The 57671-nt window shown below is 35.4% G+C and carries 43 protein-coding genes and 9 tRNA genes (1 of these 52 running past the window's edge); 8 read left to right on the top strand and 44 right to left on the bottom strand.

What is annotated here, in order from left to right:
- The 13 genes from ABDJ34_RS09725 to ABDJ34_RS09665 all read right to left on the bottom strand — a co-directional run.
- Positions 1-266: the 5' portion of a hypothetical protein gene (locus ABDJ34_RS09725; protein ID WP_017771943.1), read on the bottom strand. Its footprint begins 25 nt before the window's first position; the window shows 266 of its 291 coding nt (coding positions 1-266); its start codon is at positions 264-266; its stop codon lies off the left edge, out of view.
- Positions 267-275: 9 nt separating this feature from the next.
- Complete coding sequence (locus ABDJ34_RS09720; RefSeq protein WP_127245015.1) at positions 276-1139, bottom strand: VirB6/TrbL-like conjugal transfer protein, CD1112 family; 864 nt, start codon at positions 1137-1139, stop codon at positions 276-278.
- 10 nt (positions 1140-1149) lie between these two features.
- Positions 1150-1365: a Maff2 family mobile element protein gene (locus ABDJ34_RS09715; protein ID WP_000394204.1), complete on the bottom strand. Its 216-nt coding sequence runs from the start codon at positions 1363-1365 to the stop codon at positions 1150-1152.
- A gap of 1 nt (position 1366) precedes the next feature.
- On the bottom strand, positions 1367-1678 hold the full coding sequence (locus ABDJ34_RS09710; protein ID WP_002842311.1) for a single-stranded DNA-binding protein: 312 nt from the start codon (positions 1676-1678) through the stop codon (positions 1367-1369).
- A gap of 186 nt (positions 1679-1864) precedes the next feature.
- Positions 1865-2809 carry a hypothetical protein gene (locus ABDJ34_RS09705; RefSeq protein WP_004817469.1) on the bottom strand — a complete coding sequence of 315 codons (945 nt, stop codon included), beginning with the start codon at positions 2807-2809 and terminating at the stop codon, positions 1865-1867.
- A 111-nt stretch (positions 2810-2920) separates the two neighbouring features.
- On the bottom strand, positions 2921-3196 hold the full coding sequence (locus tag ABDJ34_RS09700) for a hypothetical protein (RefSeq protein ID WP_004817462.1): 276 nt from the start codon (positions 3194-3196) through the stop codon (positions 2921-2923).
- Between the two features lie 18 nt (positions 3197-3214).
- Complete coding sequence (locus tag ABDJ34_RS09695; RefSeq protein WP_412702211.1) at positions 3215-5011, bottom strand: VirD4-like conjugal transfer protein, CD1115 family; 1797 nt, start codon at positions 5009-5011, stop codon at positions 3215-3217.
- Positions 5004-5738: a BRO family protein gene (locus ABDJ34_RS09690; RefSeq protein WP_412702210.1), complete on the bottom strand. Its 735-nt coding sequence runs from the start codon at positions 5736-5738 to the stop codon at positions 5004-5006. Before ABDJ34_RS09690 ends, ABDJ34_RS09695 begins: the two co-directional genes overlap by 8 nt.
- Positions 5735-6220: a PcfB family protein gene (locus ABDJ34_RS09685; protein WP_000606600.1), complete on the bottom strand. Its 486-nt coding sequence runs from the start codon at positions 6218-6220 to the stop codon at positions 5735-5737. The genes ABDJ34_RS09690 and ABDJ34_RS09685 overlap by 4 nt, the downstream gene beginning before the upstream one ends.
- Complete coding sequence (locus ABDJ34_RS09680; protein ID WP_412702209.1) at positions 6213-7040, bottom strand: ATP-binding protein; 828 nt, start codon at positions 7038-7040, stop codon at positions 6213-6215. Before ABDJ34_RS09680 ends, ABDJ34_RS09685 begins: the two co-directional genes overlap by 8 nt.
- The gene (locus tag ABDJ34_RS09675) at positions 7037-7810 is read right to left on the bottom strand and encodes a replication initiator protein A (RefSeq protein WP_412702208.1); all 774 of its coding nucleotides are present in this window, start codon (positions 7808-7810) and stop codon (positions 7037-7039) included. The genes ABDJ34_RS09680 and ABDJ34_RS09675 overlap by 4 nt, the downstream gene beginning before the upstream one ends.
- A 160-nt stretch (positions 7811-7970) precedes the next feature.
- Positions 7971-8684 (bottom strand): HsdM family class I SAM-dependent methyltransferase, encoded by a 714-nt coding sequence (locus ABDJ34_RS09670; protein WP_242430113.1) that lies wholly within the window; start codon positions 8682-8684, stop codon positions 7971-7973.
- A 206-nt stretch (positions 8685-8890) separates the two neighbouring features.
- Positions 8891-9016 (bottom strand): LDCC motif putative metal-binding protein, encoded by a 126-nt coding sequence (locus ABDJ34_RS09665; protein WP_002834945.1) that lies wholly within the window; start codon positions 9014-9016, stop codon positions 8891-8893.
- Positions 9017-9196: 180 nt separating this feature from the next.
- Between ABDJ34_RS09665 and ABDJ34_RS09660 the strand changes: the two genes are divergently transcribed.
- The 5 genes from ABDJ34_RS09660 to ABDJ34_RS09635 are packed head-to-tail and all read left to right on the top strand — an operon-like array spanning position 9197 to position 12204.
- Positions 9197-9601, top strand: a complete 405-nt coding sequence (locus tag ABDJ34_RS09660) for a helix-turn-helix domain-containing protein (RefSeq protein WP_094223846.1) — start codon at positions 9197-9199, stop codon at positions 9599-9601.
- 4 nt (positions 9602-9605) lie between these two features.
- Entirely contained in the window at positions 9606-10148 is a 543-nt protein-coding gene (locus ABDJ34_RS09655) for an ImmA/IrrE family metallo-endopeptidase (protein ID WP_278726541.1), read from the top strand.
- Between the two features lie 10 nt (positions 10149-10158).
- The gene (locus tag ABDJ34_RS10015) at positions 10159-11577 is read left to right on the top strand and encodes a Y-family DNA polymerase (protein WP_457922057.1); all 1419 of its coding nucleotides are present in this window, start codon (positions 10159-10161) and stop codon (positions 11575-11577) included.
- Complete coding sequence (locus ABDJ34_RS09640; RefSeq protein ID WP_110058382.1) at positions 11567-11902, top strand: hypothetical protein; 336 nt, start codon at positions 11567-11569, stop codon at positions 11900-11902. Before ABDJ34_RS10015 ends, ABDJ34_RS09640 begins: the two co-directional genes overlap by 11 nt.
- A 2-nt stretch (positions 11903-11904) precedes the next feature.
- Positions 11905-12204 carry a DUF5960 family protein gene (locus ABDJ34_RS09635; protein ID WP_412702207.1) on the top strand — a complete coding sequence of 100 codons (300 nt, stop codon included), beginning with the start codon at positions 11905-11907 and terminating at the stop codon, positions 12202-12204.
- A 412-nt stretch (positions 12205-12616) separates the two neighbouring features.
- Here the strand turns inward: ABDJ34_RS09635 and pepD are convergent, their stop codons facing one another.
- The 14 genes from pepD to ABDJ34_RS09565 all read right to left on the bottom strand — a co-directional run bounded on the left by pepD (position 12617) and on the right by ABDJ34_RS09565 (position 29715).
- Positions 12617-14032, bottom strand: coding sequence for a beta-Ala-His dipeptidase (gene pepD, locus ABDJ34_RS09630; protein ID WP_412702206.1), 1416 nt, complete (start codon positions 14030-14032; stop codon positions 12617-12619).
- Positions 14033-14115: 83 nt separating this feature from the next.
- Complete coding sequence (locus ABDJ34_RS09625) at positions 14116-15327, bottom strand: DUF819 family protein (RefSeq protein WP_412702205.1); 1212 nt, start codon at positions 15325-15327, stop codon at positions 14116-14118.
- Between the two features lie 232 nt (positions 15328-15559).
- Positions 15560-16813 (bottom strand): L-cysteine desulfidase family protein, encoded by a 1254-nt coding sequence (locus ABDJ34_RS09620; protein WP_412702204.1) that lies wholly within the window; start codon positions 16811-16813, stop codon positions 15560-15562.
- A gap of 209 nt (positions 16814-17022) precedes the next feature.
- A complete protein-coding gene (locus ABDJ34_RS09615) occupies positions 17023-18393 on the bottom strand; it encodes an APC family permease (RefSeq protein WP_412702203.1) in 1371 nt (456 codons plus the stop codon).
- Positions 18394-18405: 12 nt separating this feature from the next.
- Positions 18406-19131 (bottom strand): gamma-glutamyl-gamma-aminobutyrate hydrolase family protein, encoded by a 726-nt coding sequence (locus ABDJ34_RS09610; RefSeq protein WP_412702202.1) that lies wholly within the window; start codon positions 19129-19131, stop codon positions 18406-18408.
- Between the two features lie 10 nt (positions 19132-19141).
- The gene (locus ABDJ34_RS09605; protein WP_412702201.1) at positions 19142-20395 is read right to left on the bottom strand and encodes an L-cysteine desulfidase family protein; all 1254 of its coding nucleotides are present in this window, start codon (positions 20393-20395) and stop codon (positions 19142-19144) included.
- Between the two features lie 288 nt (positions 20396-20683).
- Entirely contained in the window at positions 20684-21184 is a 501-nt protein-coding gene (locus ABDJ34_RS09600) for a DNA-deoxyinosine glycosylase (protein WP_412702200.1), read from the bottom strand.
- 661 nt (positions 21185-21845) lie between these two features.
- Positions 21846-22484 (bottom strand): thiamine phosphate synthase, encoded by a 639-nt coding sequence (gene thiE, locus ABDJ34_RS09595; RefSeq protein ID WP_412702199.1) that lies wholly within the window; start codon positions 22482-22484, stop codon positions 21846-21848.
- The gene (gene thiD / locus ABDJ34_RS09590) at positions 22477-23280 is read right to left on the bottom strand and encodes a bifunctional hydroxymethylpyrimidine kinase/phosphomethylpyrimidine kinase (protein ID WP_316515010.1); all 804 of its coding nucleotides are present in this window, start codon (positions 23278-23280) and stop codon (positions 22477-22479) included. The genes thiE and thiD overlap by 8 nt, the downstream gene beginning before the upstream one ends.
- Positions 23281-23339: 59 nt before the next feature.
- Positions 23340-24803: a 4-alpha-glucanotransferase gene (malQ, locus tag ABDJ34_RS09585; protein ID WP_412702198.1), complete on the bottom strand. Its 1464-nt coding sequence runs from the start codon at positions 24801-24803 to the stop codon at positions 23340-23342.
- A gap of 1 nt (position 24804) precedes the next feature.
- On the bottom strand, positions 24805-26541 hold the full coding sequence (locus ABDJ34_RS09580; protein ID WP_412702197.1) for an ABC transporter ATP-binding protein: 1737 nt from the start codon (positions 26539-26541) through the stop codon (positions 24805-24807).
- The gene (locus tag ABDJ34_RS09575; RefSeq protein WP_412702196.1) at positions 26519-28267 is read right to left on the bottom strand and encodes an ABC transporter ATP-binding protein; all 1749 of its coding nucleotides are present in this window, start codon (positions 28265-28267) and stop codon (positions 26519-26521) included. The genes ABDJ34_RS09580 and ABDJ34_RS09575 overlap by 23 nt, the downstream gene beginning before the upstream one ends.
- A 60-nt stretch (positions 28268-28327) precedes the next feature.
- Entirely contained in the window at positions 28328-28822 is a 495-nt protein-coding gene (locus ABDJ34_RS09570) for a TDE2712 family protein (RefSeq protein ID WP_094204231.1), read from the bottom strand.
- 107 nt (positions 28823-28929) lie between these two features.
- On the bottom strand, positions 28930-29715 hold the full coding sequence (locus ABDJ34_RS09565) for a patatin-like phospholipase family protein (protein WP_412702195.1): 786 nt from the start codon (positions 29713-29715) through the stop codon (positions 28930-28932).
- 79 nt (positions 29716-29794) lie between these two features.
- On the opposite strand from ABDJ34_RS09565, the gene ABDJ34_RS09560 reads away from it, so the two are divergent.
- Together ABDJ34_RS09560 and ABDJ34_RS09555 are read left to right on the top strand one after the other, a co-directional pair.
- Entirely contained in the window at positions 29795-30721 is a 927-nt protein-coding gene (locus ABDJ34_RS09560; RefSeq protein WP_412702194.1) for a YdcF family protein, read from the top strand.
- 83 nt (positions 30722-30804) lie between these two features.
- Positions 30805-31416, top strand: a complete 612-nt coding sequence (locus tag ABDJ34_RS09555; RefSeq protein WP_412702193.1) for a hypothetical protein — start codon at positions 30805-30807, stop codon at positions 31414-31416.
- Between the two features lie 1451 nt (positions 31417-32867).
- Here the strand turns inward: ABDJ34_RS09555 and ABDJ34_RS09550 are convergent.
- Both ABDJ34_RS09550 and ABDJ34_RS09545 read right to left on the bottom strand, forming a co-directional pair.
- Positions 32868-33602 carry a carbon-nitrogen hydrolase family protein gene (locus ABDJ34_RS09550; protein ID WP_412702192.1) on the bottom strand — a complete coding sequence of 245 codons (735 nt, stop codon included), beginning with the start codon at positions 33600-33602 and terminating at the stop codon, positions 32868-32870.
- Complete coding sequence (locus tag ABDJ34_RS09545) at positions 33602-34105, bottom strand: GNAT family N-acetyltransferase (RefSeq protein WP_412702191.1); 504 nt, start codon at positions 34103-34105, stop codon at positions 33602-33604. Before ABDJ34_RS09545 ends, ABDJ34_RS09550 begins: the two co-directional genes overlap by 1 nt.
- A gap of 153 nt (positions 34106-34258) precedes the next feature.
- Between ABDJ34_RS09545 and trhA the strand changes: the two genes are divergently transcribed.
- On the top strand, positions 34259-34900 hold the full coding sequence (gene trhA, locus ABDJ34_RS09540; protein ID WP_412702190.1) for a PAQR family membrane homeostasis protein TrhA: 642 nt from the start codon (positions 34259-34261) through the stop codon (positions 34898-34900).
- Positions 34901-34960: 60 nt separating this feature from the next.
- On the opposite strand, the gene ABDJ34_RS09535 is transcribed toward trhA, so the two are convergent.
- From ABDJ34_RS09535 to ABDJ34_RS09465, 15 genes are all read right to left on the bottom strand, one after another.
- On the bottom strand, positions 34961-35812 hold the full coding sequence (locus ABDJ34_RS09535) for a class C sortase (protein WP_412702189.1): 852 nt from the start codon (positions 35810-35812) through the stop codon (positions 34961-34963).
- On the bottom strand, positions 35799-36638 hold the full coding sequence (locus ABDJ34_RS09530; protein WP_412702188.1) for a class C sortase: 840 nt from the start codon (positions 36636-36638) through the stop codon (positions 35799-35801). The genes ABDJ34_RS09535 and ABDJ34_RS09530 overlap by 14 nt, the downstream gene beginning before the upstream one ends.
- Entirely contained in the window at positions 36625-37491 is an 867-nt protein-coding gene (locus ABDJ34_RS09525) for a class C sortase (protein ID WP_412702187.1), read from the bottom strand. Before ABDJ34_RS09525 ends, ABDJ34_RS09530 begins: the two co-directional genes overlap by 14 nt.
- A 177-nt stretch (positions 37492-37668) precedes the next feature.
- On the bottom strand, positions 37669-39051 hold the full coding sequence (locus ABDJ34_RS09520; RefSeq protein ID WP_412702186.1) for an MSCRAMM family protein: 1383 nt from the start codon (positions 39049-39051) through the stop codon (positions 37669-37671).
- 121 nt (positions 39052-39172) lie between these two features.
- Positions 39173-41494, bottom strand: a complete 2322-nt coding sequence (locus tag ABDJ34_RS09515; protein WP_412702185.1) for a SpaA isopeptide-forming pilin-related protein — start codon at positions 41492-41494, stop codon at positions 39173-39175.
- Positions 41495-41823: 329 nt separating this feature from the next.
- Positions 41824-55467 (bottom strand): SpaA isopeptide-forming pilin-related protein, encoded by a 13644-nt coding sequence (locus tag ABDJ34_RS09510; protein ID WP_412702184.1) that lies wholly within the window; start codon positions 55465-55467, stop codon positions 41824-41826.
- An 831-nt stretch (positions 55468-56298) separates the two neighbouring features.
- A tRNA-Arg gene (locus tag ABDJ34_RS09505) sits at positions 56299-56375 on the bottom strand.
- Positions 56376-56414: 39 nt separating this feature from the next.
- Positions 56415-56489 (bottom strand) — tRNA-Gly (locus ABDJ34_RS09500).
- 11 nt (positions 56490-56500) lie between these two features.
- Positions 56501-56585: transfer RNA gene (locus ABDJ34_RS09495), tRNA-Tyr, on the bottom strand.
- 24 nt (positions 56586-56609) lie between these two features.
- A tRNA-Thr gene (locus ABDJ34_RS09490) sits at positions 56610-56685 on the bottom strand.
- Positions 56686-56690: 5 nt separating this feature from the next.
- Positions 56691-56767, bottom strand: a tRNA-Asp gene (locus ABDJ34_RS09485).
- Between the two features lie 42 nt (positions 56768-56809).
- Positions 56810-56885: transfer RNA gene (locus ABDJ34_RS09480), tRNA-Val, on the bottom strand.
- Between the two features lie 7 nt (positions 56886-56892).
- Positions 56893-56967 (bottom strand) — tRNA-Glu (locus ABDJ34_RS09475).
- Positions 56968-57449: 482 nt separating this feature from the next.
- Positions 57450-57526, bottom strand: a tRNA-Met gene (locus tag ABDJ34_RS09470).
- A gap of 24 nt (positions 57527-57550) precedes the next feature.
- Positions 57551-57627, bottom strand: a tRNA-Met gene (locus ABDJ34_RS09465).
- Between the last annotated feature and the right edge of the window lie 44 nt (positions 57628-57671).

Raw genomic sequence — 57671 nt, 5'->3', positions numbered from 1 at the left:
GAAAGTTCAAGTATATGGTCATAATTAGATGTTGTTTCTTCTTCTAGGTAGCTAATTCTTTCTTCTAATTCTTCTTGTTTTTCTTCATTTCTGTCATTGTATTCTCCTTGATACATAACAAATTCATTGTGACATCTTCCGAGTCTGTTTATTCTTCTCTTTAAGCTTCTAATCTCTTCATTTCTTTTTTTCTCTTTTAAGATTTCATAAGTTCCTCCCAATAAAATTCCAAGTCCCAATAAAGTACAATTTTTCTTTTTTAACATTTATTCCTCCTAGTGCGTATTCATAATACTTTTTGCAACTGTTCCACTCTTAAACATCATAAGTCCAAGTAGTAGAGCATATCCTAATATACTAAACAAGCTTGTGTGAATATCTGTAACCTGTACCGTTCTTATTAAAACGGTGTAGATACCTAAACATACCATCAAAAACAAACCTTGTAGTCCCAAGGCAAAAAGTCCCTTGATATAATTTGTTCCAATCTGACCCCATTCTTTATTTCCCATAGTCGCAAATGGTATGGATGATACTGATGAGTAGACATATATTTCAAACATACGCCCATATACTATTAAGGTAATAGTTAAAGATATACATTGAATTGCAATCCTCACTAGACTTGTTTCAACTAATATCATTAAAAGCTCACCTATTTCTTTTTCTTTTAATGTATCAACCATTGCAACTATCTGATCTCCTGAAACAGTGGCAGAAGTAGTGATTACCCCTGCCGCTTTGTTTACAAGATTTTGTGCCACATCAAAGACTGCCATTGAAAATTCAAAGGCATGGCTTGCAAGGTAGACTGCTATAAACATCTTTATAATGTATTTGAAAAACTCAAAAGTATCTGTATCATGCATATTATTCTTTTGCATAACCATATTTATGAGTTCAATACATAATACTGCTGTTATGATAAGACCTGCTATTGGAACGATCACATTATCATTAATGTTTTTTATGAAGTTATACACTTCTCCATTCCAACCCATTGGTGTTTTCCCAACATCAGTTGCAATAACTCCTACCTTGTCATTTATATCTAAGAACATGGACTCAAGATTTGCTTTGATACCTCCGAGTAGCATATCCTTAAAAAATTCAGTTAGCTTGTCAAAGATACCAAACATAGACTTTCTCCTAATTTAAAGCATTTGCAAGTAGTGGAATTAATTTAATACCGATTAGTACAATTCCTCCACCAGCCATAAGCTGCTTAATACCTTGAGATTTAGCACCAGGGTTATCATTACCATAACCTTCCATCAAGTTAATAACTCCCCATGCTCCTAAACCTGCACCAATTGCAGTTACAAGTGTTTTTAAAACTCCAACTCCAGCTGTAAAAAATTCCATATTATTCCTCCTCGTTTTCTTTCTTATTTTCTATTTTGTTTAGTGATTTAACTATAAAATTCTTGTAGACCTTATCTCCTTTTTTATTTTCTTTGAAATATCCAAAGACATGGATTAGATCTCCTTTTTCAAATTCTTTTACAATTTCTACCTTTTCTCCATATACTGAGCAATTTGTATATTCTTTGCCCTTTCCATATTTTTTAACAAGAGCAAAATTTGCTACTTGAACATTTTCTCCATCTTTTTCAAATTCTGAAAATTCAGCTTCCTTAACTAAATTTGCATTAATATTTATCATTTCTCTATCCATTAATTTCTTCTCCTTAATCTAAAAATTTCAATTAAAAAAGCGACTGAACTTTGAATTCAATCGCTAAATGTCTAATATATTAAATTGTTTTAAGTAGGACTTCTTATCCTTACCATTTTAACCTCCTGATTTTGAGTATAAAAAAAGACGATAGAGTTTTTAATTTCTATCGCCCAAATAATATTTTTATCTTAATGTATTCCCATATTTCATTAGTCCATACTTCTCTATTATATCTACTCCCTTATACAGTTCTGCTAATATTCCAGGATAAATATATATTTTATTATTTATTTCTTCAATTTTCATTTTACTTTTAGCCATGTTTGGAAACACATCTTCTCCTTTTAATTCTATTAATTTAATTACTTTATATTTGTCTGTACTAGAAGGTCTAGCTTCCTCTAATCGAATCATTCTTTTTATGTTTGCTATCTTTGAAACGTATTTCAAATCAATAAAATAGTAAAAACTATCTTTGCTCAAAATAAAGTCATATCGATAATTTGAATCTCCAGCAATAACTTCATAACCTAATTTTTCAAAGCCAGCCTGCAAAACTTTTTCTAAAGTAATACCAAAGTGATTAGATGGATCTATATAATTTAATGATTTATATAATTCTGTAGGATATAATTTTATTATTGTATTAATTTTATTATCCCTTGGATTTTTGTCATAGCCAATGATCAAACCATTTACAATATTAAAATTTCCATGAGCTAAAATATTCCTCATATGACTTAAAAACTTTACTGGTTTAGAAAGGTTTTTAGTATCTGCTATATAAATTTTTTGACAATTTACACATATATCTTTAAATTTAGGGTTACCTCCCTCATAACTGTCAATATATTCAGAAATAATATCTATTGGTAATTTAGATTGATCATAAAAAAATATATCATCTGAATCCATTTTTAAACCATTCTGTATAAATTCCATAACAATATCTTCATAAGTTTTATTAAATATTATTGGATTCGATAAACTCTGCCTAGAAGTTTTTACTTCTGGAGAATACCATAACAAGAATGATAACGATAAAAATAGTTCTTGAATATCTTTCATTGGTACAGGTTCGTGTTTAATGCTAATTGAAACCTTTTTAGGACTTTTACAACATCTCATATATTACCTCCTTAGTTATACACATAAAAAATATATCAAAAATTCTTTTGTCTATTATTAATTTATAATCTTGTAATCAAACTGTTGTTATTTAATTTTAGCTTATTATTTTTAGTCTTCTAAAATCGATACTTCAAGGTCTATCGCTTTAAATGTAACAGTTATTCCTATTTCTTCTTTTACTGTTTTTTCAAATAATTCAGCTATATCATATGGGGACATATCGTATATATCATCATACCATTCATTACTTTCATCGTACATTGTCTCACATATTGCTTCAATATAATTTTTCTTATCCCTTGTGAGTTCTGTATCACTTTCCAAAATAAACTGCTCACCATTTATATTTAATATAATTAAAGATGATTTTTTATTTTCACACATTTTGCTTTCTCCGTAAAATCAAATGTTTAACCTATTTATTTTATAACTAGATTTTAGCTTTACCTTATCTCTATTTGTTAAATACTCTTCCACATCAAACAAGTTTCTCTTATCATAATCTTCCAATAACTTATAATTCTTATGCTTTGTAATATCGAATTTATCAGATAGAAAAGGTCTTACTCCTCTTAACTGATAAATACACTTACCGCCATCCATTACAGTTATTTCATCTTGACTCATAAGTTCCTTGCCAGTTTTTTGGTAATTTAGACCAAAAGATTTTTGATTGGATCTTGTTTCTGATGTGTTATATAGGTCTATGGTTTCTTTTCCTAAGGTTTCAGATAATTCTTTTACTGTTGTTTTTTCTTTTCCTCCTAAAAAGAGTGTAGAGTCGCAGTTACCAACTATTGTATCTGCATGGTCTTTATAGATTGCTTTTAATTGAGATTGTGCTTGCAGTATTATGCTTGCCGATATTTCTCTTGAACGAATTGTTGCAATCAATTTTTCAAATTTAGGAATTAATCCTATATTTGCAAACTCATCAAGTAGACACCTAACATGAACTGGAAGTCTTCCACCATACACATCATCTGCCTTATCACATAGAAGATTAAATAGTTGAGAATACATTATTGAAACTACAAAGTTAAAGGTATCATCTGTATCTGATATTATTACGAATAAAGCAGTTTTTCTATCTCCAATTTTATCAAGCTCTAATTCATCTTCGCTCATTAGTTCTCTAAGCTCTCTTATATCAAAAGGTGCAAGTCTTGCTCCACAAGATATTAGAATTGACTTGGCAGTTTTTCCTGCTGCCAGCTTATATTTCTTGTATTGCTTAACTGCAAAATGACTTGGATCTTTCTTTTCAAGAGCTTCAAAAAGCCTATCAATTGGGTTCATATAGGTTTCGTCATCTTCTCTTACTTCACTTGCGTCAATCATATCCAAAAGTGTCTTAAAGTTCTTTTCTTCTTCTGGTGCTTCATAATATATATAACCGATAAGGGCAGTGTAATATAACTTTTCAGCCTTTACCCAGAAATCTTCTCCCGCCTTTTCTCCATCTCCCTTGGTGTTGGCGATAATTGTTTGAACAAGCTTTAAAATATCTTTTTCACTTCTCAAGTATGCAAAGGGATTGTATTTCATGGACTTTTTAAAGTTTATTGTATTTAAAATCTTTATGTCATATCCATTTTCATAAAGCATTTTTCCACACTCTAACACAAGTGTGCCTTTAGGGTCTGTTACTACATAGGAAGAGTGCATTTGCATTAGATTTGGCTTTACATAAAATCTTGTCTTACCTGATCCAGAACCACCTATTACTAATACATTTTTATTTCTAGCATATTTAGGGTTTTTAGGTCTTGAGTTCATTGTTAGTCTTTCGGTATTAGTTATGAGAACATTGTTTTCAAACTTAGGGTCTATATATGGAGCAATATCCTTACTTTCTCCCCATCTTGCAGATCCATACTCTTTACCTTGCCTATATTTCTTTTTGTTTTTACCTTTACTATAAACAATTAGCTTAACAAGAGCAGCAACTGAAATACCTACTAACAAGTCCCTTGGATTAATACTTGGTATATAGGATAAAGTTCCTATATCAGAAATTCCTACCATTATTCTATCAATAATATCTCCTCCAACATATGAATTGATGTGCTTAGAAAAGATATTTCCAATGTAGAAAAAGGATAGGTAAGGAATGTTTGCTAATATAAATTTCTTTGGGTTGTCTATTTTAATTAAGTTTTTAATATCAGAAAGAATAGCTTCTAATATCTTATTCATCGTAGAAACCTTCGCTATCTAATAAAATTAGTAGGTAGTGCCTTCCCTTTGGTGTTATAAATGTTTGTATTCCTACAAGTGTACCTAGTGGATCAACCCATTCCTTGACTTCAAAATATCCCTTGTTCTTTTCTGTATAAGGTAAGAGTTTCTTTTTCTTATCTCTATAAATTAATCCCTTATCCATTAGAAAACTTATAAACTGGTTCTGTGGTATTCCTAACTCTTTGGCAGTATTTCTAAAGTTTGTAAGTAGGTTGTAATCTACTAATTTGTCATAATAGTCTGCCTTTGGTCTTAATTCTTCAATCTCTTCTTCTCTTTCGGCAATAATTCTATTGGCTACCAGAATTGCATCTGCAAGTAACTCTTCATTAGTTTTCTTTTCTTGCCCTACTATATATCCTCCATTTTTTCTAATACTTGGTAAGACTTCTCTAGTTACCCAAGCTTTGAATATTTTTGCTTGTGGTAGTTTTGATGAGAGGATAAGTGAATACAATCCTGATTCGTTAATTATTGAAATATTCTGTATTCCTCCAGGGGTGTTCCATTTCGTTACACCCTTATCTTCCTCATCTACATGGTCATAAACAGCTTTCCTCGGATTGACATAACCTAACATAGTTGCTACTTCATTTGCTATAAAGAAAAACTCACCGTCTTTTTCTATAACAGTGAGTTTCCCAAAATTCTTATTTTCAAATGTTTTTAAATTACTTATCATAAGCTTTGCTCCTTATGTTTATTTTTAACTTTATCTTTGCTGATGGTGTCCTTAGCCATATCTTTAAACTTATTTATAGTCTTCGTTATTGAATCTTTTCTATCGGCCTTTCTTTCAGAAGCCTTAACTGCTTTTTTAAAAGCATGTTCCATTACTTTTATATCCTTAGATTGAAAAAACACAGAGTGGTTACCAGTTTCCTTATCTTTCATAACAGAAAACTTCACTCCGTGTTTATTTAAAATTTTCTTTAGTTCTTTTAACTCAGGATCTTTTAGATTAATTTCTTCTAACTGTCCCTTTTTAACCATATCTTTTAGTTTTACTTCTTCTCCGTTATTTTTTATTACATTTTTCAAGCCGCCTTGTTCCTCTATTTGCTTGTGTACTTTCTTTAAGGCATCAAGAATTGCTTTACTTGTTGCTTTTGCAAGCCTTACTTCAAGATTAAGGCTCGACCTAGATACTTCTTCATTAATCATCTATTCCACCTCCATATAAAAGTAACTCTTTGTATTTTCTTAACTTCTCTTGATGGATTTTTCTTCTAAAATCTTCTCCAGTAACTTTAACTGGTATTGTCATTTCAAGTATTCTTGAATATATCCTCTGATACTCAAGGTCAATATTAGGATTTTGAATTATTTCCAATGATAAGTTTGTAGTAAAAATTGTCGGCCTACCCTTTAGGTATCTTGAGTTTATAATGTTATATACTTGTTCTCTTGCATAAGATGTATCCCTTTCAATTCCAAGGTCATCTAATATTAACAATGGAATATTTGATAGGTTATCTATAATTTCGTTTGAATCAACCTTAAATGCAGATTTTTGTATTTGATTTATAACCTGAGATAAATTCATAATCTTAACTTTAACTTGTTCTCTTGCAATTAATTCATTTGCAATAGAACAAGCAAGATAAGTTTTCCCACTGCCAACATCTCCATAAAATAAAAGTCCAACATTGTCTTTCTTCATTTGTTCAAAACTTTTAGCATAATTGTAAGCAACCTTGTAGGCTTGACCTTTTTCATTTAAGAATTTCTCAAAAGTATATTGGTGCTGGAGCGGCGATGAGAAGCAATCTCTTTTCAATGATGATATTTTCATCAGTCTTTCTCTTTCTTCATTTTCCTTATCTCTTTTTATTTCACATTCGCATTTAATTCTGGGAATAAACTTTGTAAATCCAAGGTCAAGTAATTCTCCATCGACTCTTTTACCGCATACCTTGCAATAGATATGCCCATTTCTTTCAATATCATTTTCTCTTAATACAAAATCTTTTAAACTTGTCATAAACTCTCTCCTATATCGTAATTCATTTTCCTTGTTGTATTATCATTAATGTTTTTCGCCTGATCATTAAGATACCAATTGATTATCGTTGCCTTGTGGTCTTGATACTCTCTGTTATTTGCTTTCATATATGACGAGAGCCTATCAATGTATTCATTAATTCTACTTCCTAACTCATTTGTTAAGTCCTTGTATTCTTCATCAGTCAAAAATATATTTTTATATATTCCATAAGGCTTTTGACCTTTACTAAAATCATTCTTTCTTAACTCATTATTATTAATATTGTTATAGTTACCTTCCGATTTTCGAAAATCTTGACTTTCGATATTCGAATCTCTTGAATTTCGATTATCGAACTTCTGGAATTTTGTTTTTCGAACTTCTTGATTTTTTAATTCCATATTATTGAATATGCTCATAAAGTCTTTAACATAAATTCTGTTAGGCTTTCCCAGTCCTTGTCTTTTCTTTTCAATCAGTCCTATTCCTGATTTAATATCAAGTTCAGCTATTAATTTATTTGCTTTTTCACTGGCACAATTAAATTGATCTTTTATACTTTCAATTGTGTAGTAAATAAAGACTTTTCCATCTTCATCTATCCAGCCATTTTTATATGAAAGACCCATTCGATTAAGCATATATGAATACAAAACTTTAGCTTCAATAGAAATGCTCTCAAAAATCTCATCTTCCATTAATACCATAGGTAACCTAATGAAGTTATACATTTCAGATTGCCTATTATAAAAATAATCAAAATTCATTCTTACCTCCTTTCTTTAAAATAAAAAAAAGACGACAGAATTATTACTTTCTATCGTCTGAGATATACATATTAAATTTTCATCACAAAATAAGACTCTTTAAAGAATCCTTAGTTTTATTGGTATGCTATTTACAATACCCATTGTTAAAATGGATACTCTAAGCAGCACACCAACTATTTATTTTTTGAGTTTTAAACTTTGGTAGAAGTCTTGAACTCCTTATATTTACATAACTATTTGCCTCTATCACTATTATGACACGAAACCCACAACAAGGATCGTACACGCGGCCTTCGTATGGTTCGAGGATTTCTACGAGTGTTTTTACGATGCTTGTTGGTGTGTAGAATTCGCCGGCGTTTTTTCCTTCAAGAGATGCGAATTGGGCGATTGTGTATTCGTAAGTTCGTCCGAGGATGTCTTTTGAGTCTCCGTGTTCTTTTAGTTTCAAATTATTGAACAAATCTACGACTTCTCCGAGTCTTCTTTTATCAAGTTCGGGACGTGCGTAGTTTTTCGGTAGTATTCCTCTTAGTCTGTCGTTTTCTTGTTCTATCGCAACCATGGCTTCGTCGATTACTTTTCCGATTTCTGCTGTCATTGCTTTGGATGCTACGTATTCCCATCTGGCTGTTTTCGGTACGAAGAATACATTTTCTGCGATGTATTCGTCGCGGTCTTCTTCGAATCCGTCACCTTCTTCTAATAGTTGGTTGTATTTTTGTTCGAATGAGTCCGATATGTATTTGAGAAATATCAGTCCAAGTACAACGTTTTTGTACTCTGCTGCATCTATGTTGCCTCTTAATTTGTCTGCCGCTTGGAAAATTTCTTTTTCAAATCCAAGGTTAGCTCCTGTTATGTTATCCATGTGATCACCTGCTATATTTTCATTCTTGTTTATTAAATATTCTTACCTTTTATTATATCAAAATGAGTTTGTTAATTCAGTATTGTAGCTGTTTCTCTGTGCAAAAAAATAAATCGAAAGTTTGGTTTCTTTCGATCTGATTTTAAAAATTAATTTTGTTTTATGAAAAAATCGGATTTGAATAATCAAATCCGATCTGTGATGTTCTATTTATCTTGTTTATTCATTGTGCAACAGTCCAATCTTTCTTCACCGAAAGTGTTTTTGTTTTCGTTGCCCAATTTTTTTAAAAATTCTTCAAAATTTTTCTTTATTTTACTAAAAATTTTCATTTAATCACTACCTTTTTAGTTTCAATGTCAACTTGTTTACACTTATATTATACACCTATTGAGTTTCATTTTCAAATTTGAAAAAAATTTGACGTTATTAGAAGTTTAAATTATAATATTAGTAGTTACAGTTCATATGTTTTGAATTTGAACTTCTAATTTTATTTATGGAGGAATAAAATGAGCTTTGGTGCTAAATTAAAACAACTTAGAGAAGACAGATGTCTTACTCAGACAGAACTTGCGGACAAGCTTGGTGTTACTTTGAAGACTATAAGTAACTACGAAACTAAAGGCACTCGTCCACGCACTCAAGATATGTACAAAAAAATCGCGGAATTTTTCAATGTTGACATCAATTTTTTGTTGACTGTGGAAGATAATTTCGTGCTGGATTCTGCTAAAAAATTCGGATATTCTGGTAAAAAAGATGCGGAGAATTTGGTGGATAATTTGTCAGGGCTTTTTGCTGGAGGTTCTCTTCCTGAAGAAGACAAGGACAAACTTTTCAATGCGATTGCTGAGGCGTATTACGAAGCCAAGTTGGAGAATAAAAAATACGGAAAAAACAAGAATAAAAGGTAGTCTTATGTACAATAGATGGATATATGATAAGGTAAATAGTTTGGTTGAAAAATACCACACCAGAAATCCCGAGGAGCTTTTGGATTTGTTGGGAATTAAGCTTCATTATATCGATAGTCCGTCCAAACTTTTGGGAGTGTATCAGGTAATTCTTAGAAATAGGGTTATTTTGATTGCGAACAACATCGGAAGTTTGAAAAAAATCGTACTAGCTCACGAGATTGGCCACGACCAACTTCACAGAAAATACTGCATTGATGGCCACGCTTTTCACGAGAACAAGGTGTTCAATCCTACTGATGTTTTTGAAAATGAAGCGAATATTTTCGCGGCTCATCTTTTGATTTCGGATGAAGATTTGATCAAAACGATGCGCGAGTACACTGACGACAAGACTATGGCATACAAGTTAGGTGTGGATATTAATTTGTTGAATTTGAAAATATCTGAAATGGTGAAGCTGAACAAGTTTCCCACAGATATTTGCTATATTGAAAATCCAAAATCGACTTTTTTGGAAGATTACAGTCCGTTGGATGACGAGTAAGGAGGTTGTTATGGGACTTATAGATTACTCTTTGGAGCCAAAATCTGATATTGCTTTTGTGGATATCAAAAGTTTTTATGCAAGTGTAGAATGCGTCAAGAGAAATCTGAATCCCTTGACAACTTCTCTTTGCGTTATGAGTAATTCCGACAATGCAAGTGGATTAATTCTTGCAAGCTCTCCAACTTTCAAGAAAGTTTTTGGAAAGAAGAATGTCGGTAGGGCTTTTGATTTGCCTTTTCACGTCCACGATAGGAAGTTTAACTTCCAATCAGCTCTCAGACAAAATTTACCAATAACTGATTCATATATCAGTTACATCGAAACGTGGGCGAAAAACACCGTCATCGTTCCTCCTCGAATGGCTTTGTACATTGAAGAGAATTTGAAAATCCAGAAGATTTTCATGAATTACGCCTCCAAAGACGAGATTCTTCCCTACTCTATCGACGAGGGGTTTATCGATTTGACAACTAGTTTGAACTATTTTATCCCCGATAAAACAATATCTCGCAAGGACAAGTTGGATTTGATATCTTCTAGGATTCAAAACGAAATCAGAAACAAAACTGGATTGTATTCTACTGTTGGAATGAGTAATTCCAATCCTCTGTTGGCTAAGCTTGCGCTGGACAATGAAGCGAAGAAAACTGTAAATATGAGGGCAAATTGGTCTTACGAAGATGTAGAACAAAAAGTGTGGAATATTCCAGATTTGACAGATTTTTGGGGAATCGGCGAAAGAACGAAACGAAGGCTGAATAAATTGTGTATCTTTTCAGTGAAAGATCTCGCAAATTCCAATCCTGATATTTTGAAACGAGAATTCGGGATAATGGGCGTGCAGTTGTGGTTTCACGCGAATGGCGTAGATGAATCCAAAGTCACACAACCTTACAAAGGAAAATCCAAGGGACTGGGCAATTCACAAGTTCTTCCCAGAGATTACTCCAAGAAAAGTGAAATCAAAATAGTTCTAAAAGAAATCGCAGAACAAGTTGCTATAAGAATTCGACGAATCAGAAAAAAAGCGACTGTAGTGTCAATTTATGTTGAATATTCCTACAAGGAAAACAAAAAATCCATCCACTCACAAAAAACCATCTCCCCTTCCCAATCAACAGCAGAGCTAACAGCTCATGTTATGGATTTGTTTCACAAGAAATATCAGGGAGGATCTGTGAGAAGACTTGGCGTAAGTTATGAAAATTTGGTGGACGAAGCGTGCATATCATTTTCACTTTTCGAAGACATTGAGAAAATAGAAAAACAGAAAAATTTGGAATCTGCAATCGATGAAATCAGAGACAAATACGGATTCACTTCCATTCAAAAAGCGACATCTCTTATGGAAGGATCGCGTGTTATCGAACGAAGCAAACTAATTGGAGGCCACTGCGGCGGAATGGACGGCACTTATGATTATTAGAAATTATCTTCCTTACAAATCAGCCAGGGAATATTGCGACAGAAAAATGGCTAAATGGATGGGATTTTTCCTATCAGAACACACGACAGCACTACATTCGATGACTGAAAATGTAAGCGTACAATCGTTGGGTGCGAGTAGTTTGCTTTTACTTATAAGCCAAGCTTTTCTGAATGATTTCACAGTCGAAATCTTCACCCACAACAACAAATCATACGTAGGGACAATCTACGATTTTTTCGAAGACAAGATATATTTTGAAAGCGACGGTCAAATGATAGAGATAAAATTCGACAATATTTTGAACATTAATTTGATGGAGTAATTATGAATACATTACACAAAAATACTTTTCAATTCGATTATTTTTCGGACAATTTCATAGCTTTTGAAAAAGATTTTTACAAATACGCAAACATCAACGTACCACTTACATTCTTGACAGACGACATTTTAGAACACATGGTGTCTACAAAAAATGATTATTTCAGGATAAACGCGAAAAACTGCAAGGATAACCGCGACCATTATTTTATCTTCAGAAAAAATTTCGCAAAAGAAAACAAATCCATAATTCTTTTTGAATACATCTGCCACAAAACGCAATCGGAACTTAAAAATTTGTAGAAATTTTATTTACTTGTGTTGTAAAGTTGCGGTTTTGCTATGTCGTGAAATAAAAATAAATTTCATAACAAAGGAAAGTAGAAAACCAGTTTGCACGAATATCTAGACTTCGTAAATTTGTGATTTCTAAATCTCAAAATCCTAAAATTTGAAGCACGCTATCGCTTACGCGGTCAAATTTTGGACGGATTTTTTCGATTTGAAATCAGATAAATTTTCTCCGTATGATATTCTTAGCAAAACTGGTAATCTACTTTTGTTTCACAGAAACAGGTAAATATAAACTCGTAATCCACTTTATTTCTTATTCGCACACACAAAAACCCTTATGCACACGACAACAAAATCGTCGATTTCTATGCATAAGGGTTTGTTTATCACAGTTTTTCTCTGTGATTTATTTTGTCAAAAACTAAAGTCTTTCTAGAAGTGATTTCACAAATTCGTAAGTTCTTTGTGTAGATTCAATTGAAAGTCTTTCCTTAGGACTGTGAACGTCTTTCATAGTAGGTCCAATGGAGATCATTTCCATGTCTGGGAAAGTATCTATGAATACTGCTGGTTCCAATGCTGCGTGAACAACTTCAACCTTCATTTCTTTTCCAAACAAATCTTTGTAAGTTTCAAGCGCCAAGTTTCTCAATTCAGACTCTTTTGCAAATGCCCATGGTTTGTAATAATCTTCCTTCTTAACTTCAAATCCATATTTTTCATAAACTTTTGACACATCTTCAGTGTGTGCGTCGAAAGTTTCTGGGTTTGAACTTCTAAGAGAAATAGTTACCTTCAACACATCGTCCTTTATTTCAAATATTGCCAAGTTGTTTGAACATTCAACGATATCTGGGTATTCCTTCATCATGCTGTACACTCCGTGAGGGACCTCTTCGATGAAAGATAAGATATCTTTTTTGTCATTTTCATCCAATACTTTGTCGGCGTTGTCGCATTTTTCAATCTTAACTCTCATATCCTTATCCAATGGATATTTTGCAATTAAATCGGAAAAATCAACATCGTAATCGTCTTCGTTAGAACTGAACACAACCTTCGCATCTCTTGGAATAGCGTTGTGTTTTGTTCCACCTTCTATACTAACAAGTGCTAAAGGAGATTTTTCTTCGATTAACTTCAAAGCTTCACGTGCAAATTTGATGGAGTTACCTCTTTGTTGGTGAATTTCCATTCCTGAGTGACCACCAAGCATGTTGTTAATATTCATAACAAAAGTGTTTTTCATTTTATTGTCCACGTAATTTAGTTTTTTCGTACCAATTATATTGTGTCCACCAGAACAACCAGACAACAAAATTCCTTCTACTTCAGCGTCAATATTCAAAAGTTTTCTACCTTTGATATTTTCTCTCTTCAAAGCTCTCGCACCGACCATTGTAGTTTCTTCGTTAGTTGTAACCAACAACTCAAGCGCTGGATGTTTAGCGTTTTTGTCTTCCATAATCGCAAGACCAATCGCACTTGCAATACCATCATCTGCACCCAAAGTAGTGCCTTCTGTTTTAACCCAATCGCCATCTACAACTAGTGGAATAGGATCTGTCAAAAAGTCGTGGTCAACGCCGTCTGCTTTTTCTGCAACCATATCCATGTGACCTTGAATTACAACTGAAGGATGATCCACATAATCTGGATGAGCAGGTTTTCTGATAATTATATTGTTGCTTTCGTCTTGGATTGTTTCAAGTCCCAAATCTTTTCCAGTCTTGTACAAGAAATCACTCACTGCTTGTTCATTTCCAGATTCTCTAGGAATTTTAGTCAATTCTTCAAAATAATGAAACACTCTTTCTGGTTTTAAATTTTCTAACATATTTTCTCCTTTTCTGTTCAAATTACTCTTCAAACAAACACATTCTTTGAGATTAACCCAAAGAATGTGTTCAAATTTCTAAATTAATGTAACAATATTCCCGAAAGAATACCGTAGTAGTTACCAATTACATAACCTAAAGTACCTACCAGAAGTGCAGGAACGATAAGTTCTGTCCAACCTTTTGATACAGCCATTGCTGCTGCAGTAGTTGGTCCACCGACATTCGCATTTGATGCGATAATGATTTCTTCGATATTGAATTTGAAAAGTTTTCCAAATATCAATGAAACTATTAAGTTGATTAATACAACGATTAATGCAAATACTAATAACAATGGAGATTCTCTCAAAATCAATCCTATTGAAGCTGGCGCTCCAATAACTGCGAAGAATAAATAAATTAAGAAAGTACCAATTTCTTGGCTACCTCTGATTGATGAAATTTGTTTAGGAAATACTGATGCAAGTATCATAGTAAATGTAGTCATTAACAAGTATTTGTTTCCCAATAATCCACCAAAAATTGCACTTACAGCGCCTTCGCCTTTGAACAAATCTCCAAATACAGTAGCTAATTTGTCAGAAATGGCTACGATAACAAATGATAATGCAACTGTTAATGCAATGTCTTTAAGAGAAATTTCTTTTGCTCCCCAATATTTTGCAGCCATAGTTTTATTAGCTTCCTTGTCAGATTCTGATTGTTCTTCCAAAGCGTTAACAAGTGGCATCTTATAGTGTTTCTTGATAACAGCCATTGTTGGAAGTGCCATCAATGTGAAGAAATATAAAGCCATAAGTAAGTTATCTGCAACTAATGCAGCTGATACAGTTGCTCCAGGAACCTTGTATTGTTGACTCATTGCAACGAAGTTTACTGAACCACCAGTATAAGTACCCACAAACATTGGAACGATATCGTTCAAAGCAGGAATTGCATTCTTCAAAGCAAAGTATGCAACAAATCCACCTAGAACAGTTCCAATACCACTTAATAAGTAAATAATTAAAACTCTTCCTGAATCTCTACCAATTTTTTTGATATCAGCGTTAAATAACAACATTGGTACAGCCAAAGGAACTACATAATCCCATACAGCATCATAAACAGGTGCTTCTGTTGGAATAATTTTAAGGTTTGACAAAATTAAAGTAAAAGTCAAAGCCAAAATACATCCTGTAACCTTACTTGCCCATGTATATTTTTGTTCCAAAAATATTGCAAGAGCAGCACATGATGCCAACACAGCCCAAAGTATCCAAGTACTTTCGGCACTAATAAATGATCCCATAAGAATCCTCCTTCAAAATATTTTATTTAATTAAATTATAATACTAATAAATAAATTATGCAAGTATTTTCCCGATTTAAAATTATCTAATTTCTATTAATCTTGTACACATTTAATCTGTATTTTACGTGTTTATATTGTATTCTTTAGTATCGGTAAAACTTTGTTATGAAAATGTTTCTATTTCCTGAATAAAAAATGGAGCATCAGCTTAGCCAATACTCCTCATAATTTATTTTTGAATCATCGTATTTAAAACGATAATGTCTGTTTCCTTCATACCTTCCTTAGCAACATAGCCAATACTTCTGATAGTTTCTTCGATATTGTCTTTTAACAAACCATCTCCAGGTTCGAAGTTTCTGTTATTTTTCGCCAAATAATATCCTGAAATTCCTGCATCTACAGCTGTTGCGATTTTTGCAGCACAGGATGGTTTCGCACCGTCACAAATCATACCAGATGCAATCATCAACGCATTGCCGATTGTTTTTTCAATCAAATCCAAATCCTTAGTTTCCATGTAGCAAATTCCAGCTCCTGCTGCAACTCCTGCGGATGTAACTCCACAAAATGCTGAAAGTCTTCCTATAAATCTTTTGATGTGAAGTGCTGTCAAGTTTGTTACCAAAAGTCCACGATACAATGTTTCGCGGTCGTAATTTTTTTCGTTTGCAAATACAACAAGTGGCATCGTGCAAGTTATACCTTGGTTTCCACTTCCTGCGTTTATTACAACTGGAAGAGAACATCCACTCATACGTGCATCTGATCCTGCTGCAGCTCTTGCCTTAGCTTTCGTTCTGATAGATTCATCTTCGTCTATCAAAATCTTGCCCATTGCAACTCCCCATTTTCCAGTCAATCCTTCATCGGAAATTTCAGAATTTAAAGTGATTTGTTTTTCCAATAAATCTTTAACTTCATCCAAATCCACATTGTTTGCATATTCGTAAATATCTTTGATTGAAAGTTCGTCGTAATTTTCGTATTCTGGAGTGTGAGTGTAGCAATTATCAATATGTATTACCTCATCATTTTTGGTAACCTTAACTATGTTTGTGTGTTTATTTTTGATTTCTACATCCACAGTATTTCCATTGTCATCCTCTGCTACAATTTCAATGTCTAAGTTTTCCACGCCTTCTTTTAAACTAACAGTGATGATGTCCTTTGCCATCAAATCCTTCGCAGCCTTGATGTCATCTTCTGTAACCTTTGACAAAACCTCAAGCCCAAGACAAGAATCACCCGCAACAGTTCCAATAGCAGTCGCAGCTTCCACGCCCTTCATACCGTTAGTGTTTGGAACAGTAACACCCTTAACGTTTTTGATGATGTTTCCTGAACACTTAACCTCTATCTTACATGGAATAACCCCCAAAACTTCCCTAGCCTTAGCCGCTGCCAACGCAATAGAAATCGGTTCAGTACATCCCAACGCCATAATTAATTCAGATTTTAATAATTCAGTGTAATTCTTCATTTGTACTCCTCAATAAAAAATAAATTTATAACAATTTCGTCTATATATTAACCATTATAACACTACAAATACATTATTGTAAATGATTTCAAACTCTTACAAATATTCCTATGTACGACTGAAAATTTTATCTTCACAGCCATTTGAACACAAAAATATCCCCTGTATCATTTAGTCCGATAAAGAGGATATCAAATTTTATTCAGATTTTATTTTTGTTTGTTATTGTAGAAGTACACAAACAATGGTACTAATACATAGCCGATAAACATAGATACTATCGCAAGATAGTTAGGAGCTAATACTCCGTTGTTATCAACAGTAAATTGCTTAATCCAACTAAATTTTGCAAGTAAAACTAGAGTTAACAAAAGTGCTATGATAGGAATTATAACATCGGTGAAGAAGTTTTTCTTTACATCTTGAACTATTTCTTGCTTGTTCTTTCCATAATAAAACCATATCAAAGCAAGCGGAACAATAACAAATTGTGCAAACCTAGCAATTGCGCTTATTATCATTATTGAACCCATGTTGTATTTAAAAGCGATTGGCAATATAATAGCCAAAACAGCTGTAATTACCATTGAAAATAATGGAAATCCTTTGTCTGTTCTTTTTGCAAATATTTTAGGAACTTGATTTTCATTAGCCATTGATTCAATTATTCTAGGTGTGTGGAAAGAAGCTGCGACATTAATACCAAACATAGATATCAATGAACCATAAAGAATTATTGAACGAACAATATTATTCTTAAATATAGCTACAAGAGCAACTACTTCTTTTGTGTTTACCATAGCTACTGGATCTATCATCATTGATACAAGTACAATTCCGAAATAAATTGCAGCAATTATTATTATCCCCAAAGGAATTGCTTTTGGCAAAGTCTTTTCTGGTTGTTCCATATCTTCTGAACCAGACGCCACACTTTCAAAACCAGTAAAAGCATAAAATGCTGCAATTACAGCCATTACTATACTTTCCAAACTCATATTACTTGTCACATCGGCTGTAATTGTTTCTACTTGTGAGAAATTGTTTTGTCCTGTCATTATAACTACCACTAATCCTGCTACAATCGCAGTGACTAAAGCCAAAAGTTTACCAATAGTAGAAATATTACTAACTAATTCTAAAACCCTTGTACCACAAACATTGATTACAAATAAAATTGTCATCAAAATTATGAATCCTATGGTAATGTAATTAAAATTAGTATTATCTGCTCCAAATATATTAAGTACAGTTTTGACTACACCTGTTGCCATAACTCCCCAGGCTATTGCAGCGGAAAAGAATCTTGTAATACCTATATACAATCCCCAATTATCTCCAAAAGCAGCCTTAGTGTAAGCATAAGATGCCCCTCCCTTTGACACGTATTTTGCAGAAGATGCAAAAGTAATCGCCAAAAAAGCTGCAAAAACAGCCGCTGCTAAGTAAATGAAAGGCGCGTATTTTCCCGACATTTGAACTACAGATCCAGGTGACAGGAATATCCCTGAACCGATTATAGAATTTATAGTCAATAAAACAATTGACCAAAATCCCAATTTCTTTGTTGCATTATTCATTTTTTTACTCCTTTAATAAGTATTTTTTATTAATTCACTGAATAAAAGATTCATCTTTTCTTCAGACGAATGAAGCATTTCCGGATGCCATTGAACACCAAGCATATATTTATAGTTAGGATTTTCAATCGCCTCCACTACACCATCTTTGCTAACTGCCGACTTAATAAATCCATCTGCCACCTTATCTATGATTTGATGGTGAAAAGAATTTACCATAATAATGTCTTCGTTGAAAATCTCTTTTAACTTAGTATTATCAATTAATTCAACACTGTGAGTTGTCAAATATGGAAAATTCACTTGATTATGTTTTATAAACGTATCTTCTTTTAACCCAACATCTTGATGCAAACTACCACCATAGTAAACATTCAAAATTTGAAAACCTCTGCAAATTCCCAAAATCGGAATGTTCTTTTCAATCGCAAATTTTACCAAATTAAAATCAAACACATCTCTTTCTGGCAAAATACCTCCTAAATTCTTGTGTGGTTCTTGATTATAAAACCTTGGAGTAACGTCATGTCCTCCACTTAAAATCAATCCATCAACATTTTGGATTTGTTCTTTTATAACTTCTTCACTGCTGTTCATAGGTATTATGTACGGAATTCCTCCATTTTTTATTACTGATTTTACATAATCCTCATTTACATAACTTCTCCTATAACCAGGAAAATTTCCAGACCCATCAATGATAATAGATCCTGAAATTCCTATAATTGGTTTACTCATAAAAATCTCCTTATTTTTGAATCATTGTGTTAAGCACAATAATGTCTGTTTCCTTCATACCTTCCTTGGCAACATAGCCAATACTTCTGATAGTTTCTTCGATATCGTCTTTTAATAATCCATCGCCAGCTTCGAAGTTTCTGTTATTTTTCGCCAAATAATATCCTGAAATTCCTGCATCTACAGCTGTTGCGATTTTTGCAGCACAGGATGGTTTCGCACCGTCACAAATCATACCCGATGCAATCATCAAAGCATTTCCTGTTGTTTTTTCAATCAAATCCAAATCCTTAGTTTCCATGTAGCAAATTCCAGCTCCTGCTGCAACTCCTGCGGATGTAACTCCACAAAATGCTGAAAGTCTTCCTATAAATCTTTTGATGTGAAGTGCTGTCAAGTTCGTAATCAAAAGTCCACGGTATAATGTTTCTCTGTCGTAATTTTTTTCATTCGCAAATACAACAAGTGGCATCGTGCAAGTTATGCCTTGGTTTCCACTTCCTGCATTTATAACAACTGGTAGTGAACAGCCACTCATACGTGCATCTGATCCTGCTGCAGCTCTTGCCTTAGCTTTTGTTCTGATAGATTCATCTTCGTCTATCAAAATCTTGCCCATTGCAACTCCCCATTTTCCAGTCAATCCTTCATCGGAAATATCAGAATTTAAAGTAATTTGTTTTTCCAACAAATCCTTAACCTCATCTAAGTTAACATTGTTTGCGTATTCAAAAATATCCTTTACTGAAAGTTCGTCGTAATTTTCGTATTCTGGTGTGTGAGTGTAGCAATTATCAATATGTATTACTTCGTCGTTTTTAGTAACCTTCACGATATTTGTGTGTTTGTTTTTGATTTCAACATCCACAGTATTTCCATTGTCGTCCTCTGCTACGATTTCTATGTCTAAGTTTTCCACGCCTTCTTTTAAGCTAACAGTGATAATGTCCTTTGCCATCAAATCCTTCGCAGCTTTGATGTCATCTTCTGTAACCTTTGACAAAACCTCAAGCCCAAGACAAGAATCACCCGCAACAGTTCCAATAGCAGTCGCAGCTTCCACGCCCTTCATACCGTTAGTGTTTGGAACAGTAACGCCCTTAACGTTTTTGATAATGTTTCCTGAACACATAACCTCAATTTTACATGGAATTACCCCCAAAACTTCCCTAGCCTTAGCCGCTGCCAACGCAATAGAAATCGGTTCAGTACATCCCAACGCCATAATTAATTCAGATTTTAATAATTCAGTGTAATTCTTCATTTGTACCTCTTAATTTTTCACGATATTTTTTATTGTCTATTTATTAACTATATATCCAACAAAAGTTTATCAATTAAAAAATAACTATAAACATCATCGTAATAAGTGTTATAGTTATTTTTTTCTAATTATAGCATGGTGATTATAATTTTGTAAATAGTTTTTTTGATTTATTTAATATTTATTAAATATATTATGTTTTCTTTGTCTCTTTGTTAAATTTTTCATTGTATATTTCATAAATCTCTATAGATTGAATCGCCCACAATTTCATCTATACAACCTATGTTACAAATATTCCAAAATAACCTTCCATTCTTTTTCCAAATCATCCAACCTGTATCTAGCATTTGCAGGTGATGTCGAAGGAAGCTTCGTAGGCTCCACCCCCAAATTCTTTTTGTGATATCTCTCAAAACACTTAAAAGAAGCAGTCCCATTGCAAAAAACATGATTAATATTCGCTGAGTCCACAATCCCCTTCAAATCAGAAGGCACCACATTTTTGATACTAGAATCTGATGAACCAATAATATCGCACTGATAAATCGAATCGTACACAGCAATATTATGCTCCAACAAAAATCTCTTCCTCTCCTCAATACTCACATCCAAATCCACATCGAAAAGCCTCTCCATCAACTTCCAAAACCTGTTTTGTGGATGACCATAAAAAAACCCGTACTCCCTAGTCTTCACAGATGGAAAAGAACCCAAAATCAAAATCTTCGAATCCTCATCGTAAAGAGGAGACAACGGATGAACAATCGTCTCATAATTTCCCTTCATAAAATCCCCCTATCAACCTAGATTATATCATAACAACACAAAGCGCCTCCGTAACCGTTGAGATGAAACCTTTGTTGTGGTTATGTGGATTGGTGGTTTTGTGGCGTTGTGAAATAAAGTAGATTATTAGATTTGATAAGGATGCATTGAAACAAAGTAGATTACCAAGTTTGCTAAGAATATCATACGGAGAAAATAAGTATAAATTCAAGCGAAATGAAACGTTAAAAAATCGCAATGTTTGAGCGTCAGCGAGTTTGCGATTTTAGTTTCATGAGCGATGAATTTATCAATTTTTGTAGACAGATGAGTGGTTTACGAGTTTTTGTGTTCCTTGTCCCTGTATAAAGTAGATGTCCAGCGAATTATTACGTGTGCATTGAAACAAAAGTAGATTACCAAGTTTGCTAAGAATATCATATGGAGAAAATTTAGCTGATTTCAAATCGAAAAAATCCGTCCAAAATTTGACCGCGTAAGCGAAGCGTGCTTCAAATTTTAGGATTTTGAGATTTAGAAATCACAAATTTGCGTAGTCTAGATATTCGTTCGTATCGGTGTCTATTTTCGTATTTTTTGAAACTACCGTCAGCAATTCTCTTGCTATGAAACTATTCCTCATTTCCCCGCATTAAAAAAAGAGGTGCCCTCGCACCCCTCGTTATCTACTCAAAATCATATCGAATTTTTGTTTCAACTCTTGTGTTGATGCTGCGACATCTCCCGTCGAAAAAACCGCCGATGTCAATGACACAGAATCCACATTACAGTCGAAAATCATCCTAATATTGTTCTTGTTAATGCCACCAATCGCAGTGATTGGAATGTGAATCTTCTCGGAAATCTCCTTCAACGTGTCGATTGTAACCCTCACGAAATCATCTCCAGTGAACGTCGGAAAAATCGCCCCCACACCAATGTAATCAGCGCCAGACTCTTGTGCCTCCAACGCTTGTTCCAACGTGTGACAACTAATCCCAATAATCTTATTGTCACCAAGAATCTCCCTAGCATACTTAATCGGCATATCCTTTTGTCCCAAATGCACCCCGTCGACATCGCACGCCTTAGCAATATCAACCCTGTCATTCACAATCAAAAGTTTGCCCATGCTTTGAGTAATCTCTTTTATCCTAAAAGCCTCGCGCATAATGCTTCTCGTGTCCATGTTTTTTTCTCTAAGTCGCACAGAATCTGCACCATTTTTCAGCGCAATCTCAATAGTCTCTGATAAATCCCTTCCCTTGAGAGTTTGTTTATTCGTGACCAAGTTCAAACCTAAGTTAAATTCCTTATTCATTTTCCAACTCTCCTTCAAAAAATTTGTAGAAATGATTTGTCGGCCCATTTCCCTTGCCAATATGCAAATCATGCTTAATAGCATTAGTAATGTAATCCTTACTGAATTTCACAGCATCATCTATCGATTTTCCAAGCGCCAAATTACTAGCGATCGCACTTGAAAGCGTACAACCAGTCCCATGAGTGTTCTTCGTGTCAATCTTCTCAGTCACAAATTCGTGAAAATTCTCGCCATCATACAAAATATCAATCGCATCTCCCACATGATGACCGCCCTTCACAAGAACGTATTTCGCCCCCATGTTACGAATAATCACAGCTGCCTTTTTCATATCGTCCACACCGTCGATTTTCATTCCACTAATTCTCTCTGCCTCTGGAATGTTCGGAGTTATGCAAGTGCACAAAGGAATTAAATCCTCAATCAACAAATCAATCGCATCTTCTTGCATCAAACAAGCACCGTGTTTTGCATACATCACAGGATCCAACACCACATTTTCTGGTTTGTACTCCAATAATTTGTCCCTAACACAACTCATAATCCTCTTGTTCGATAACATTCCAATCTTCACGGCGTCAGTTCCCATATCATTATAAATACAATCAATCTGATCCTTTATAATCGTATCGGGCAAATCCTCAATCGACACCACCTCAAAAGTATTCTCAGCAACAACCGAAACAATAACGCTCATCGCATACACCCCGTGCGCCGACATAGTCTTGATATCCGCTTGAATTCCCGCTCCGCCTGAACAATCAGAACCTGCAATCGTAAGAACTTTCTTCATAATTCCTCCTAATAATTTGCTGCAAATTAAATTATATACCTATAATCATTTTACTTCAACTAATCCCTGTTGTAGAGTTTCACAATCAAAGAAATTTTACATTCAAGCTCATCCGTAAGCCAATCTTTTTTCATTCTCCACGTCCAATTACCCAACGTATTCGGCGTATTCGTCCTGTAATCATCATCCAAATCCAAGAAATCCTGCATCTGACACATACACAAATCGGCCCTCGTCATGTAAGCAACCTTTATCAAAGCCTCTTGCACATCATCTGAATTAACATAATTTTTAATGTATTCAAGTTCATCAGAACCTCTGCTATTTACAAATCCCCTCAACGTTTGATTGTCGTGAGTTCCAGTGTAATACACACAATCTTTTCCCACATTGTGTGGCAAATAATCCGATTCTTCATTCAAATCAAACGCAAACTGCATCACCTTCATACCCTTGAAGGAAAACCTATCACGCAGATTTATAACATCATCAGTAATCAAACCCAAATCCTCGGCAACAATCCTGTCAATCAAGTTCTCTTTTTTCAAAATCCCAAAAAACTCCTCGCCCTTTGCCTTAATCCAGTGTCCGTTTTCAGCAGTGTTTTCCGATGCATCAATCGCCCAAAAAGCTTCAAATCCTCTAAAATGATCCAGACGAAGCACATCGTACATTTTCAGATTATGCTTCAACCTTTTCAACCACCATTCAAAACCAGTTTTCTCACAATAATCCCAATCATACACGGGATTTCCCCAATATTGCCCAGTTTCAGAAAATCTGTCCGGAGGGACACCTGCAACAAGCTTCGGTGACAAATCTTCGTTCATCACAAACATATCGGGATTTTGCCACATATCGCTGCTTTCCTTCGACACATAAATCGGTAAATCGCCAAATATTTTTATCCCCAAATCATTCGCGTAATTTTTCAATTCAAAATACTGCTTGTAAAACAAAGCCTGAACGAATACATTGTATTCAATCTCAGAAGCTAACAATTTTTCGTAATAATCGACGCTTTTCTTCTTTCGGTATTTTATATCATCTGGAAATTCCAACCAAGATTTGCCATTAAAATACTTTTTCAAAGCCTGAAACAAACAAAACCCACGAACAAGTTCACGCTCACTAAAATTTTCTGTGTCGATTATATTCAAATCCTTGTTGTTCTCAAAAGCCTTTCGTAAAATCTGATCCTTTGCTTTTGCCACATAATCGTAATCCACAAAATCATCTTCGAATTTGTAGCCACGAACATCTCTTTCCGTCAGCAAACCATCCTCAATCAACTTGTCGATGTCGATGTACATGTAGTTTCCAGCAAAAGTTGATGGCGACAAATACGGACTGTTGCCATCAGAACTAATCGGAACAAGTGGCAATATTTGCCAGTAAGTTTGCTTTGATTTCTTCAAAAACCTCACAAACTCATACGCACTCTCACCAAAACTTCCTATTCCATATTTTGAACTTAAACTGAACACAGGACACAAAATCCCTGCTTTTCTATTACCACTCATATTAGCCCTTCTTGTTTTGTTCACGATACATTCTCGTGTAAATCTTGCCATTCGCCAACAATTCTTCGTGCGTTCCTTTTTCTACAATAACACCCTTGTCCAACACGTAAATGCAATCCACGTTTTTAATCGTAGACAATCTGTGCGCAATTATAAATGTAGTCCTGTTTTGTTTAAGCTTGTCAATCGCATACTGAATCACAGCTTCCGTTTGCGTATCGATGTTTGCCGTCGCCTCGTCCAAAATCAAAATCTTCGGATTGGTGATGTAACTTCTCGCAAATGCAATAAGTTGTTTTTCACCTGCTGAGAAACTTGCCCCGTTGTCCTTAACTTCCTCGTCAAGACCATTTCTGAAATCTATCAACCTGTCCGCACCGATATCCCTCAACGCATTCTCGACTTCTTCATCTGTAAAATCCTTGTCAAGCCTGATGTTACTCCTAACATCTCCCATAAAAAGCACCGGATCTTGTGGCACTAACGAAATATTCTTCCTTATAGAATCCACGCTGTAATCGTTGAAGTTCTTTCCGTCGATTTTGATTACACCTTTTTGCGGCTTATAAAATCCTAAAAGCAAATTGATTATCGTAGTCTTGCCACTTCCAGTAAATCCTACGAATGCAACACTTTCTCCGCTTTTTATATCAAGCGACAAATCTTTAAGCACAGGTTCGTTTTCAATATACGAAAAATCCACATTTTCAAACTTAACATCGCCCTTGATATCGCCGATTTCTCGTTCCGGAAACTCCTCGACCTCAGTGTCCAACAATTCAAACACATGCTCTGCTGCACTGAACGATTGCTCCAATGAGCCCATTCTTTCCACGCAGTTACTGATGTACAAGAAAGTCCTCGAAGTGTATTCCATCGTCAAATACATGCTCCCCAATTTTACATCAGTATTTCCAGTCAAAACATTGTACGCGTAAATTCCAAGTATCGTAATCGTCGCAAAGTTTCTGAGAAGTTGCGATACATTATAGCTCATTGTACCGTAAGCCCTCGTAACCATATATCCGTAATCATACACGTTTTTCGCAGAAGTTTCATAATCCTTGCTGAAATCCTCTTCCAAATTATACGCCTTGATTATCTCAATATTGTTTATTGTTTCGTTGATTTTCGCATTCTCTTCGCTAATGTATTTTCTCATATTTGTAAATGCAAAGCGTGATTTTTGCAAAAATTTCTTAAAAATATAGAACATAATTGGGAAAAATAGGCACACAATAATCCCGATTTTCGTGTCAGTTATAAGCACCATCGCAATCATAAAAATACTCACGATTACGCTTACCATAAGCTGTGCCAACACCATTTGGTAGAAACTCTTCACAGTTTTCGTGTCGTTTGTAATCCTGCTGACAACTTTTCCCGCCGGTAAATTATCGTAAAATGATATCGGCATTTTTTGAATGTGATCGTACACATCCATCTGCATTCTTCGTGCGATTTTGTTCGCAGTTTTCTCCAAATACACCGTAGAATTGTATTTCCACAGTGAATCCACGAAGAAAACCACCGCATACAAGCACAACACCAACGCTAATTTTCTAATATTGTATACAAGTTTTTCTCCTGTAAGTAAATTGTTGATGATATACGCCAATATAATCGGCCCGATAATCTCGAACACAGTCATCAACACCGTAAACATCATCCCTATCGTCAAGTTTTTCTTCTCGTTTAGGGAGTATTTTATTATTCTATTCGTCACACTCTTTCTCATAAGCACTCTCCACTGTCTGTCTCAAATATTGCTCCTTGTACCAACCATCTTGTTTCATCAAAGAGTCGTGATTACCTCTTTCCACTATTCTGCCGTTTTCAAGAACGATAATCTCATCAGCATCCTTCACCTGGCTAATTCTGTGAGTTGCGATGATATTCGTCTTGCCGGAGCGAATTTTTCTGAAATTATCCAAAATATTCTTCTCCGTTGTTCCATCCACAGCACTCATGCAGTCATCCATAATCAAAATATCCGGATTCTTTATCAAAGCTCTCGACAACGCAATCCTTTGTTTTTGACCGCCCGACAAACTAATCCCCTTTTCTCCACACAACGTATCCGTTCCATTCACAAGCTTATCCAAATCCTTCTCAAAATCGCTCATTCGTATAGCTTCCATCAATTCTTTATCCGTTGCATCCTTGTTTGTAAGCTTGATATTTTCGCCAATAGTCTTCGAAAAAATCATATGGTTTTGTGGAACATATCCCATTTTTTCTCTGACTGATTCGATAGTATAATCGGTCAAGTTTTTGTCATTCAGAAGTATTTCTCCATCTTCTACATCGTAAAATCTAAGAAATTGCTTCAACAAAGTAGTCTTGCCGCTTCCAGTTTTTCCCAAAACTCCCAAAGTTTTTCCAGGTGTAATTAAGAAATTGATATCACTCAGAACATTCTCCTTCGAACTCGGATACTTAAACGACAAATTCCTAAACTCAATCGTAGGATTTTCCTTCAAATCAACAGCATCAGGTTTATTCACAATGTCTTCCTTGTAATCCCACACCTCTTGAATTCTGTCCATACTCGCATCGGCTTGCTTCTTCACGCTGATGAAATCGCCCATGCCAATCATCGGCCAAATCAACAAATTCAAATAAAACATAAAACTCATCAGTCTTCCCACTGTAATGTTTCCTGTTCGTATCAAATAAGTTCCGTAAGAAATCGCCAACACATACGTCATAACCTCAATAGGCTTTTGGATTGGGCCATACCATGCGATTAACTTTGCAGTCGCCATGTTTTTTTCGTACAAATCATCCGCTCTATCTTGGAACTTCTTTCTTTGAAAATCCTTCAAATTATTCGCACGAACCACACGCACACCACTTACAGTTTCCAAAGTCTGATCATTCATCTTATCAAACGATTTTTGCGACTCATCAAAAGTCGTATTCAATTTGTTGCCGATTTTGTTGCTCACCACAACCAAAATCGGAAGTGGAAGCACACTTAACAAAGTCAACCTGAAATCCGTCGTCACAATCATCACGATAACTATTAAAATAGGATAAAAAGTCGAATCGAATAAACTCATCAGACCGTATCCCGCAAAATCTCCCAAAGCGTACGGATCATTTGTAGCCTTCCCCATCAAAGACCCAGTGGAATTCTTCTCAAAAAACTCCGGCGATTGCTTCAGATATTTGTCGTACAACCTAGTCGTCACCAAATACCTAATCGTGTCATCGCCCCTAAACACATTCAAATTCCACACAACGCTAACCACATAACACAACACACTTGCAACCAAGCAAATTCCCAAATTAATCTTCAAATTTTCAGCTGTCACATTCTTGTTGAAAATATTGTCCGCCACATTACCAATCATGTACGGCAAAACCAACTTGAAAGCATAATCAAAAATAAGTGCGATAATTGCGATTATGTAGCTTTTCTTGTAGTAATTAATAAACCACTTATACCTTTTTAACATACTTACTCCTTTACTTTTGCAATAAAAAATAGGGCTCATAAAGAGCCCTATTAGCAAATTCTATTTTTGCAATAATTTAATGATGTGTTCTCTGAAATCTTCTCCGTCCATAGTAACAGCACCTGTGCCACCAAAAATATCCACAGATACCTTGAAGAAGTTCACAACTAATTTGTCTCCCAAATCATAGTGTTCTTCAATATGACCTGGAACGAAAATCAATTCCTTCTTGTCTGTTTCAACATCATCAAGGTTCAAATGTTTGATAGGGTCAACCATGGCTTCAACCACACCCATATCTTCCATCATCCACATGTTGTTGTTCCAGAATCTTTTTTCTTCAGGACTTCCACCATTCAAAAGCTCTTTGTTTGTAATAGATGATAAAACTCTTCTAACAGCTTCCTCATCAAATTTGTCATTGTATATTAATTTCATTTCGTCTCTATTAGCCACATCAATGATAAAAGATTCTGCAACCTTTTGACCTTCTGACGCTGATTGCCAGAAATATAGCATCATTTCAACTACTTCATTATTAATTTTAATGCTCATTATTCAGACCTCCTTCTCTCTAAAAATTCTCTATATTAAATATTATACAACTAACGAAAATTTTTTTCTACATAATTTTCAAAATTTCAACATATTTTCCAATAATTCTACAAATTTTCTTTTTTCAAATCCGCATACACCTTCATCGCATCATCATATCCAAGCTTCAGCCCGTATCGCATCTTTTCCTTTTCAAACTCCAAAATTTTTGGGAAGTCTCTGTCCCACGTTTTAATAATCGTGTATTTTGGATTTTTCTTCAACTTATTCGTCAACAAATACGGCTTCAACGACACAATAACAACCTCATCGCACACATCATCAATCATCTTGTACGGATTATTCTCCATATATCCGCCGTCAATCAACCTCTTGCCGTCCAATTTTTCTTGCTTAAACACCAATAAATTGGAACTCGCACGCAAATAATCTCGCAAGTGACCTTGTGGAATATCCTCAATAAACAAATTCAAAACCTTCCTTTGTTCCACATCCACAGTATTAAGCCCGAACTTCATCTTAGATTCACGAACTCTTTTCTCATCAATATATTTACTCAACAACTCATTCAAAGGCTCCACCCCGAAACCCTTGTTATCAAAAAAATCCTTCGCCAAGCCTAGCTTATCCCTTGCATTTTCCAAGCAAAGCCTCTCTTTCATAATAGAATTGACATCATTGTCCTTTACGCTAATCACATCATCGTAAGTCAAATTCTCCCACAATTTATACGCAATCTCCCAATCTCCCTGGCAAATCATAGCCGCATTGATAGCTCCAATCGAAGTTCCCACGACATAATCAAAGTCAATTCCCATTTCCACCAACGCCTTGTAAGCGCCAATCTGATAGCAGCCCCTCGCTCCGCCGCCTTCCAACACTAAACCTCTCATAAAAACCCCCTTCTTAATATGATTATATCATCAACCACACCCACAATGTGTGATATAATTTTTCGTGAAAGGAAAACAAATGTACACACTACTACTAATATCTGCGATACTTCTAATAATCGCAGCCACAGACAACTTCATAAGTATGTTCACAGCAACAAGCATCGTTTTGTTCGTAATTAGTGCCATCGGACTAATATTTGCGCCACGTTCAAATATTATCTTGAACATAATCATAGCGATCAACCTTATCACAAATTTATTTATCCTTGCGATAATATCATACAGACTCTACCAAAAAGCAAAAGTCAAAGCCAACATCGCACTTCACTTATCGGCAAGTTTATTATACATCGCAATGATAGCAATAAACCTGTTCAAAATATTTGACCTTTACAAATACATAATAGGAATGAATTTGTATCTGAGCTTAATTGTACTGTCACACCTACTTGGAAACCTCATAATCAAATACCGAAAAATCGCCACAGATTTTGACTACATCGTAGTCCTCGGAGGATCCATGAAAGGAATCGAACTCTCTGAGCTCATCAAACAAAGAATGCTCACATCATTTGCCTACTACAGAACCAATAAAAGCATTATGATATTTTCCGGCGGCAAATCCAACGGAGACATCGAAGAATCCGTAGCCATGAAAAACTTCGCCGTCCAAAACAACATCCAGGACACAGATATTTTATTGGAAAAACTTGCCATGAACACAATGCAAAATATAGAATACGTAAAAACACTCATACAACAGCAAGATGCAGAGTGCGACAGAAAAAAAGTCTGCGTCATCACCAACAACTTCCACGCATTCAGAACCAAACTCATCTGCAACAAAATGAAAGTCAATTGGACAGTAATACCCGCAGAATCTAACCTCAACTCCAAAATCAACACCTACCTAATAGAATTATTAGCCGCAGTCTACCTAGACATCGTACTTCACATCATAATGCTTCTCATAATCACCATAATAATAGGCATCTTAGTATAATCGTAGCTATATTGTAGACATTCTCCTGATTGGAAAATCGAAATAGTGGTATAATATATATAAAGAAATCGGAGGAGGATTTTATGAAAAACATTAAAAAATTTGGATTATTACTTGCATTAATCGCTTCAGTATCGCTATCAAGCTGCAGCAGCGAACAATCATTAAATAAACCAGATACAACAACATCGACAGCTGAAAACAACAAAAAAGACACAGCAGCTGACACACAAGAAAACAAAAAAGAAGACAAAGAAGAAAAAGAAGACAAAGAAGACAAAAAACCTGAAGAAACAACAGAACCTACAGAAAAAGACGAACCAAAAAAAGATAACCAACAAGAACTCACAGATGATGAAAAAGCAACAATAGATGAATTCGTAGAAAGATTAGAAAAATACGAAGTAGGAACAGCAGGAGCATCACTTAAAATGGACAGACTATTCACAGAAATAGTCAACAGATGCGAATTCCTAGAAACAAAACCAGAACAATCACAACAATACTTCATCAAAAAAGTCTCAGAAGTAAAAGACACAGAAAACTTCAAAATGGCAGTCAAAGCATTGAAAAATACAATGGACTACTACAAAGAAGACAAACAAGCATACATCAAACAACTAGAAGATAGCGGATCAGAATGGAATCCACAAATCAAACTCGAAACATTAGAAAATCTAGTAAACAAATTCTAATAGAATTAGGAAAGAAGCTGCAAAACAGCTTCTTTTTTTTCATTTTGTGGTATAATAAACTCACCAAAAGCCTTATAAGTTAAGGATACGGAAACCTATTTTTAGGTTATACCAAGGTGCACTAAATAGTGTGCCTAATTTTTTTGCCAACAAAATTTGCCAACATATCATAAATTCATACAAAGCAGAAAACCACAATTGCCCGAATATCTGGCTTACGAAAATAAATAAATCCTAAGCTCATAAACCTAAAATCTCAAGTGCGAGCTTCGCTCTGGCACCAGTGAGATTTCTTAACGGTTTATTTCGCTTGGATTTATACTTATTTTCTCCAGATGATATTCTACCGCAATTGTAGTAATCTGCTTTTTTTCTCATTTAGAAATATTTAAACCTATCGTAATTTTCAAATTCATAACCACAATTTTTAGGGTATTTCATGCATTCATTAAAAATACAGTTGTAGATAGAAAAACTAACGTAGGAAGCGAGTTTTTGCGAAGAATATCATTCGGAAGAAATTTTGCTGATTTCAAACCGAAGGGCTCCGGCTAAAATTTGACCGCTTGAGTGCGGAGCACGAGCTTCAAATTTTAGGAGACCAAGATTTAGAAATCACAAATTTCTGTAGACCAGATATTCGAGCAAACCTGCTCCTATGCAACACTTACCCTTGCTTTTCAATGCACCTCACGAATTTTTACACCAAGTCATGCGAAAAACAACAGTTTGTCCGTAAATTCTTTTAGAATAAAAGGCTTTAACTAAGCGAGTCATCTGGAAAAAATTGTGAAAACTCAATCGCAGAAATCCGCCAAAATTTGACCGCGTAAGCGAAGCGTGCTTCAAATTTTAGGATTTCGAGATTAGAGGCTTTCCAATTTTTGGAAGCCAGACGAAGCGTGTTAAACCTTTTATTCTGGTATGAAACAGAGTAATTCTAGCAACAAACCCTGTCCCTGTCTACCTACACACGAACTCTCTGCTCCCAATCCAGCAACCATAACTTCTATCCTTACCTACCTAAGCACCAGCCCCATACAAACGAAAATTCATTCTAAAAAATCCGTCAAAATCAGGAAGCGTTGCAAAGCAAGCGGACTGATTTAGGATTTTGAGAGTTGAATTATCAACTTTCTCCCCCTAATCCCCCAGAGGTATGAGTCCTTTAGAATAAAAGGCTTTAACTAAGCGAGTCATCTGGAAAAAATTGTGAAAACTCAATCGCAGAAATCCGGCTAAAATTTGACCGCGTAAGCGAATCGTGCTTCAAATTTTAGGATTTCGAGATTAGAGTTTGCCAATTTTTGGAAGCTAGAGGAGTGAAGTTAAACCTTTTATTCTGGTATGAAACAACCTAATTCCTGCAATCATAACCTTGCCCCTGTCTATCTATTCACGAACTCTCTACTCTAACTCTAACAACATCCCATCTAAAACTCTCTAATACCTCACCTTACAAACTCATACCTCAACACACCCGCTTCTCCTGGCTCCAATTCCTCAACAACCTTCCCTTGGTAAAACACATAAGCGCCACCCTTTGCCCTGTCATCCTCATTCACAAACGAATTCACAAACAACACTGGCATCGGCACAAGCTGCGATTGTTTCTTGTAGTCCTCAAACTCATTCTTAAACCAGTCCTTCACCGAAAAATCGACAAACACAGGCCACAACAAAATATCAGAGTCAATCATAGAAATATAAGTATACAAATCCTCATCCCAGAAATCACCGCAAATCAACGTTGAGAAACTCACTCCATCCATCTTGTACAAATACAACTTATCGCCTTCCCTGTAATCGCTGCAAGCAGAAGGCTCCTTCCAACCAGGACTCATTCTCCTGTAATTGTTCAAAATCTCCCCACGTTTCGTCACAGTCATTTGCGAAGAATAAAACGCACCATGATCATTCTCAATATATCCGAACGAAATCGCAACCTCATTCTCCCTCGCAATCCTACGAATCTCCGCAATCTCATTCGAATTTTGCGTCACAGGAACACCCACATCATCCTTGTACACAAAACTCAAACACTCAAACCCTTGCAGAAAACTCTCACCAAACACACACAAGTCAGCTCCATTTTCAGCTTCCTCTCTCGCGTATTTCTCAATCTGCTTCATATTAAATACCTTATCATTCAAACGTTGCTCCACAGCACACAAACTAATCTTCATTACTCAAAAAACTCCCTTGCATAACTAAGCTCTCCACGAGTCTTGAAACCATCCTCGCATCTAGCCATGAAATAATCATCCTCCACATAAAAAGGACACAAAATCCCGTAGTCTCTCGCCCTCGTGAAACCAAACCTCCTGAACACATCAGGCTCTCCCATCACGCAGACAAATTTCACGCCACGACTCATAACATCATTCACAGCGTTTCCCACAAGCAAATCCACATTATCGTCACTCAAATGCTCATCGTTAATGTAGAAAATCGACAGCAATAACCCATCGAACTTCCTCACGCGGCATCTTGTAAACATCAAAAGTCCACAAATCGCGTCACCGTCTTCCAACACAAAAGTACAATCCTCACAGAAACTCTCTGAAGCGACAATGTCCTCAAACAATCTACAATCGCTCTTCTCCGAAAAACTGTACCTCATATTAGAATCTCTCAACAAATCACAACATCTGTCATAATCATCTGCATTATATAATCTATATCTCATAAATCCCTCTTTTTCATCATTCGTTACATCAATTATATCCTAATTCACACACTTTTGCCATTTGTATCAATCGCATCACAAACATTTTCACAAACTCATAAAATAACCACAATTAAAGAATAAAATTTCATTAACATAAAAAAGGAGGAATTAATGCAACAAACTAATAAAAGATACACAATAGGCGAAGAAATCTTCAACTCCGTCACACATGGAGTAGGCGTACTAATAGCAATAGCGTTCATGGTATTGTTAATCATAAAATCACAAGGCAACCCTCCACTCATAATTGCAAACATAATCTACGGAGTAAGCCTAATGCTGATGTTCCTATTTTCCACGCTATATCACGCCATCACCAACACCAAAGCAAAAAAAGTCCTCAGATATTTTGACCACTCCGCAATATTCATCTGCATAGCTGGAACATTCACGCCAATAATAGTTAGAGTGTTACAAGGCGCACAAAGAGTAGGATTTCTTGTAGCCATTTGGCTTATAGCACTAGTAGGAATAATCCTCAAAATCACAATATTCAAGAAAAATCTCCAAGAAAAATACAAAAAGCAATCACTCATACTTTACGTAGTAATGGGATGGATGTCTGTATTACTTATGAAAAATGTCATCCAAATCTCTGGAATGCCTTCATTTATACTCATATTGTCGGGAGGAATACTCTATTCCATCGGAGTCTATTTCTACGCCAAAAAACGCAAATACTTCCATTCAATATGGCACATATTCATAATACTAGCATCAGTAGCACAGTTTTTCGGAATATATTTCGGATAAAATTTTCAGTTTAAACAAAAAGGGTAGCACAATAGAAAACCTATTGCACTACCCTTTATTTTATTTCCCATGCCTTCTAATATCCAACACGAATTTTCTAATATTCACAATAAGCACAATCCACGCTACGATTGTAAGCGCCAACAAAACATAATCAAGTGTTTTTGATGACGAATTGCTTTTCGCATTCAATTCCACCGCATTTTTCTTACTTGTAGCATCTGTCGTAGCCTTTTCAGAATTCTCATCAACCCTCACGCAGTTAATCAAAATCCTTCTAGTAAACGGAGGATACATCGGATCGCACGACAATATCGTCAGCATATCCTTGTCTTCCACAGGCTTCAACCTATCCCAATCTGATGGACTGATGTACTCTCTTCCAACAACCTTGTACGTCAACGTCTTCCCATGATGATGCACATACACCACATCATTAGAATACAATTGACCTACCTTCAATAGCATAATATCTCCGTACCAACCCCTGTGGCCCGCAAGCACACTACGCCTGCCCTTACCACCCACAGGAATCGAAGTACCGTCAAGTTGACCGACACCCTTCGCCAAATGATTGTAGCTCGCACCCAAATAGATAGGCTTCTTGAAATTAATCTTCGGAATCTCCAAATACCCGAAAATCCCATTCTCATCAATCACCTTACTACTCTCAAGCTCAATATCTTCCGAATTAAACGGATCCACAAGACCCGTCTCATCCACATTCACATTCGAATTGTATTTGTCGATTCTTTCGGAAAGCTCAGTCGACATCTCACCTTGTGCCCTCAAAAAATCATCCATCTTTTTATCTTGCGAGAAAATCTTGTACGACAAATTGCTCAGACAAAACGTCAATAACCCAATCCCCACAAACAAAATCACATATCCAAACTTCCTACTTGATCTCATTATTCTTCTTCCTTCTTCTTTGTCTAATGTAATACCACAACAAAATCGCGATAATAATCAGTGAAATAATCAAATAAATCTTGTACTTACCAGTCACTTGACTCACCAAATCCTTCTCCACAGCAGCAGGATTGTATTCAGTACGCTCAGCACGCACCAACAACCTGTGCGAATTAATCATATACGGAGTACAAGTCAACAACGTACAATAATCCTTGCCCTCCACAACCAAAACCTTGTCGAAATCGCTCGGTTCCACAACAAAAACGTCGATAACCTTGTACGCCAACACCTCTTTGATATTGTGAATGTAGAACACATCGCCCTTCTTCATCTTGTTCAAATCAGTAAACAGCTTCGCCGTAGGAAGCCCCCTGTGAGCAGTCAATACAGTGTGAGTCCCTTTGCCACCAACAGGAAGGGAAGTCCCCTCCAAGTGACCAACACCCTTTTGCAAAACCTCCTCACTCGTACCAGCGTAAATCGGCAAATCCTGATTAATCTTTGGAATCTCAACGTGGCCTATCTTTTCTTTTACCTCAAGCATCCTGGCATACTCGCTAATCGCATTCTTCTTTTCCTTCTCAGAATAAGGATCCGCAAGTTTACTAGGATCCAAAGTCTTGTTGTAAATCTGAGCGAGCCTAATCCTCCTGTCAATCTCCTTCTTGTCCATCTTCTTGGCATTCGTGTCAAAATCGTGCACCGCACTGTTAGCCTCAATCCTGTAGTACAACCTCGAAATCAAAGGATACATCGCCACAGCAAACCCCACCAAGAAAATCAACACATACTTCAAATTTTCCTTTAACTTAGACTTCTTCATGCTTATCCTCTACATCCAGTTCTTTCAATCTCTTCTTCGCCTTACGTTGACGATAAATCAAATACAACAAAATAGCGATAATAACCAAAGAAACATAGAACAAATACCTGTAAATATAACTTGCCTTGTTATCAGCAATCAACGCCTCATCCACAGCCGGAACATAAGGAACCCTGTGACCCCTAACCAAAAGCCTGTGCGAATTAATCATAATAGGAGTACAAGTAAGTAACGTACAATAATCATGCCCCTTCACAATCAGCAAATCATTGAAATTCGAAGGTTCCACAATCTTAATCTGATCCACCTGATAAGCAAGCGTTCCGAAAATATTGTGAACATAGAACTTATCGCCAATCTTCATCATCTTCAAATCAGTAAACAACTTCGCCGTAGGAAGCCCACTATGAGCAGTCAGCACTGCATGAGTATTGTTCCCCCCAATAGGAAGAGAAGTCCCCTCTAAGTGACCAATCCCAATCTGCAACACATCCTCGCTCGTACCAGCATACATCGGCAAATCCTGATTAATCTTCGGAATCTCCACGTGGCCCATCTTTTCCTTCACCTCAAGCATTCTCGCATAAGCCTTCCTGCCCTCTTCTTGGTTCTTCTTATCATAAGGATCCTTGCTCACCACATTATTCAACGAATCATTGTAGCCCTTTGCAAGTGCCAACCTCTTATCCAATTCCTCCTTCGACAAACCCTTCACAGCCTTGTCGAACTCCTTCACTTGATTAGTGGAATCCACCCTATAATACAACCTAGAAATCACAGGATACATCATCACACCAAATCCCAACAAAAATATTAAAATAAACACAAAATTATGCTTAATCTTCTTCCACATTGCAATTACCTTTCTCAAATACCGGTTTCTAAGTCAATTATACCTTAAAAAAATAAAATCGAAAAATATTTGATACCGAACATAACCAAACCCTCACACCAATAACACATCTCACAAAATTGTAGACCACCTAGCATGAGGGTTTATTTTTACATATTCTCAAATCTATTTTTCGAATTACTTAATATTTTTTCCTATTAACTTATCGTCCTTCGCAATTATCCACTTACCAATAAAGAACATAATCGCACCGCCAATCATACTCATGAAAAACCTAATGTCCCCAGTCTTTGGAATCTTACCACCGCGTGTAATATCTCCGCCTGGAGTTCTTGTAATAGTATCACTCTTGTTAGTAATGAAAGCAATGGAAATAGTCTTATTATCGGCTTGTTTTTTGATTTCAAATTCCACAGGATCACTCAACAAAATGAAACCTTGTGGAGCTTTTATCTCAACCAAGTAATACTTACCATAATCCATATCTTCAACAGCAAACTTACCATTGTCAGCACTTGTCACGATATAATCCTTGCCGTCCTTCTTCACTGGCTCAAACTTTCCGTCTTTGTTCTTAGTCATAACCTTGAACATCGCACCACCCAAAGGCTTCTTCGCTTCATCAGTCTTCATGAAATCATGTCTGCCCTTGTCAGTAGAAGTCTTACTATTCACAACCCTAAGTTCCACAGACTTATCAGAAATAGTAAACTTAGTGTCCACATTCTTAATCACATAACCTGCTGGAGCTTCCACCTCTCTGAAAATATAATCGCCCTTTTTAATATCGTTGATTATAATCTCACCAGATTCGTTGGAAATATACAAGCCCTCATCAGATTTTTCCTCTTTCTTAGATTCTTCGCTGGACTTTTCTTCCTTTTTTTCATCCTTGGATTTTTCTTCATCTTTTTCAGACTTAGAATTTTCGTCCTTCGACTCATCTACGTTTTCTTCAGATTTTACCTTGGATCTGTTGTCATCTTTTGGAGATAGTTCAAGCTTGTCATCTTTTTTCAAAGTATCCTTGTTCTTCAACTCAACATACTCGCTACCACGTCTAACAAGTAACTTAAACTTCGCACCCTTCAAAGGATTGCCGCTCTCGTCCACCTTCACAAGTCTAACATTCGTAGAAGATTCCTTCGCATGAATAGTCACATTCTTGCTGTCATTCTCCACATCATCTGGAAGGTTAATCAAAGCAGGAACAATATCCTTGTCCCTTTTTATTCCAGAAGTATCCCTCATATAATATGCACCGGCACTCAACTTATCAAACACAATTTGATTGTCATTAAACGCCAATACAGTTGGATTGGAATACTTAGAATTCAACTCTTCAATAGATAACTTGTTAAGTTCATCAAGCTTACTTGATTTATTATCGTATGGCACTTGTTCATCAGACACCTTCCACAACGAAATATCTCCACGAGCCTCTCCTAGCTTCTTATCTACCTTCACAGTTATCGAATAATCACCCGCGGCAAATGAACTGCTAGTAAGAGTCATCGCCACCATTACCATAACCATTAATATCTTTTTTAAAATCTTCATATTATTACCTTCCATTTTTAGTTCTATATTAATATTGTTATATTCTTCTAAAAGTGCAAATATGTGATGTATTTGCACTTTTAGAAGAAGGAAAATTGCTTTTCCTCTCTTCTTTTAGTTATTATCTAGCTTCAGTTGCTTGTCTTTTTTTGATAGCGATAATAGCTGATGCCATTATTGCAAGACCAATTGCAGTGAAGATAATAGTACCAATACCACCTGTTTGTGGGATAGTTACTTTCTTATTGTCTATTCTTTGAGCTCCACCAACAGTTTTGTCACTTACTGGATCGTCTGATTCATAAGTTACTCCACCTGCAGTAGCGCTATAAGAACCCTTAGCAATTTTAAATTCATATCTTGCTTCATTTAGAGCATATCCTTTTGGAGCTTTTGTTTCTTGTAAATAATATGTTCCGTATGCAAGACCAGTTATTTCAAACTTACCTTGTCCATCAGAAACTAATTTTACTCTTTCAGCAGTTTTGTCAGTTGTTTCAACCCATTTGTATTGTTGTGCTGCTGCAACTACTGCATCATTGTATTTCTTTTGAGCTGTATTAATTGCAGTTTTAGCTTGTTTTCCTTTTTCGCCTTTTTGATCTTCAGCTGATAGATTATTATAAGCATCTATTGCTTTATCTAAAGCAGTTTTTGCATCTGTAACTGCTTTTTTAAGAGTTTCAGCTTCTTTTGTTGTAACATAAGCTAAAACTTTTCCTTTTGTTTGAGCATCATAAACTTCGAATTCTGCTCCAGTTAATCTTTCGCCAGTTGTTTGGTCTGCTTTGACAAACTTCTTACCACCAGTAGTTATTTCTGGGTTTGTTGGTACTAGAACATCTGGATTAATTTTATTAGTTACAGTAACTTTTCCATCAGCTTCTGATTTATAAGCTGCTTTGTATCCACGTACAACTTCTCTTACAGTGAATGTGTCGTTTGCTATTTTTTCATCAATATTAAATGTGTGGTTGAAGTCTAGACCTTTCTTAGTAACAGAGTCAACAACTTCGCCTTTACTGTTAATTAGGAAGTAAGTTACTTCAACACCTGTAGGTGCAGTAGTTCCACCTTTTCCATCATCCCAAGCTTTTGTAACTTCAATCTTGTTATCTGCAGGTGTTAAATTTGGTGTTGGATTTGGTTTACCTGGTGTGAATGAAACCTTGTTGTTTTCATAATTATCAACTACTGTTTTGTTATTTACAGTTGCAGAATATTGTAAACGAACCTTTACAGCTCCATTTTTAGCTTTTGCCAATATATCTGTCATTATAGCGCCATTTTCATCGAATGTTAAATCGAATCCATAGCTTCCTTGTTTATATGTTGCTCCTGCTACTGTAGCAGCATCTGTAAAGTTATATACTTTATCTTCTTGTCCTTCTTGAGAAACTGTTACTTTAAGGTCGTTATTAAATGTTAGTCCCTTAGACATAATATCTGACCAAGACATAGAAGTGTAGTTATAGTTTTGTGGAATTTCAGTTACGATGTCGTAAGGTGCCTTTGTACCTACTGAAAGTGCAACTTTAGCTTTTTCAGCATTGTAATTATTTATGTCTGCTTGCCATTTGTTAATTTGTTCTTCAGTATATCCGCTTGCAATAGCTTCTTTTTTAAATTGAGCAAATTCTGCATCTGTCATTTTACCAGTTTTTTCTTTTAAGAAGTTCTTGTCAATTTTTACATCATTTGTTTCAATGTTCTTTGGATAAATGTGAACAGGGTTAAGGTACTTAGTACCAGCTTTTGCGATTACATCTCCATTTTCATTTGTAACATCATATGCATTTGTTAGTGGAAGTGTTAATCCAAATGGTACTGCTACTTGTCCAGTTACTTTATCTGGTGCTTTACTTTCAACTACCCAATAGTATCCTTCACCAAGTGTAACTGTTGCTAAACCTTCAGCAGTTGTATCAGCTGTATGTCCATCTGTTAAACCTTCACCAGTTGCAATTGAAAGTTTGTTTTTTGCGATTGCGTTCAAAGTATTATCAACTTTGCTTGGAGTTAATTCAGTTTTTCCATTAGCAATTAAATCGTTCATTTGAGCTACTGTTTTAAAGCTACTTGCGTTAGCATTTAAAAGTTCAAGGATTTTTTCATTTTCTACATCATTTTTTCCATTGATTTTGTAGAATGTAAATTGAGCTCCTGCTAATGCTGTAACACCTGAACCTAAATTAGCATATTCTTTAGGATCAATTTTTCCACCAGTGTGATTCCATGGTGCACCAGCTTTGTAGCTTTTCTTAGTTGTCAACTTGTAAAGATTAACAGTAGTTTCTGTTGGTTTTGTATCTTGTAGTTGACCTTGTTCAACTTTTCCAGTTGGAACTGTCACTTCATCATTAGCAGCACTTGACAACAATGGGGTGAATACGCCAATCATCATCGCTAATGCCATGATTAGTGATAAAAATCTTTTTTTCATAATAAAACTCCTTTATATTTTTTTATAATCATTTGCTTTTCGCAAATTATTATCTTACCCTTGCCTTTTAGGCACTTTTTACTTTAGGCTTCGTCCAACATTTCCTTATATTGGTATTCTTAGACTTTACCTTTTCACGAACCTCTCAGTCCGCTTTCTATAATCAAGCCCTTTTTATTAGAACTTCGATTAGCTTGTTTACTATTATTCGTTCATCTTAAATAAACATCCGAACATCATTGAGACCCCAGGGACTTGGCATGTCGCCTCATCCCCTGTCTCTTTGTAGTCCCTTTACGGAGGGTACCTCATCTTTTGATTTAATTCAATCATGATAAAGCACTCTCTCTTCTCTTACGTCTGTACTTGTAGTACGCCGTTGCCATCATCACAGCCCCCACTACAAGGAAACCAATAATACCCATCGCACCTGTGTGAGGGAATGTCGCTTTGTGGTTTTCCACTTGGATAGGATCCTTGCTTACATAATCGATGTAAGTTCCCTTGCCTTCTGACATATTGTTGATGTCAAGCTTGTAACTTACTTTATCAATTGATTTACTAAATGCTCTTGAGTAAACTTCTGGATTCAATTCTACTGCTTTAGTCTTATCAGCTATCTTGCCAGTGATTTCTACTACCAATCCCTTTTCTGTAACTATGTTACTTATTGTTGGAACTGGTTGTGTATAATCATTGGTATTATACAAACTTGGAATACTGTATATAAGTGGATTTGTATCATATTGTTGATTTCTTGGATTAACTTCTTTAAAATCAGTATCCTTCAAATCAGCAACAGTTTTATCCTTTTCAAGAGTTGCAACTTTTATAGTTCTATACTTGTCACTTACATTCCAATTATTAACATCAAGTTGTAATAATGTGTCTTCTTTATCAAATGTCCATTTTGTGTGACCTGGATTTATAACAAGTCTTTGCTTGAATGTTCCCTTATCCTTATCCACTTCAAGGATTTCACTTGTTATCATGCCATTTGCACCCTTAGTCAGGCTTGCCTTTAGCGGGTCTTTTTCAAGAACTTGAACCTTACCATTTTCTAGCTTAAATTCTTTAATATAGCCTGGTAGTTTCAAGTAGCCTTTAGGAGTTGTGGTTTCTTTTAATGCGTAGTAGCCGTCTTTTGAAACAGCAATACTAAACTTGCCATTTTCATCTGACTTAGCCGTTACTACTTTTCCATCTAAAGTATAATCTTTATAGTTATCTGTTTCTTTTTCTTTATAAAGAACTTTAAATTCAGCTCCTGGTAAAATTTTACTATTATCATCTGCATCGACTTTTACAAACTCAATTTGTTTGTTGTTGACAACCTTGATTGCAATAGTGTCGCTTACTTCTTGATAGATTTCACTAGTTCCAGTTCCTTCTGCATTTGGAACAGTCACTTTCTTATAAATCTTACCAGATTCGTCTACCTTTAGGTATGCCACAGCTTCTTTTGGTTCAGCATATCCTTCTGGTGCTTCATTTTCAATTAATCTGTATAAGCCTTTTTCAAGATTATTATAAGAAATTCTACCGTCTTTATCAACTAATGTTGGGTTAGTCTTTGCAGTCCAAGTTGCACCAGGTTTTTCTATAGTTCCATCATTCTTTTCTAATGTGAACTTAGCACCTTTAGTTACCTTTCCTGTTTCATCTACTGCTGGTTTCAGAACTTCTCCATCTGTATTTACCTTTTCAAATACAACTTTGTTAGATGGGTTTGTTATTTTAAGTTCGAAGTTTGCTTGAGCAATACTTTCATTTTCAAATACATATACTCCATCCCATCTGTAGACTGTTGGATTTTCTGCCCATCGTTTATAACCATAATTATCTGTATAGTTATAACCATAGTATAGACCTGAATATCCTCTGTACTCTGTTAAATTCTTTGTATCAGCAATCTTACCAGTTACCTTTATAATAGATGCTCTGTTATTAGGATAAGAACCTATATTAGTTGTTGTAGTCTTATTTGCTTCTACAGTTTTAGGTTGTGTTATTCCTGAGCGCCATAAGTTTCTATCATTTTCATTGACACCAAAGGATGCTGGCATACTGTAATTTTTCCAATTATTATCAGTGTAATACAAATCGTAAGTTGTAATTTGTAAATTATTTACTGTTTGATTTGGTTTATATCTGAATGTCAAATCCAAGCTGTCATAATGACCTTCTCTATTAACATAGAAGTAATGAACAAATTCACCAGTTTCAGAATTGAAACTTACTATCTTAGATGCCATGTTGATGAAATTAGATCCATCGTTATCATATGCAATATCTACAATGTAATTTACATAGATATTTTTATGATGTTTTGTGTCATTTCCAATACTCATACCAACTTCTTGGTTGCCTGAGTTTCTAACCTTATATAGGTTAATGTGAGTTGCCATAACATTTTTGAAGTCTGTGATAGTGTATTGTTCTGCTGCTTTTGTGAATGTGTAGGTAATTGTTCCAGCTTGTCCATTGTAATCTGCCTTAGCAATTGTACCGATACCGTCAGCGAACAAGTCAAGATTTGTTGGCTCGTCTTCTCTTATTCCGTACAAGTCCATGTTGTCAGTAAGTTTTAGAGTGAAATAATCTCCTGCACTTATTTTAACGCCATCTTTAATTTTGTAGTCATTTGTGAATTGTAAACTTTCTCCAATGTGTGGTTGGATTTCTTCATTACCTGTATTTTCATCGCCTGCAGGTCTATCTACAATCATTTTTGATGATGTGAGTTCTATTAAGCTTGTAATATTTCTAGTTCTTGGACTTGCATCTTCTGCGTAAGGGTCAAGTCCCTTACCACCGACTGTGAAGTGCCATACTTGACCAGTGTTGATATAACCATTAGGTGATTCGACTTCTCTTAGTTCGTAGTTGCCTAGTGGAAGTCCTTCGAATTTTAGTGTTCCATTTTCGTCGACATATCCTTCATAAACTGCTCTTAGTTCGTAGTTGCCTAGTGGAAGTCCTTCGAATTTTAGTGTTCCATTTTCGTCGACATATCCTTCATAAACTGCATCGGCAACTGGTTTTCCATCCTTATCTGTCTTAGCACCTAATCTAGTTGCTCTGAACTTAGCTCCAGCTATTAATTCTCCAGATTCGTTTTTCTTACCTGGAATAGCATTGCCATTTTCGTCAACCTTTTTGATAGTAACAGAACCTTTACCTGGTTCTTCGTTTCTTACCTTACCAATATTCTTGGCAGTGGCGCTTGTTACGAAGTCGACAAGTTTTCCAGTTGAAGTTTCATCATTCTTTACATTAGGAATTAGGTAGTTTTTCTTGTTGTATTCAATAGTTACATATCCGTTGGCACTTTCTACGATTTTACCTGTATCTGGGTCAACTACTTTATGAGTTCCATCTGGTTGAACTTCTACTTGTAAACCAGATTCTTTGTCATAAGTCTTTCCATCTTTTGTGAATGTTTCACCCTTTGGATCAATTGTCTTTATTACAAATTCTAATAGAGTTCCGTCAAGTGCTCTGTATCCTTTAGGAGGAGCAACTTCTAGCAATCTATAAGTTCCTGGTTCAAGTCTTCTGAAACCAAAGTAACCGTTGAAAGCTGATGATACATAGGATTCATCCATATCATACCAGAAAGAACCTTCCTTCTTTTGAAGTTTAAATACAGCGCCTTCTAGTCTGTTTGTATTGTCATCGCCATCCATCTTGTGCTTAGAGAAAGTAATGTTATATACTTCTCTTTCGTTTGTGATTGACATACCTTCTTGTGGTACTGTTTCAGCTTTGTCTGAAGTGTATAGTGATGATATATCTAAGCTTGTATCTGCTTCTACTGCTGGTGTGCCTAGTGGTGGTACTATTTTAGCTCCGATATACTTATCGTCACCTAAATAAGCTTCCTTACTTAAAGCATTAGCGTATTTTTGTCCATTAAGTTTGCTATTTGCCCAAGCATCAGCTTTTGTTGTAGCAGCTTCTTCGCTATAACCGTTAGCTCTCAAATAATTGTAATATCCATTTCTAACAGAAATCATACCACCTTGATAAGATGCACCATGGAATGTTTTATATATTGGATTTCCATATGCATCAAATCCTGTGATTTGGTCTAAGTGTCTTGCACCATCGTAGAAATCAATGTGTAAGTCAATCTTACCTAAATCTTTATCTGGTATATCAGCTGCTGTTTTTTCATAAGGAGCTTTAAGCACTGGTTCTTTACTTGGAGTTTTGCCATCTTTTTCAGTGAAGTTATAGTTACCATCTATTGCCACTTCATTAGTAACTTTTCTATCAGTCAAGGAACCATCGTAGTATCCTTCAATGTCGATGTAGTATACACCTGGTTTAAGATTTAGCAAGTCTTCATCAAAGCCCCAATCAAATGGTCTCCATCTTGCTGTATTAACAGTGGTTACATTTGAATCTCTCAAGTCGTAGCTATTTAATACTTTATCAACATCCACATTTTCTGGTGGATTTGTTATTTGATAAGTTGACCTGTAGGCTGTCTTAACACCTTCTTTGATAGTTACTGGTGGCTTTCCAGCTCTATCAATTTCTTCTCTCTTGTGTTTTGGTGTGATTTGTACGTTTACTACCTTATCATAATCTCTTGTATCAATATAAACTCTTTGCACAAATGTCTTTGAGTCTGGGTCTATATTTTTAACTATAGATTTGTATTTGATTTTACCAGTTTGATTATCTGCTGCTACAGCCTTATTTGAAGATAAGAAAGATGTAGCTGTGTGTTCTGGTCCTTTTTGAATTATTACAAGAGAACCATTTTCTTCTTTTACTTGTAATTTCCAAGGAGCTGCTTGTTTCTTATATCCTACTGGTGATTTTGTTTCTTCAAGGATATAGTAGCCAGTATTTAATTTGACTATTTTGTCATCTTTATCCTTAAATACTACATTACCTTCTTTATCAGAAGTTGCTGTTAGGTCTGTAAATGTTCCATCTACTTTGGTAAAAGTGTTGTCAGTGTATTTCTTTAATGTGAACACTGCACCATCTAGTCCTTCGTTTACATTGTTTCTCTTGTGTACTTTAAGCTCAATACCAACTTGATTGTTGGTAATTTGTGCAGCTTGTCCAGCTGGGATTTCTTTTTCGCCTTCTTGTGGTCCTTGTGGTTCGGATTTCTTGAATGTTGCAGAAACTGTGGCGTCGCCTTTTGGCATAATGAACTTATATTGTCCATTACCATCTACTGTAATAGGCTGACCATTCATTGTTACGCTTTGAATTGCATAACCTTTATTTGGTATAACAGTTAGTGTAATTTCTGTGTCTGCTGGTGCAGAAGTTGGTTCAGCTGTAATCGTTCCACCTTCTTGTTGTGGTTTTTGAACTATTACATTAAAGTTTGTTGGAGCTTTGTCTTTCCAAAGAGCAGTTATTGTAGTATCAGCATTAACTGGTATTGAGTCTCCTGGATTTTTTCTTTCTCCATTTACTGACCATGCATCAAATTCTTTACCACTAGGTGCAGTAAATCCATTAGATGGTAATTGATAATTTGAACCGACATTAACTTTTTGTTCTGCCATTGTGCCAGAACCTTCTCCAGGACTGAATGAAACAGTCACTTGTTCTGGAGCTTTTACTTTAAAACTAGCTTCTACATTTACATTGTGGTTTGGCATTGCAAATGTGTATTGATTATTATTTACACTTTGAGTAACATCTTGTCCGTCAACTATTAAGCTTTGAAGTTCATATCCTTGATCTGGATTTACATTTACTATTACTTGTGTATCCTTTGCTATGTTTTCGCTTGGGTTTGCTGTAACTGTTCCATGTCCTTGTGATGTTGCTGATACACTGTAAGCTTCTCTATTAATAGCATCTGCACTTGTATAGGATTGTGCTCCCCAATACTTCTTCCAATTAGCTATAGCTCCAGATCTGTCATAGTAATAATTCATACCTAATCCTAGATTATCATCAGGTATATACCTAGAAATAACTTCTATTACAAATAAGTTATTTTTACTAAATCCAGGATTTCCTGATCCATTAAATCTTATCTTTAATTGTCCTGGGTTTTGAAGATCCTCAGACACAATACCTTGTAATTTCAAATCATTACCACGATTCAATATATTATCAACAGTTGATCCTTTCCCTACTGTGTATACTTTTACGCTGACATTTTGATTCGATAATTTACCACTTGGTTGTTTGTGAATATTAAGGTTAAAATCATTGTTTTTGTTATCATTTCCATTAATAAGGAAAATTTGCTTAAATTGTTTTGTATCCTTATTTATTTCTGTAATTTTAGTATGCACTCTTGTAGGATTATTAGGATTAGATCTTGTGTCAGGTTCTTCAGATCTTGCAGGATCAATAGTCTCCCAATCATTTCCAGCTCTCAACGCTGCTTCTACTATTTTTGGGCCAAATTCTAATCCTGTATCCACTCCGTGCAATGACGATGAGTTATTTGCCAGATACTGTCTTATTCTGTTGGATGATGAGCTAGAAGCCGCTTGTACTACTGATAAATCTACATTTGATTGTGTTCCAGCTTGTTGCTTTTTGTTGTCTTTGATGTAGACTTTACCTTCTGTTGTTATTCTAACGGTCCAGTCATTATTTGCTTTTTCATAACCTGGTGCTGGTTGAAATTCTTCTAACTTATATGTTCCAGCTTCCAATCCAGCGAAAGTTATCATACCGTCTGGTCCTGTTGTCATATATCTTTCATTTGGACTATCGTCTGGGCCAGTTAGTTTGAAGACTGCTCCTTGAATAACTTTAGTTTCATCGTCAGCCTTTACTTTTTTAAGTTTGAATTGGAATTTTTCTTTTTCATTGTTTACATCTAGGGAGCCTTCTGCTACATAAGAACCCTTTATATCTCCAGCAGCTGCTTTTGTAGGATCTCCTACTATAATGTCCCCAACATTTTCATAATAGTCTGCTTTCCAGTAGATGTTAGAATTATTAACCGTCCAGTCCATTCCTGTACCGACGCCACCATCATTATTTATATATGGAACTTTTACGTCAATTACTATTGGCTTTGATGTAGCTGGAAGTGTTAGATTTAATCTATCTGGTTCTCCGTATCTACCTGCTTCAGTTTTTGCAGTTTTCTTAACATCATCTGTTATATCCTTAGTCGTGTAGTTTGCAAGTCTTAAATCTGAGATAAGTCCAGTTACCGGTTTATCTAATTCAAATACTTTGTATTCTGCACTTCCATCATACCAAGTCATATTAGGATCTCTTGGACTTTCTCTGTGGATAGATGCTGTTGTTTTATCTGCAATTTTTCTTGCTTCTGGATTTATTACATATCTTTGGATAGCGTACTTTTCAGTTTTATTTATAGCAATAATTCTAGTACCCATGTATTGAGCAGTTTTGCTATTGCCAGTCCAACCTGTCCATCTGTTGTCGTAAGTTGACCATCCATCAGTATGTCTGTTCTTAACGTCAACCCAGTTTACATTATCTTCTGCTAGGAATGATTTAAGTTCAGTTGATTCTGTTGAGGCTACATAGTTATAAACTTTTGTCTTGCCATCTTTTACTTCAAGAACCCATTTCTTATCGATAGGCTTGTATCCTTGAGGTTGTTTTGTTTCCTTCAAGATATATTGCTTATTATCTTCTAGTGATTTTCCATCGGCAAACTTGAAGTCGACAATACCATTTTCATCAGATGTACCTGTTGCTACAACAGTTTGTTCATCTTTTTCGTAAATAGTAAATTCTGCACCTTTAAGAGCTTGTCCATTTCCATTTTTCTTATAAACTTGGAACTTTTCTCCAACTGGTTTATTAGTTACTGGTAATTTAATAGTTGTACCTTCTACAACTGATCCAGTTCCTGTGATACCAGTTTCTCTTATAAGGACGTTTCCAGTATCATAAACTGTAACACGCCATTTTTTAGTAGATTTTGTATATCCCTCTGGTGCTTTAGATTCTTCTAATGTGTAAGTTCCTGGTTCTATATCGGTAAAATCAACGATACCATCTGCATCACTTGATCTATAGATTACATTATCATCTGAATCAGTAAGTGAGAATGTTGCACCTTGAAGCTTCTTTGTCCTATTTGCTTCATCAAGTTTTTCGATTTTAAATTTACCAGGATTATAAGTTTTGTTAAATAGTTTAACTTTTTCTGTGTAGAATTTTGGTATTTCTTGTCCTGTTTCTGATCCTATAGCAAGGTTTGAATTACCTTTTTGATAGGAACCAGTGTGTCTTGATCCTTGAGAAAAGTAGTAAGCTGACCACAAGTTTTTAAATCTTTGCTCGTCAGTAACTTTAAAAGTTTGTACTATTACATATCCTTCATTTGAGTTTACATTTGGCACATCTATTTCTAGTGGATGCTTGTTGTGACCATAATCTAACAAGCCTTCTGTGTCTTTTAATAATGATGGGTCGTAAGTTATTCTGTGGTCACCAACTTGATCCCTAAATCCTTGATCAGGATCTACATTTGCATTCTTATATACCAAGTTGTAATTTCTTGGATCTTGGTCTGGTCTTATACCATAGGATAATGGCATTAATCTTTGCTTATTAGCAGGTGTATCTGTTACCTTATAAACTTCTAATTCTTTGAATCCAAAAGCTGGTAATCCATTCGCCTTGTAGTTTCCCAAACCCGGTTTAGGTTTATTCATTGACAACCAGTCAAATCTCAAAGTTCTCTTACCACTAGAAAGACCTGTTGGGTTGTAATAAGTCATGGCCTTAAGATAAGTGTCGCCATTTTTATCCTTGTAAATACCGTAAATATATTCACTTGATAATGGTCCACCTCCACCTTGAGAGTCGTACGTATAGTAATCAGTCTTGATATTTACTGGAAGTACCTTATCTTTAGTTTGAGTTGTTTGAATATTTGGATGTGTAACAGTAGGGTTACTTGTTCCTGTAGTGTTATCTGGATCAATAACTATTCTAAAATTATAACCAGGATTTTCATTTGATTGTGTTGCATAATACTTATCTGGAATGATACCAATAATTTCAAGAGAAGCATTTACAGAGTTACTGTCAATATTATCTGTAAATTGGTAAGTTAAAAGATTTGTCTCGTAGTTAAAGTATGGTTTTGCCAATACTTTACCTGTTGCATCTTTTAATTCAGGAATTTCATAGACATATCTTCTGAAGTCAAGGTTAGGGTCAAATTGAATCTTAAATAAGCCGCCTTTAGTAGCATTAGAAATTGAGAAAGAAGCCTTATATCTATAGGATTCAATACCATATGCTTCCCAAACTCCTTCTTTTCGTCCAAGACGTCCATCATTTGGTTGATTTTGTTTTTCTTGAAGGATTATAGATTGAGTTATGTCAGTTATTGTAGCTTTGCCGCCTTCTTGACCTGCTTCGATTTCTTCCAAGATATAATCCACACCGTTTTTAGGAGTTCCTGCTCCGTCTTTGAATCTTGCCTTGTAAGTTACCTTACCATCTTCTCCAACGTGAACATCAAAGATAACTTGTGACTTTTGATATCCTGAAGGAGCACTAATTTCTTCTATTATATAGTCGCCAGGACTTAATTCCCCAAAGCTTGCTTTACCATCTGTTCCTGATTTTGCATCAGAGATTATGTTGCCTTTAGAGTCTTTTAATCTAAATGTTGCATTTGCAAGAGGTGATTTGTCCGGACCAATTTTTGTAACTTCTACAGGAAGTTTTGGGAATGGTTCATTTGCTATATTAAGCATAACTCCACTTTCTGCTGAAGTTGATAGCCCAATTGATTTTTGAATTCTAGCTTCATCTTTTACTTTATTGTTGTCAGTTAACCAGTCGTAGGATACTGCTGTGGATTCTGAACCTGTGGCTTTTACTTTTACCAAGAAGCCCCAATCTCCATCTTGTCCACCAAATCTTACTGCAGGGAATTTTATTTGATAACCAGCTTTTCCTGTGTAGCCATCTGTTATATTATCTTTTCCTGTAATATCATTATCCCCACCAGCGTTTAATAAGTTAGCTCCTGTATATTGGTCTGCAGTTTGGTTATACATGTGGTTCTTAGCAGTGTTTCTGTTTCCTGGTCCTACATCAAGAACTTGTACTTCATTTATAGTTCCACCTAATACATTTAGGTTTAATCTAGTGTCCTTATTTGTATAACCATCATTTCCATTTGCTTCTGGTTTTAAATGAATATAAAATTCAATATTTCCGTTTTTGTCAATCTTACCATAGTGCAATGCGTTCATATAGGATGGATAAGATGGATAATATTGGTGATGGTCTAATTCTGTTTCGATTTTTCCACCTTGCATAGCAATGTTCTCGCCTGATACAGAAACTTTGCCGTCATTATCTATTGTGATTTGCTTAGCACTAGTGTCAAGCTTATATCCATTTGGAGCTTTATTTTCTATTAATGTGTAAGTTCCTGGGCTTACGTTTGAAAAACTTGCTCGACCATTGGCATCTGTAACTAGTTCTATAGTTTCCTTTGGACTTTGTAAAGTGAACTTAGCCCCTGCTAGTTTTTTCTTAGGGTCTTTGCTATCAAATTTTGAAACTGTAAAGTCAGCATCCTTTTCTTGTGTGGATTGTGACATTACGTTGTAGATATGATAAGCGCCATCTTCTTGTGCTAGGTAGTTGTATTTTTCTTTGTAGGAATATCTTGTACCACCAATTGTTGTGTATTCTGGAAGATTTTGAACTACTTTTTGATTTGTTTTGCTTTCTTCGATCCTTCCATCTGTGGTAGTCTTTATATCCCAATATTTTGCAGATGGGATTGTTACTTCTCTTTCATCTACGCCAGTTTCACCTTCAGAAACTTTAATTTCTGGAGAAATTACATTTCCCTTATCATCTTTAACTACAAATCCTTGAGCTGGCATTTTCTTTTTAGAATCTATTCCTGCCCAAGTTTGTTTGATTTTAACATCTTGGTATTTGTTGATGTTAACTCCGCCCATTGAATATCCAGCGTTGCTATCTGTAAGCTTTGTATCGTATTCGTAAACAGCTATTGTTCCTGGAACTTGGGCTTCACTTGGGTTACTTTCTTTTTCTGGGATAGTTTTATTAAGGTCGGTTTCTGCCTTCTTAATTACCATCTTACCTGTATTTTCATCTATTCCATAAACTGCCATCTTTGACGATGTTAAGTCTTGTGCACCTGTCAAATCTCTTGTTGCAAGTGGTAGACCATTGTTTGTGTCACCTGTTGATACTCCATCAGTAACTGTCCATTTTGCAGTATTTTCTGATGTGAATTCTCCCATGATGGTAGTTCTGTTGTTCATGCCAATACGCTTAGATGTTTTTTCTTTTACTTGTTCGTCAGTGTATCCCTTGTCAAATACTAATCTTACTGCACCTGATTTATTATTTCTATTCTTTAATAAAACAGAAAAGTCAATCATGTATTTTTGTTGTTTGTTAAATACTGGTGTTTGGAATTTTATAGTAACATCTTTTGTATGATCTTTTAATGTATAATTCTTAGATTCTCTAATACCTAGTTTACCTTCAATATCATTTGTTGTTATATCATCTTTGTTTATTGGTTTACCGTTAATAGTTATATTTTCGTATCTAGATAAACCAGAACCTTTAACTAAAGTTGCGTTAGAAATAAGCCCTAAGTCCAGCAAGTCTTTAGTAGATGAAAAACGAACTGTCCAGTCAATTGATTCTAGTTCTCCATCTTTTACTATTGGGGAACCTGAAACGTCCATGTGTACTTGATAATCTTCACCTTGATCTACAATTTCAAGCACATCTTTTGAACCAGGTTCTATGATTTGATTTACAATCTTTCCTTCATTATCAACTACTGTTTCTGGAAGGCTTACTGCTTTTGTAACGCCTACTCCTGTGATTGAATTTTTGATGGAGTGTGTTGTTGCATCTTTGTCTAAATCTTTGATTTTTTCTACATTGTAATCAACGTCTATTGCTAGAGGTATTTGTAGATCTTTTGTAATATCTTCAGCAATTGTATATGTTATTGTGTTTGTATCCTTATTATAAGAAGGATTTGCAATTGTCTTTCCGTTATTTACGATTGGTTTTAGTGTATTAGGATCTTTTACTGTAAGCCTATCGTCAAGTTTTATTGTAAAGGATTGACCTTCTTGGATAGGACCAGCTTTTGTAGATACATCAAAACGAGTAATGATAGTGTACTTTTTGTCTGCTAAGCTTTGACTTGATGCTCCTACTGGTGTAGTAGCAAACATTTGTGGATTGAAATTCTTGTCAGCATCTCTTTCGATAAGCGCTTTAATTGCATCTTTGTTATCTTCCATTAGCTTTGCTTGTTCTTCTTTTGTTAGGTGATATTTTGTTTCAAAGCTGGATAATAATGCTTGAACTTCTTTTAATCCATTTGCTTGTGTGCTTAGGATTGCTTTAAGTTCACGGTCTGCTTTTTGAAGATTTGTTAATCCGAAGAATTCTTTGATACCTTCTAATAATCCTTTTGTTTCTTTGCTGACTTCTTTTTTATCAGTTGTCTTTTTATTGTCTTCTTTATTATTAGCATCTTTATTGTCTTCTGATTTTTTGATGTCTTCTTTTTTGTCTTGTAATGCTTTGTCAAATTCTTCTGCTTTTTGTTTTCTTTCTTCTGGTGTGGCAGGTTCTTTTTTGACTTCTTCTGTTGTTTCCTTCTTCTTTATAATAGGTTCTTCTTCTTGGTTTTCTTCTGTGCCTTGTACTAGTCCAAGAAGTTTTTTGTTTTCAAGATCTTTTTTCGCTTTTTCTTCAGCGGCTTTTTTAGCTTCTGCTTCAGCTTGTTTTTTGGTAAGCTCTTCTTGTTTTGCTTTTGCTTCAGCTTCTGCTTTTTGTTTTGCTTCAGCTTCTGCTTTTAACTTTTCAGCTTCTGCTTTGGCTTTGGCGTCTGCTTCTTGTTTTGCCTTGGCTTCTTTCTCTGCCTTTGCTTTTTCTTCAGCTGTTTTTTGTTCTTGTGCTTTTTTGTCTTGTTCTGCTTTTTGTTTGTCAGCTTCTGCTTTTGCTTTGGCGTCTGCTTCTTCTTTTGCTTTTGCGTCAGCTTCTTTCTTTGCCTTTTCTTCGGCTTCTTTTTTAGCTTTTTCTTCAGCTTCTTTTTTTGCCTTGGCATCTGCCTCTGCTTTGGCTTTGGCGTCTGCTTTTGCTTTTTCTTCGGCAACTTCTTTTTTGTGTTCTATTGATGATGTAACTTCAGCTGGTAATTGTTCTGTTTGATATGTGCTATAAGTTTTATCATCTAATATAGCTGCAAATAAGTCTGCGTTTTGTTTTACTTCAAGTGGATTATTGTCATCCTTATTAAGAGCTATTGTTGTAAGTTTGCTGTCAACTGTTTTGTCAACTTTGAAGTCGAAGATGTAAGTGCGGTTGTGTTTGTCACCTTCTGGCACTTCGCCATCTTGTTGAAGTCTGCGTTCTTCTGCAAGTTGAAGTCTATGTTGTTCTGTTGATTTTAGATTTTCTGGAAGTTTGTTGAACAATCCTTCTTTATCAAAATCAAATTCGTCAACGACTTTAAGGCTGTATACTTTGTAGTCGTCTCCAAAGTCTTCCTTGTCAGCTTGAGGCACGTAGTTGTTATGGATTCTGTATTTTCCATCTTCTTGTACTACGGATACATCCAAACTCAATCCTTGATCTTTGAGTGATTTGTCCACTCTGTCGAATTCTTTGTGAGCCTCTTCTACCGTATCAAATGTCCTCTCGTCATAAAGACTAAAATCCTTTCTAACTAATAGTTTGATGTTAGAATTGATGTTCGTGGTGTTCAATACAAACTTGACGTTGGTGTCTGTGTCCAGATTCTTGTCATCAATTACTGTAGCGAGGTTCAATGAAAAGTTGGCATAGGTATCCTGTTTCAAGGTCTCGAGCTTTTGTATTACATATCTCTTGTCGAGCTCTTCCTCCTTAGCAAATGATGTTATTGCTGGTGTTATGGTCTGAATTACCATCAGCATCACCATGACTAACGCCGTTAGTCTATCAAATATTTTCTTCATTTTAACCTCCTGAATTACTTGATTTTTATTTCAAATGTTACTTTTTTGATATTTATTATACTATTTTTATTCTCTACTGCTTTACATGCATTTAGAATAAAATACTACAAACATTCCGCTGATTAATGAATATCGTTTGCATCTATCCCCTAAAAATAAAGAAAGAATCAGCCCAACATATTTTATGAATAGTGTTGCCTGACTCTGTTAGTTCTAAATAAAATGCATTGCTTTTTATATCCATTATAATTACGTTTGCTTCTGTTTTTATGTAATATATATTTGCATGTATTATTTATGTGTAAATTTTACCACGATATATAAGAAATGTCAATTTACAAGTTTTTTTCATATTTTTTTAATGACTTTTTGATGTTATACATATAAAGTTTTATTAAATATTTACAAATTACTTTCTAATTAGATTTTATTTGTTTTGTTTTTATCTTGTTACTTAGAAATATGCTGTATTTTACTTTATTTTATGAAATTAATTGCTAATTTGATATTTATTCTAAGTTTTTCGTTCAAATATTACCTTGTATATTTAGCGAGCTATAACATAAAAATTTAGGAATATTTTTATAAATTTACGGATTATTTTAAGGAAACGTTATAATTAAAAGATTGTAAATAGTAATTTTTTGATATAATTTGTTACTAAGAGCCAAAAATATCGTATCGTTTGCAAATTTTTTTAAAATTTGTTTAAATTTATTAAATATTTGTGATTATTTTTGAAATAATTGGGTATAAAGCTTATTTATTTGAATTGGAATATATTGATCATTAAGAAATAAAAAAAGACTATAGATCAGAAATCTATAGTCTTGGCGAACGATAGAGGATTCGAACCCCCGACCTTCTGGTCCGTAGCCAGACGCTCTATCCAGCTGAGCTAATCGTTCATATACAACAAAACAGATGTATGCACATCTGTTGTTGTCTGGAGCGGAAGACGAGACTCGAACTCGCGACCCTCGCCTTGGCAAGGCGATGCTCTACCACTGAGCCACTTCCGCATGAATTCTTTTGGTGGAGGAGGGTGGATTTGAACCACCGAAACATAAAGTAACGGATTTACAGTCCGTCCCCTTTGGCCACTCGGGAACTCCTCCTTAATCCTTTGTTTAAAAAGGATTTGGAGCTGGTGGGAGGACTTGAACCCCTAACCTACTGATTACAAGTCAGTTGCTCTACCAATTGAGCTACACCAGCATACTTGGCGACCCGGAACGGACTTGAACCGTCGACCTCCAGCGTGACAGGCTGGCATTCTAACCAACTGAACTACCGGGCCTTGTGTTAGAATTTTGTTTTCGTTTTGTTTATAAAAAATATATGGTGGGCGATACAGGGCTCGAACCTGTGACCCCCTGCTTGTAAGGCAGATGCTCTCCCAGCTGAGCTAATCGCCCATATATCTGGTGACCCTACCGGGATTCGAACCCGGGATACCGCCGTGAAAGGGCGATGTCTTAACCGCTTGACCATAGGGCCTTGTTTCAAGTTTATTATTTGTTTTATTAATTTTTATTGTCTACAATTCATACTCTGCGGTTACCGCTTTCTAGACCTATCCCAATTAGCGAAAGCTAATTGCCGGAAGGTCTGATGCAACTAGTTTCCCAAGAGGCTTTAGCCGATTGGCAGAAACTATCTGCTGACCATAGGGCCTTAATTACTAAGGTTTTAATATTGTATTAAATTGTGAAAGTATGGTTGCAGCTTCGCTGCAAATGTCTTGGTCGCTACATAACGAAATCGAAGATTTCTATTGCGCGACATTTGACCTACCTGTAAATCACTTTGTGATTTGGGTTAGGATCAAGGGTCAGCTTCAGCACGAAATCAAAGATTTCTATTTCGTGACATTTGACCTACCAACAAATTACTTCGTAATTTGGGTTAGGGTCAAGAACCGCTGTGATCATAGGGCCTGGTAATTTAATTTTCAAATACCACATAGCTTAATAAAAAATTGGTAGCGGAGAAGGGAATCGAACCCCTGACACCACGGGTATGAACCGTGTGCTCTAGCCATCTGAGCTACTCCGCCATATTAAAAATTAGTTGCTATGTATGGTTGCGGGAGCAGGATTTGAACCTACGACCTCCGGGTTATGAGCCCGACGAGCTACCAAACTGCTCTATCCCGCGTTATTGGTGCCGAGGATCGGAATCGAACCGATACGGTGTTTTAC

Source organism: Finegoldia dalianensis, assembly GCF_046255015.1.
GTDB classification, from domain to species: domain Bacteria; phylum Bacillota; class Clostridia; order Tissierellales; family Peptoniphilaceae; genus Finegoldia; species Finegoldia magna.
The sequence above is the reverse complement of the archived record's forward strand: the minus strand, read 5'-3'. Positions and strand labels throughout refer to the sequence as shown.

What these genes read in the sequence shown, in the direction of transcription:
- ABDJ34_RS09720 (WP_127245015.1), bottom strand. Translation starts at nt 1,139, where the DNA reads ATGTTTGGTATCTTTGACAAGCTAACTGAATTTTTTAAGGATATGCTA.
- ABDJ34_RS09715 (WP_000394204.1), bottom strand. Translation starts at nt 1,365, where the DNA reads ATGGAATTTTTTACAGCTGGAGTTGGAGTTTTAAAAACACTTGTAACT.
- ABDJ34_RS09710 (WP_002842311.1), bottom strand. Translation starts at nt 1,678, where the DNA reads ATGGATAGAGAAATGATAAATATTAATGCAAATTTAGTTAAGGAAGCT.
- ABDJ34_RS09705 (WP_004817469.1), bottom strand. Translation starts at nt 2,809, where the DNA reads ATGAGATGTTGTAAAAGTCCTAAAAAGGTTTCAATTAGCATTAAACAC.
- ABDJ34_RS09700 (WP_004817462.1), bottom strand. Translation starts at nt 3,196, where the DNA reads ATGTGTGAAAATAAAAAATCATCTTTAATTATATTAAATATAAATGGT.
- ABDJ34_RS09695 (WP_412702211.1), bottom strand. Translation starts at nt 5,011, where the DNA reads ATGAATAAGATATTAGAAGCTATTCTTTCTGATATTAAAAACTTAATT.
- ABDJ34_RS09690 (WP_412702210.1), bottom strand. Translation starts at nt 5,738, where the DNA reads ATGATAAGTAATTTAAAAACATTTGAAAATAAGAATTTTGGGAAACTC.
- ABDJ34_RS09685 (WP_000606600.1), bottom strand. Translation starts at nt 6,220, where the DNA reads ATGATTAATGAAGAAGTATCTAGGTCGAGCCTTAATCTTGAAGTAAGG.
- ABDJ34_RS09680 (WP_412702209.1), bottom strand. Translation starts at nt 7,040, where the DNA reads ATGACAAGTTTAAAAGATTTTGTATTAAGAGAAAATGATATTGAAAGA.
- ABDJ34_RS09675 (WP_412702208.1), bottom strand. Translation starts at nt 7,810, where the DNA reads ATGAATTTTGATTATTTTTATAATAGGCAATCTGAAATGTATAACTTC.
- ABDJ34_RS09670 (WP_242430113.1), bottom strand. Translation starts at nt 8,684, where the DNA reads ATGGATAACATAACAGGAGCTAACCTTGGATTTGAAAAAGAAATTTTC.
- ABDJ34_RS09665 (WP_002834945.1), bottom strand. Translation starts at nt 9,016, where the DNA reads ATGAAAATTTTTAGTAAAATAAAGAAAAATTTTGAAGAATTTTTAAAA.
- ABDJ34_RS09660 (WP_094223846.1), top strand. Translation starts at nt 9,197, where the DNA reads ATGAGCTTTGGTGCTAAATTAAAACAACTTAGAGAAGACAGATGTCTT.
- ABDJ34_RS09655 (WP_278726541.1), top strand. Translation starts at nt 9,606, where the DNA reads ATGTACAATAGATGGATATATGATAAGGTAAATAGTTTGGTTGAAAAA.
- ABDJ34_RS10015 (WP_457922057.1), top strand. Translation starts at nt 10,159, where the DNA reads ATGGGACTTATAGATTACTCTTTGGAGCCAAAATCTGATATTGCTTTT.
- ABDJ34_RS09640 (WP_110058382.1), top strand. Translation starts at nt 11,567, where the DNA reads ATGATTATTAGAAATTATCTTCCTTACAAATCAGCCAGGGAATATTGC.
- ABDJ34_RS09635 (WP_412702207.1), top strand. Translation starts at nt 11,905, where the DNA reads ATGAATACATTACACAAAAATACTTTTCAATTCGATTATTTTTCGGAC.
- pepD (WP_412702206.1), bottom strand. Translation starts at nt 14,032, where the DNA reads ATGTTAGAAAATTTAAAACCAGAAAGAGTGTTTCATTATTTTGAAGAA.
- ABDJ34_RS09625 (WP_412702205.1), bottom strand. Translation starts at nt 15,327, where the DNA reads ATGGGATCATTTATTAGTGCCGAAAGTACTTGGATACTTTGGGCTGTG.
- ABDJ34_RS09620 (WP_412702204.1), bottom strand. Translation starts at nt 16,813, where the DNA reads ATGAAGAATTACACTGAATTATTAAAATCTGAATTAATTATGGCGTTG.
- ABDJ34_RS09615 (WP_412702203.1), bottom strand. Translation starts at nt 18,393, where the DNA reads ATGAATAATGCAACAAAGAAATTGGGATTTTGGTCAATTGTTTTATTG.
- ABDJ34_RS09610 (WP_412702202.1), bottom strand. Translation starts at nt 19,131, where the DNA reads ATGAGTAAACCAATTATAGGAATTTCAGGATCTATTATCATTGATGGG.
- ABDJ34_RS09605 (WP_412702201.1), bottom strand. Translation starts at nt 20,395, where the DNA reads ATGAAGAATTACACTGAATTATTAAAATCTGAATTAATTATGGCGTTG.
- ABDJ34_RS09600 (WP_412702200.1), bottom strand. Translation starts at nt 21,184, where the DNA reads ATGAAGGGAAATTATGAGACGATTGTTCATCCGTTGTCTCCTCTTTAC.
- thiE (WP_412702199.1), bottom strand. Translation starts at nt 22,484, where the DNA reads ATGAATAAGGAATTTAACTTAGGTTTGAACTTGGTCACGAATAAACAA.
- thiD (WP_316515010.1), bottom strand. Translation starts at nt 23,280, where the DNA reads ATGAAGAAAGTTCTTACGATTGCAGGTTCTGATTGTTCAGGCGGAGCG.
- malQ (WP_412702198.1), bottom strand. Translation starts at nt 24,803, where the DNA reads ATGAGTGGTAATAGAAAAGCAGGGATTTTGTGTCCTGTGTTCAGTTTA.
- ABDJ34_RS09580 (WP_412702197.1), bottom strand. Translation starts at nt 26,541, where the DNA reads ATGAGAAAGAGTGTGACGAATAGAATAATAAAATACTCCCTAAACGAG.
- ABDJ34_RS09575 (WP_412702196.1), bottom strand. Translation starts at nt 28,267, where the DNA reads ATGTTAAAAAGGTATAAGTGGTTTATTAATTACTACAAGAAAAGCTAC.
- ABDJ34_RS09570 (WP_094204231.1), bottom strand. Translation starts at nt 28,822, where the DNA reads ATGAGCATTAAAATTAATAATGAAGTAGTTGAAATGATGCTATATTTC.
- ABDJ34_RS09565 (WP_412702195.1), bottom strand. Translation starts at nt 29,715, where the DNA reads ATGAGAGGTTTAGTGTTGGAAGGCGGCGGAGCGAGGGGCTGCTATCAG.
- ABDJ34_RS09560 (WP_412702194.1), top strand. Translation starts at nt 29,795, where the DNA reads ATGTACACACTACTACTAATATCTGCGATACTTCTAATAATCGCAGCC.
- ABDJ34_RS09555 (WP_412702193.1), top strand. Translation starts at nt 30,805, where the DNA reads ATGAAAAACATTAAAAAATTTGGATTATTACTTGCATTAATCGCTTCA.
- ABDJ34_RS09550 (WP_412702192.1), bottom strand. Translation starts at nt 33,602, where the DNA reads ATGAAGATTAGTTTGTGTGCTGTGGAGCAACGTTTGAATGATAAGGTA.
- ABDJ34_RS09545 (WP_412702191.1), bottom strand. Translation starts at nt 34,105, where the DNA reads ATGAGATATAGATTATATAATGCAGATGATTATGACAGATGTTGTGAT.
- trhA (WP_412702190.1), top strand. Translation starts at nt 34,259, where the DNA reads ATGCAACAAACTAATAAAAGATACACAATAGGCGAAGAAATCTTCAAC.
- ABDJ34_RS09535 (WP_412702189.1), bottom strand. Translation starts at nt 35,812, where the DNA reads ATGAGATCAAGTAGGAAGTTTGGATATGTGATTTTGTTTGTGGGGATT.
- ABDJ34_RS09530 (WP_412702188.1), bottom strand. Translation starts at nt 36,638, where the DNA reads ATGAAGAAGTCTAAGTTAAAGGAAAATTTGAAGTATGTGTTGATTTTC.
- ABDJ34_RS09525 (WP_412702187.1), bottom strand. Translation starts at nt 37,491, where the DNA reads ATGTGGAAGAAGATTAAGCATAATTTTGTGTTTATTTTAATATTTTTG.
- ABDJ34_RS09520 (WP_412702186.1), bottom strand. Translation starts at nt 39,051, where the DNA reads ATGAAGATTTTAAAAAAGATATTAATGGTTATGGTAATGGTGGCGATG.
- ABDJ34_RS09515 (WP_412702185.1), bottom strand. Translation starts at nt 41,494, where the DNA reads ATGAAAAAAAGATTTTTATCACTAATCATGGCATTAGCGATGATGATT.
- ABDJ34_RS09510 (WP_412702184.1), bottom strand. Translation starts at nt 55,467, where the DNA reads ATGAAGAAAATATTTGATAGACTAACGGCGTTAGTCATGGTGATGCTG.